Annotated in this window: 34 protein-coding genes; 16 read left to right on the top strand and 18 right to left on the bottom strand. The window is 72.7% G+C overall.

Features of this window, described 5'->3' with window-relative positions; genetic code table 11:
* Nucleotides 1-600: 600 nt before the first annotated feature.
* Nucleotides 601-1,599 carry a tryptophan--tRNA ligase gene (gene trpS, locus ACF089_RS26450; RefSeq protein ID WP_392031274.1) on the top strand — a complete coding sequence of 333 codons (999 nt, stop codon included), beginning with the start codon at nucleotides 601-603 and terminating at the stop codon, nucleotides 1,597-1,599.
* Nucleotides 1,600-1,689: 90 nt separating this feature from the next.
* Here trpS and proC read toward each other — a convergent pair whose 3' ends face one another.
* The 5 genes from proC to ACF089_RS26425 form a co-directional block, all read right to left on the bottom strand.
* Nucleotides 1,690-2,499 carry a pyrroline-5-carboxylate reductase gene (proC, locus tag ACF089_RS26445; RefSeq protein ID WP_392031271.1) on the bottom strand — a complete coding sequence of 270 codons (810 nt, stop codon included), beginning with the start codon at nucleotides 2,497-2,499 and terminating at the stop codon, nucleotides 1,690-1,692.
* 134 nt (nucleotides 2,500-2,633) lie between these two features.
* Complete coding sequence (locus ACF089_RS26440; protein ID WP_392031268.1) at nucleotides 2,634-3,371, bottom strand: ABC transporter permease; 738 nt, start codon at nucleotides 3,369-3,371, stop codon at nucleotides 2,634-2,636.
* Nucleotides 3,368-4,288, bottom strand: coding sequence for an ATP-binding cassette domain-containing protein (locus ACF089_RS26435; RefSeq protein ID WP_392031265.1), 921 nt, complete (start codon nucleotides 4,286-4,288; stop codon nucleotides 3,368-3,370). The genes ACF089_RS26440 and ACF089_RS26435 overlap by 4 nt, the downstream gene beginning before the upstream one ends.
* A 792-nt stretch (nucleotides 4,289-5,080) precedes the next feature.
* Nucleotides 5,081-5,602, bottom strand: coding sequence for a hypothetical protein (locus ACF089_RS26430; protein ID WP_392031263.1), 522 nt, complete (start codon nucleotides 5,600-5,602; stop codon nucleotides 5,081-5,083).
* A 31-nt stretch (nucleotides 5,603-5,633) separates the two neighbouring features.
* Nucleotides 5,634-5,999 (bottom strand): peptidase, encoded by a 366-nt coding sequence (locus ACF089_RS26425; RefSeq protein WP_392031261.1) that lies wholly within the window; start codon nucleotides 5,997-5,999, stop codon nucleotides 5,634-5,636.
* Nucleotides 6,000-6,136: 137 nt separating this feature from the next.
* On the opposite strand from ACF089_RS26425, the gene ACF089_RS26420 reads away from it, so the two are divergent.
* Nucleotides 6,137-8,284: a serine/threonine-protein kinase gene (locus ACF089_RS26420; protein WP_392031258.1), complete on the top strand. Its 2,148-nt coding sequence runs from the start codon at nucleotides 6,137-6,139 to the stop codon at nucleotides 8,282-8,284.
* A 418-nt stretch (nucleotides 8,285-8,702) separates the two neighbouring features.
* Here the strand turns inward: ACF089_RS26420 and ilvD are convergent, their stop codons facing one another.
* From ilvD to ACF089_RS26400, 4 genes are all read right to left on the bottom strand, one after another.
* Entirely contained in the window at nucleotides 8,703-10,553 is a 1,851-nt protein-coding gene (gene ilvD / locus ACF089_RS26415) for a dihydroxy-acid dehydratase (RefSeq protein ID WP_392031256.1), read from the bottom strand.
* A 145-nt stretch (nucleotides 10,554-10,698) separates the two neighbouring features.
* The gene (locus tag ACF089_RS26410; protein WP_392031253.1) at nucleotides 10,699-11,313 is read right to left on the bottom strand and encodes a TetR family transcriptional regulator; all 615 of its coding nucleotides are present in this window, start codon (nucleotides 11,311-11,313) and stop codon (nucleotides 10,699-10,701) included.
* The gene (locus ACF089_RS26405; RefSeq protein ID WP_392031250.1) at nucleotides 11,310-12,266 is read right to left on the bottom strand and encodes a sugar phosphate isomerase/epimerase family protein; all 957 of its coding nucleotides are present in this window, start codon (nucleotides 12,264-12,266) and stop codon (nucleotides 11,310-11,312) included. Before ACF089_RS26405 ends, ACF089_RS26410 begins: the two co-directional genes overlap by 4 nt.
* Before the next feature lie 114 nt (nucleotides 12,267-12,380).
* Nucleotides 12,381-13,313 carry a Ppx/GppA family phosphatase gene (locus ACF089_RS26400; RefSeq protein ID WP_392031247.1) on the bottom strand — a complete coding sequence of 311 codons (933 nt, stop codon included), beginning with the start codon at nucleotides 13,311-13,313 and terminating at the stop codon, nucleotides 12,381-12,383.
* Between the two features lie 40 nt (nucleotides 13,314-13,353).
* Between ACF089_RS26400 and ACF089_RS26395 the strand changes: the two genes are divergently transcribed.
* Complete coding sequence (locus tag ACF089_RS26395; protein ID WP_392031244.1) at nucleotides 13,354-14,154, top strand: hypothetical protein; 801 nt, start codon at nucleotides 13,354-13,356, stop codon at nucleotides 14,152-14,154.
* A gap of 186 nt (nucleotides 14,155-14,340) precedes the next feature.
* On the opposite strand, the gene ACF089_RS26390 is transcribed toward ACF089_RS26395, so the two are convergent.
* Complete coding sequence (locus ACF089_RS26390) at nucleotides 14,341-15,969, bottom strand: hypothetical protein (RefSeq protein ID WP_392031241.1); 1,629 nt, start codon at nucleotides 15,967-15,969, stop codon at nucleotides 14,341-14,343.
* A gap of 216 nt (nucleotides 15,970-16,185) precedes the next feature.
* Between ACF089_RS26390 and radA the strand changes: the two genes are divergently transcribed.
* Together radA and disA are read left to right on the top strand one after the other, a co-directional pair.
* Nucleotides 16,186-17,652: a DNA repair protein RadA gene (gene radA, locus ACF089_RS26385; RefSeq protein WP_392031238.1), complete on the top strand. Its 1,467-nt coding sequence runs from the start codon at nucleotides 16,186-16,188 to the stop codon at nucleotides 17,650-17,652.
* A 44-nt stretch (nucleotides 17,653-17,696) separates the two neighbouring features.
* Nucleotides 17,697-18,821 carry a DNA integrity scanning diadenylate cyclase DisA gene (disA, locus tag ACF089_RS26380; protein ID WP_392031235.1) on the top strand — a complete coding sequence of 375 codons (1,125 nt, stop codon included), beginning with the start codon at nucleotides 17,697-17,699 and terminating at the stop codon, nucleotides 18,819-18,821.
* Between the two features lie 427 nt (nucleotides 18,822-19,248).
* Here disA and ACF089_RS26375 read toward each other — a convergent pair whose 3' ends face one another.
* Nucleotides 19,249-20,136: a hypothetical protein gene (locus ACF089_RS26375; protein WP_392031233.1), complete on the bottom strand. Its 888-nt coding sequence runs from the start codon at nucleotides 20,134-20,136 to the stop codon at nucleotides 19,249-19,251.
* A gap of 174 nt (nucleotides 20,137-20,310) precedes the next feature.
* Here ACF089_RS26375 and ACF089_RS26370 point away from each other — a divergent pair, with 174 nt between their 5' ends.
* From ACF089_RS26370 to cseC, 6 genes are all read left to right on the top strand, one after another.
* Nucleotides 20,311-20,922 carry a phosphatase PAP2 family protein gene (locus tag ACF089_RS26370; protein ID WP_392031231.1) on the top strand — a complete coding sequence of 204 codons (612 nt, stop codon included), beginning with the start codon at nucleotides 20,311-20,313 and terminating at the stop codon, nucleotides 20,920-20,922.
* A 242-nt stretch (nucleotides 20,923-21,164) separates the two neighbouring features.
* Entirely contained in the window at nucleotides 21,165-22,070 is a 906-nt protein-coding gene (locus tag ACF089_RS26365) for an A/G-specific adenine glycosylase (RefSeq protein ID WP_392031228.1), read from the top strand.
* Between the two features lie 169 nt (nucleotides 22,071-22,239).
* Nucleotides 22,240-22,848: a SigE family RNA polymerase sigma factor gene (locus ACF089_RS26360; protein ID WP_392031226.1), complete on the top strand. Its 609-nt coding sequence runs from the start codon at nucleotides 22,240-22,242 to the stop codon at nucleotides 22,846-22,848.
* Nucleotides 22,849-22,955: 107 nt separating this feature from the next.
* Nucleotides 22,956-23,636: a hypothetical protein gene (locus ACF089_RS26355; RefSeq protein ID WP_392031223.1), complete on the top strand. Its 681-nt coding sequence runs from the start codon at nucleotides 22,956-22,958 to the stop codon at nucleotides 23,634-23,636.
* 9 nt (nucleotides 23,637-23,645) lie between these two features.
* A complete protein-coding gene (gene cseB, locus ACF089_RS26350; protein WP_392031220.1) occupies nucleotides 23,646-24,344 on the top strand; it encodes a two-component system response regulator CseB in 699 nt (232 codons plus the stop codon).
* A gap of 28 nt (nucleotides 24,345-24,372) precedes the next feature.
* Nucleotides 24,373-25,728, top strand: coding sequence for a two-component system sensor histidine kinase CseC (cseC, locus tag ACF089_RS26345; RefSeq protein WP_392031217.1), 1,356 nt, complete (start codon nucleotides 24,373-24,375; stop codon nucleotides 25,726-25,728).
* 255 nt (nucleotides 25,729-25,983) lie between these two features.
* On the opposite strand, the gene ACF089_RS26340 is transcribed toward cseC, so the two are convergent.
* Nucleotides 25,984-26,652, bottom strand: a complete 669-nt coding sequence (locus ACF089_RS26340) for a M23 family metallopeptidase (RefSeq protein WP_392031214.1) — start codon at nucleotides 26,650-26,652, stop codon at nucleotides 25,984-25,986.
* A 486-nt stretch (nucleotides 26,653-27,138) separates the two neighbouring features.
* On the opposite strand from ACF089_RS26340, the gene ACF089_RS26335 reads away from it, so the two are divergent.
* The 4 genes from ACF089_RS26335 to ACF089_RS26320 are packed head-to-tail and all read left to right on the top strand — an operon-like array spanning nucleotide 27,139 to nucleotide 35,464.
* Nucleotides 27,139-30,399 carry an NACHT domain-containing protein gene (locus tag ACF089_RS26335; protein ID WP_392031211.1) on the top strand — a complete coding sequence of 1,087 codons (3,261 nt, stop codon included), beginning with the start codon at nucleotides 27,139-27,141 and terminating at the stop codon, nucleotides 30,397-30,399.
* A gap of 48 nt (nucleotides 30,400-30,447) precedes the next feature.
* Nucleotides 30,448-32,064, top strand: a complete 1,617-nt coding sequence (gene dacB / locus ACF089_RS26330) for a D-alanyl-D-alanine carboxypeptidase/D-alanyl-D-alanine-endopeptidase (protein ID WP_392031209.1) — start codon at nucleotides 30,448-30,450, stop codon at nucleotides 32,062-32,064.
* 41 nt (nucleotides 32,065-32,105) lie between these two features.
* On the top strand, nucleotides 32,106-32,477 hold the full coding sequence (locus ACF089_RS26325) for a trypco2 family protein (protein WP_392031206.1): 372 nt from the start codon (nucleotides 32,106-32,108) through the stop codon (nucleotides 32,475-32,477).
* Nucleotides 32,474-35,464 carry an NACHT domain-containing protein gene (locus ACF089_RS26320; protein ID WP_392031203.1) on the top strand — a complete coding sequence of 997 codons (2,991 nt, stop codon included), beginning with the start codon at nucleotides 32,474-32,476 and terminating at the stop codon, nucleotides 35,462-35,464. The genes ACF089_RS26325 and ACF089_RS26320 overlap by 4 nt, the downstream gene beginning before the upstream one ends.
* Before the next feature lie 325 nt (nucleotides 35,465-35,789).
* Here ACF089_RS26320 and ACF089_RS26315 read toward each other — a convergent pair whose 3' ends face one another.
* Nucleotides 35,790-38,318: an ATP-dependent Clp protease ATP-binding subunit gene (locus ACF089_RS26315; RefSeq protein WP_392031200.1), complete on the bottom strand. Its 2,529-nt coding sequence runs from the start codon at nucleotides 38,316-38,318 to the stop codon at nucleotides 35,790-35,792.
* 432 nt (nucleotides 38,319-38,750) lie between these two features.
* Between ACF089_RS26315 and ACF089_RS26310 the strand changes: the two genes are divergently transcribed.
* Complete coding sequence (locus tag ACF089_RS26310) at nucleotides 38,751-39,395, top strand: SCO3374 family protein (RefSeq protein ID WP_392031197.1); 645 nt, start codon at nucleotides 38,751-38,753, stop codon at nucleotides 39,393-39,395.
* Between the two features lie 20 nt (nucleotides 39,396-39,415).
* Here ACF089_RS26310 and ACF089_RS26305 read toward each other — a convergent pair whose 3' ends face one another.
* The 5 genes from ACF089_RS26305 to ACF089_RS26285 form a co-directional block, all read right to left on the bottom strand.
* Nucleotides 39,416-39,751, bottom strand: a complete 336-nt coding sequence (locus ACF089_RS26305) for an Lsr2 family protein (protein ID WP_392031194.1) — start codon at nucleotides 39,749-39,751, stop codon at nucleotides 39,416-39,418.
* A gap of 153 nt (nucleotides 39,752-39,904) precedes the next feature.
* Nucleotides 39,905-40,426 carry an amino-acid N-acetyltransferase gene (locus ACF089_RS26300; protein ID WP_392031191.1) on the bottom strand — a complete coding sequence of 174 codons (522 nt, stop codon included), beginning with the start codon at nucleotides 40,424-40,426 and terminating at the stop codon, nucleotides 39,905-39,907.
* A gap of 9 nt (nucleotides 40,427-40,435) precedes the next feature.
* Nucleotides 40,436-40,960 (bottom strand): BlaI/MecI/CopY family transcriptional regulator, encoded by a 525-nt coding sequence (locus tag ACF089_RS26295; RefSeq protein WP_392031189.1) that lies wholly within the window; start codon nucleotides 40,958-40,960, stop codon nucleotides 40,436-40,438.
* 112 nt (nucleotides 40,961-41,072) lie between these two features.
* Nucleotides 41,073-41,246 carry a hypothetical protein gene (locus ACF089_RS26290; protein ID WP_392031186.1) on the bottom strand — a complete coding sequence of 58 codons (174 nt, stop codon included), beginning with the start codon at nucleotides 41,244-41,246 and terminating at the stop codon, nucleotides 41,073-41,075.
* 14 nt (nucleotides 41,247-41,260) lie between these two features.
* On the bottom strand, nucleotides 41,261-41,863 hold the full coding sequence (locus ACF089_RS26285; RefSeq protein ID WP_392031313.1) for a hypothetical protein: 603 nt from the start codon (nucleotides 41,861-41,863) through the stop codon (nucleotides 41,261-41,263).
* Nucleotides 41,864-42,221 lie beyond the last annotated feature (358 nt).

The raw sequence follows: 42,221 nt of genomic DNA, 5'->3' as shown, positions 1-42,221 counted from the left end.
TCCCTTCGGTCTTGCGTTTCCAACTCTACCAGATCCTTTTCCCATTCCGTTTCCGGACTTGGATTCAGATCCAGCGGCCAGTTGGACCGGCCTTTCGCCTTTCGGCTGCTCCGACTTTATCAGATCCTTTCGGGCCTGACTCCCGGTCGAAATCGGGTTGTCTTTCCGGCTGTTGGGCCGTTCCGACGAGTGAGACTTTAGCGGAATCTTTCGCCCTGACGCCAATCGGGGCGGCGCGCTCGTTCGAACGCGGATTCCTCATTTCGCAAGAACACACCACAAATGAGTCGACGCGATGTCGTTCGTTCGTAGAGGATCTTGCGGAATGGCTGCCCGGGGACCAACCGGAGTCGGCGCTCACGTCGGGCAACTCGGAGAACACTACGACTGGGGGAAACCACTGTCAACCTGGGCCCGGGGCCACTAGTGTCGCCCGTATGACCCCGCGTACACGCTCCCTTCAGTGGTGGCCCGCCTGACGGCGGCCACTCACCTGAGCGTGTACTCAACGGCCGCCGCCCCCGGCGGCCGTTTTCGTTCGCTCCCTCCGGGAGCCGGTCCGCTGGGTACGGCGGCTCCGGCAAGGAGACGGAGAACGGAATGACACGGATCTTCAGCGGACTCAAGCCCACCGGGCATCTGACGCTGGGCAACTACCTCGGGGCCCTGCGGCGGTGGGTGGAGGTGGATCAGCACCGGGCGGAGGCGCTGTTCTGTGTGGTCGATCTGCACGCGCTGACGGTGGAGCACGATCCGGCGCGGGTGCGCCGGCTGAGCCGGCAGGCGGCCACGCTGATGCTGGCGGCGGGGCTGGATCCGGAGCGGTGCACCGTGTTCGTCCAGAGCCATGTGGACGAGCACGCGCGGCTGTCCTATCTCCTGGAGTGCACGGCGACCGACGGGGAGCTGCGGCGGATGATCCAGTACAAGGAGAAGGGGACCAGGGCGCGGGAGGCCGGGGAGGGCGTGCGGCTGTCGCTGCTGACGTATCCGGTGCTGATGGCGGCGGACATCCTGGCCCATGGCGCGGACGAGGTGCCGGTGGGCGAGGACCAGACGCAGCATGTGGAGCTGACCCGGGATCTGGCCGTCCGGTTCAACCAGAGGTATGGACAGACCTTCACCGTGCCGCGGGCGACGCGGCCGCAGGTGGCGGCCCGGGTCATGGATCTGCAGGACCCGGGGTCGAAGATGGGGAAGTCGCACGAGTCCGGGGCGGGCATCGTCTATCTGCTCGACGAGGCCGACCAGGTGCGGAAGAAGATCATGCGGGCTGTCACCGACAGCGGGCGCGAGGTCCGTTACGACCGTGAGAGCAGTCCCGGCGTCGCCAATCTGCTGGAGATCCTGGCGGCCTGCACGGGCGGGAACCCGGGCGAGCTGGCGGCCGTTCATCAGTCGTACGGGTCTTTGAAGAGGGATACGGCCGACGCGGTGGTGGAGTTGCTGAGGCCCGTGCGGGAGCGACACGCGGAGCTGGCCAAGGACTCGGGGTATGTCGAAGAGGTCCTGAGCGCGGGGGCGGAGCGGGCCAGGGCGGCGGCGAGGCCGAGGGTGGACGCGGCCTATGCGGCGATCGGGCTGCTGCCCGGTCGCTGAGTCACGGGGCGGGCTACAGCGAAAGAAGCAGCGGAGGGCGGCTCACGCCCGTCCGCCGCCGTGGTGCCACGGCGGCGGACGGGCGGGCTGTCAGCCGTTTCCGGAGGCCAGCTCGCGGCTGCGGTCGCGGGCGGCTTCGAGGGCGGCGATCAGGGCCGCTCGGACACCGTGGTTCTCGAGTTCGCGGATGGCGCTGATCGTGGTGCCCGCGGGGGAGGTGACGGCTTCACGGAGTTTGACGGGGTGCTCGCCGCTGTCGCGGAGCATCACGGCGGCGCCGATCGCGGCCTGGACGATGAGGTCGTGGGCCTGGGCGCGCGGCAGTCCGAGCAGGATGCCGGCGTCGGTCATGGCCTCGACCAGGAAGTAGAAGTACGCAGGCCCGGAGCCGGAGAGGGCGGTGGCCGCGTCCTGCTGGGACTCGGGGACCCGCAGGGTCTTGCCGACGCCGCCGAAGATCTCCTCGGTGTGGGCGAGGTGGTCGGGCGTGGCATGGCTGCCGGCGGAGATGACGGACATGCCCTCGTCCACCAGTACGGGGGTGTTGGGCATGACACGGACGACGGGGGTGCCCGAGGTCAGGCGCTCCTCGATGAAGGAGGTGGGGATTCCGGCCGCCGCGCTGATGACCAGGCGGTCGGCCGCGACACGGGGGGCCAGCTCGTCGAGGAGCCGGCCCATGTCCTGGGGCTTGACGGCCAGGATGAGGGTGTCGGCGCGCTTGGCGGCCTCGGCGTTGGTGACCGCCTCGACGCCGTAGCGGGAGCGCAGCTCTTCGGCGCGGTCCGGGCGGCGGGTGGTGACCAGGAGATCGGCGGGTCGCCAGCCGGCGCGGATCATGCCGCTGAGGAGGGCTTCTCCGATCTTGCCCGTGCCGAGGACTGCGACTGTCTTGGTCATGGATCTGTTCACCTCGCCGGTGGGGGTACGTGCCCACATCCTCGCACCGGGGGCGGGCCGCCGCCGTGGTGTCCGAGGGGCGGTACGGGGAGGGCGGGCCGCGCCGGTCCGCGGGGAGGCGAGGGGCGGGCGGGTCAGGGGGTGCGGCGGCGGAGGGTGGCCGCGCCGAGGGCGAGGACCAGTACGGCACAGGCGGCGACGATCACCACGTCCCGGACGAAGGCTCCGGTGGGGTCCGGGTGGTGCAGGACCTCGGTCATGGCGTCGACGGCGTAGGACATGGGCAGGGCGTTCGAGACGCCTTCGAGGACGGGCTGCATGTTCTCGCGCGGGGTGAAGAGGCCGCAGAGCAGGAGCTGGGGGAAGATCACCGCCGGCATGAACTGGACCGCCTGGAACTCGGAGGCGGCGAACGCGGAGACGAAGAGGCCGAGGGCCGTGCCGAGCAGGGCGTCGAGGAGGGCGACCAGGAGGAGCAGCCACGGGGATCCGACGACGTCCAGGCCGAGGACCCAGAGGGCGAGGCCGGTGGCGAGGAGGGACTGGACAACGGCGACGAGGCCGAAGGCGAGGGCGTATCCGGCGATGAGGTCGCCCTTGCCGAGGGGCATGGCGAGCAGGCGTTCCAGGGTGCCGGAGGTGCGTTCGCGGAGGGTGGCGATGGAGGCGACCAGGAACATCGTGATCAGCGGGAAGATGCCGAGGAGGGCGGCGCCGATGGAGTCGAAGGTCCTGGGGCTGCCGTCGAAGACATAGCGCAGCAGGAAGAGCATCACACAGGGGACGAGCACCATCAGGGCGACGGATCTGCGGTCGTGGCGGAGCTGGCGCAGGACGCGGGCGGCGGTGGTGAGGGTGCGCGAGACGCTCATCGGTCGTTCTCCTCGGCGGGGCCGGTCCGGTGGTCGGCGGCGGGGGCCGGCGGGCGGGTGTCGGGTGGTGAGGGGGCGGTGGGCCGGGTGTCGGGTGGTGAGGGGGCGGGCCGGGCGTCGGGTGGTGAGGGGGCGGTGGGCCGGGTGTCGGGTGGTGAGGGGGCGGGCCGGGCGTCGGCGGCGTCGACCAGATGGAGGAAGGCCTCTTCGACGGTGGCCGAGCCGGTGCGGTGGCGGAGTTCGTCGGGGGTGTCCTCGGCGAGGATCTCGCCGTTCCGCATCAGCAGCAGGCGGTGGCAGCGTTCGGCCTCGTCCATCACATGGGAGGAGACGAGGATCGTGGTGCCGCGTTCGTCGGCGAGGCGGTGGAAGAGGTCCCACAGATCGCGGCGGAGCACGGGGTCGAGCCCGACGGTGGGTTCGTCCAGGACGAGCAGTTCGGGGGTGCCGAGGAGGGCGACGGCGAGGGAGACGCGGCTGCGCTGGCCTCCGGAGAGGCGGGCGGCGAGGGCGTCGGCGTGGGAGGCGAGGTCCACATCGGCGAGCGCGTGGGCGACGTGTTCCCGGCGGGTGGCGCGGTGGGCCCGGCCGGGGGTGAGGACGGCGGCGAAGTACTCCAGGTTCTGGCGGACGGTGAGGTCGTCGTAGACGGAGGGGGCCTGGGTGACATAGCCGACGCGGGCGCGGAGGGAGGGGGAGCCCGCGGGGCTGCCGAGGATGTCGAGGGTGCCGGCGGTCCTGGCCTGGGTGCCGACGACGGCGCGCATGAGGGTGGTCTTGCCGCAGCCGGAGGGTCCGAGGAGGCCGGTGATCCGGCCGGGCGGGACGGTGAAGTCGATCCCGCGCAGGACCTGGCGGTCTCCTCGGACGACGGTGAGATCACGGGCCAGGACGGCGATTCCCGTGTTATTCATCATGTGATGAATAATCCTCCCGGGGCCGTGTCCCGTCAAGCGCCGGGCGGGGGCGCGGCGGCGGCGCGGCGGGCGAGGTGCCGGACGCCGGTGCCGCGGAGCATGGTCGCGAAGGTGAGGGGGCGCCGGGGGCGCGCGCGGTGAGTTCGTGCTGCCCTACCCGCTCGGTGAACCGGTCGCCGGGGTCGATCAGGGTGACCCGGGCGTGGGGGGCGAGGCGGAGGGCGGCGAGCGTTCCGGCGTATCCGGCGCCCAGGACGATGACCCGTCGCTTCGGGGACGTCGGCGAGGTTTGTGGTGTCGTCATACCGGAAGGACGAGGTGGGGCGCCCGGGATGTGACGGTGCCGGGAGGTCGCTCGCTCAGCGCGGAGCGTTATCGGGGTGGGCGGCCGTGGGGGCCGCTTTCCTCGGGGGTCGCTCGCTGCAGGCGCGGTGGGGTGTCCTCAAACGCCGGACGGGCTGAGGTTGCCCGATGAATCACTGTCCCCCGTGCACGGAAGCCAGCCCCGCCGAGTTGAGTGCGAGGGGGCGCGGCGGTGACCGGGCCCTGCGGCCCGGGGCCGTCCTCAGAAGCCGGACGGGCTGGAATTGCCCGATGAATCACTGTCCCCCGTGCACGGAAGCCAGCCCCGCCGAGCTGGATGCGAGGGCACTCGACAGCGACCGGGCCCTGCCGCCCGGGGCCGTCCTCAGACGCCGGACGGGCTGAGGTCGCTTGCGCGCGGGTGTCCTCACAGGGCGGGGGGCGGGAGGTGTCTGCGCGGGGCCGGGGGTGGGCGGTGGGTGGGGTGGGTCAGTGGGGGTTGCGGCGGGGTTTGGGGCGGCGGGCGGCGGGGTTGCCGGTGCGGGTGGTGCGGCGCTTTTGGTACTGGGTGCGGGCTTTGTCGTACTCCTCGCGGTGGAGCTTCTCGCCCGGGGCCTCGATCAGTGCGCGCAGCGAGTACGCCAGCAGGACGCCGACGAAGCCGACCACCTTGACGCTGCGGAGCGAGTCCGGGTTGGCGGCTCCGGTGAGGCGGCGGGTGAAGCCCTCCCAGGTCTTGCGGAAGGCGATCGCGCTGCACACCGCGAACATGGCGATGACCAGCGTGTTGACGAAGCCGCCGACCTCCGCGATCAGCAGGCCCTGGTGGGCGAGGCGCAGGGTCAGGGCGCCCGCGACGGCCGCGGCCAGCGCGCCGACGGCGACGCCGGCGCGGCGCACCCCGTAGCCCCCGTCGTGGTCGACCCATGTCGTGCCGAAGAAACGGATGGGCTCGGGCCGCGGGCCCGCGCCGCCGCCGTCGCTCTGGTTGGTGCTTCTCTGCTCGCTCACGGGGTCGATTATCCCCGGGCGACGCCGGGGGTCAGGAGCAGCGGACGGTCACATAGCCGTTGCTGCCGGTCTGGACGTACGCGTCGGAGACGTATTCGCCGTTGGCGATGCAGTCCCAGATGTTGGTGGTGCCGTACGGGCCGGTGATCCGCTCCCCCGGCTTCTGGCAGTTGATCGGGACCCTGGCCTCGTAGGCCAGCACCCGGACCACCCGATAGCCGGTGCCGGGGCCGCTGCGGACGTTGACGCGGTGGCCGGGCGCCACCGGGTAGCGCTTGGCGGACCGGGCCGCCACGCCCTCGGCCGTGCCGTCCTCGGCGCCGGCCAAGTCGGCACCGGTGTCGGTGTCGGTGTTGACATCGGCGACTGTTTCCGGACGTACTTCTTCAAGTGCCATCGAAATCTCCCCCGTTGTTGTATGTACGCATACGCGCGGTACGACTCACGAAGGCTAACAAGCCATCCTCTGATCGCACGCACCATCGACTAAGCTCCGTGAGTCGCGTGTGCGCACTGACTAGACGGGGGTCGCAGATGCCACCGCTGCGCAGCTCCGGGCAGTTCCCGGAAGCGGAGCGTCCGGAATACGCCGGGCACTACCGCCTTGAGTCATGTCTGGGAACAGGCGGCATGGGGGTGGTGCATTTGGCCACTTCCGCTTCCGGGCTACGGCTCGCCGTCAAGGTGATCCATGCCGAGCACGCCTCGGATCCCGAGTTCAGAGCCCGTTTCCGGCAGGAGGTCGCCGCCGCGCGCCGGGTCAGCGGGGCCTTCACCGCCTCGGTGGTCGACGCGGACCCGGCGGCCGGGCGGCCCTGGATGGCGACCCTGTTCATCGAGGGTCCGACGCTCTCCGAAAGAGTCAAGCGGAGTCCGCTGGGCGAGGTTGAGCTGCGCCGGATGGGGGCCGGGCTCGCCGAGGCCCTGCGGGACATCCACCGTGCGGGAGTGGTCCACCGCGATCTGAAACCGAGCAATGTGCTGCTCGCGCCGGACGGGCCCAAGGTGATCGACTTCGGGATCTCCCGTCCCACGGACAGTGATCTGCGGACCGAGACCGGGAAGCTGATCGGGACGCCGCCGTTCATGGCCCCCGAGCAGTTCCAGCGGCCCCGGGAGGTCGGTCCCGCGGCCGATGTGTTCGCCCTGGGGTCGGTGCTGGTGCACGCGGCGACCGGGCGGGGTCCGTTCGACTCGGACAGCCCGTACATAGTGGCGTACCAAGTGGTCCACGACGAGCCGGATCTGACCGGGGTGCCCGCCGATCTCGTACCGCTGCTGCTGCGGTGTCTGGCGAAGGACCCGGTGGAGCGGCCGACGCCGTACGAGGTGATGGTGGCGCTGCGGGGGTCGACGCCGTCGGCGTCGTACGACACCCAGGCGTACATCCCGGTGCCGAGGACGCCCGATCCCCGGGAGCGGGCGCCGTTCGTGGCGGACTCCTCGGCCGGCCCCGAGCCGGCCCGGCCTCGCCCGAAGGGGCGGCGGCGGTGGGCGGCCGCGGGCGCGGCGGCGGTCGCGCTGGCGGCGGTGGCCGGGGCGGTGGCCGTACGGGGTGGGGGCGAGGAGCCCCGGGAGCGCCCCGGGCCCGCGCCGACGGCCTCGGCGCGGGGATTCGACGGGTGGAGCGTGACGCTCCGGTCGGGCAACAAGGAGAACCGGACCCCGGTCTGCACCGCCGGGCCGAAGCTCTCCGGGCTGTACTGCGCCGCGCCCGGGCTCAAGGCGGTCCGGCTCGACCCCGCCACCGGGAGGACGAGCTGGTCGCTGAAGGCGCGCGGCGGGTCGGCGGCGCAGAGCGATGTGGGCACGGCCCCGGTGTACGCGGGCGGGCTGCTGCATGTGGTGACGCCCGGCGGGGACCGGCTGGAGGCGCTCGACCACAGGACGGGGAAGGTGCGCTGGAGCACCGGGATCGCCGCGTACCCCACCGTGCGGCACATCGGCGACGCCGTGCTGCTGATCGGTGAGAACGGGCGGATCAGGGCCGTCGACGCGGCGAGCGGCGAACGGAAGTGGGACGGGCGGCACGGCGGGGTCGGTACGCAGTGGGCGGCCGCGCCGGGCGGCCGCGGGCCCGCGCTGGGGGCGACGCCCTCGGCGGACGGTACGACCACGCTGGTCACGGCCGTCGACCCGAACAGCGGGAAGCGGCTGTGGGAGCGGCGGGTGGACGGGGGGCTGCGGCCGGTGGGGCTGTCCGGCGGGGCGCTGTATCTGCTCTCCGTGGACCGGGACGGATACACGGACGCGGTGGTGCGGATCGGTACGGGAGGGCCCGGGGACGCGGTGCGGAGGGTGCCGCTCGCGGTGCCGCTGGATCAGGCGCAGGCGGTCGTCTCGGGGGAGGTCGTGTATCTGAGCGGGGCGGGGGGATCGCTCCTGGCGGTGGATGTCGGGGCGGGGCGGGAGAAGTGGCGGCGGGAGCTGTTCGCGACCCATCTGTCACGGCCCGCGGCGGACGGGCGGGCGGTGTATGTGACCGCGGGGGACGGGCGGTTGCTGGCGGTGGACGCGGCGCGGGGGACGGTGACGGGGCAGACGGAGCCGAGGATGGACGACGGGCGGTTTACGTTCGCGTCGATGCTGGGGGCGCCGGTGGCGGTGCGGGGGAGGGTGTATGGGACGGCGCCGGACGGGGGGGTGTTCGGGGTGGACGCGGGCGCGGCGGGGCGCTGGTGACGCCTTCCGCGCGGGTCCTTTCCGGGGCGCTGCCCCGGGCTCCGCGCCTCAAGCGCCGGCGGGGCTGGGGTGGGGTGTCGCCTCGGCCTCGCGCCTCAAGCGCCGGCGGGGCTTGAGTTTGACCGGCCTGCCGCGTCGGTGACGCGGGGGAACTTGAAGGCGGCGCGGAATCCAAGCCCGTCCGGCGACTCACGCCGACGCGAGCAAAAATCCAGCCCGTCCGGCGATTGAGGACGGACCCGCACCACGGGCCACCCGCACCGAGACACCCAACGCACCACCGGGGCTCCGCCTCGGCCCCCGCGCCTCGAACGCCGACGGGGCCGGGGTGACGTGCCACCCCGGGCCCCAGTGGGCCTGGCCCCGGCGGGGCTGGGGGCCGGCCGGGCCGCGGTGGGCCCGGCCGTGGTGGAGTGGGTCAGGGGAGGAGGGAGATGTCGCGGACGGCGCCGCGGTCGGCGCTGGTGGCCATGGCGGCGTAGGCGCGGAGGGCGGCGGAGACTTTGCGCTGACGGTTTTTGGGGGCGTAGACGCCGCCGAGGGCTTCGCGGCGGGCCGTGAGGTCGGCTTCGGGGACGAGGAGGTCGATGGAGCGGCCGGGGATGTCGATGCGGATGAGGTCGCCGTCCTCGACGAGGGCGATGGTCCCGCCGGAGGCCGCCTCGGGGGAGGCGTGGCCGATGGAGAGGCCGGAGGTGCCGCCGGAGAAGCGGCCGTCCGTCACCAGGGCGCAGACCTTGCCGAGGCCGCGGCCCTTGAGGAAGGAGGTGGGGTAGAGCATCTCCTGCATACCGGGGCCGCCCCGGGGTCCCTCGTAGCGGATGACGACGACGTCGCCCGGCTTGATCTCCTTGCGGAGGATCTTGTCGACGGCCTCCTCCTGGGACTCGCAGACCACCGCGGGGCCCTCGAAGGTCCAGATCGACTCGTCGACGCCGGCGGTCTTCACGACGCAGCCGTCGACCGCCAGATTGCCCTTGAGGACGGCGAGCCCGCCGTCCTCGCTGTACGCGTGGGCCGCGTCGCGGATGCAGCCGCCGGCCGCGTCCGTGTCCAGCGTGTCCCACCGCTCCGACTGCGAGAACGCCTCGGCCGACCTCCGGCACCCGGGGGCCGCGTGCCACAGCTCGACCGCCTCGGGGGACGGGGAGCCGCCGCGGACGTCCCAGGTCTCCAGCCACTGCTTGATCGACGGGGAGTGGACGGTGTGGACGTCCTCGTTGAGCAGTCCGGCGCGGTACAGCTCGCCCAGGAGCGCGGGGATGCCGCCGGCGCGGTGCACGTCCTCCATGTAGTACGTGCCGCCGGGCGCGACGTTGGGCGCGACCTTGGCCAGGCAGGGCACCCGCAGGGAGACCGCGTTGATGTCGTCCAGGCCGTAGTCCAGCTCGGCCTCCTGCGCGGCGGCCAGCAGGTGGAGGATCGTGTTGGTGGAGCCGCCCATGGCGATGTCGAGCGCCATGGCGTTCTCGAAGGCCGCGCGGGTGGCGATGTTGCGCGGCAGGACCCGGTCGTCGTCGTCCTCGTAGTACCGCTTGGTGATCTCCACGACCGTACGGCCCGCGTTCTCGTACAGCGCGCGGCGGGCGGTGTGGGTGGCCAGGATCGAGCCGTTGCCCGGGAGGGAGAGGCCCATCGCCTCGGTCAGGCAGTTCATCGAGTTGGCGGTGAACATGCCGGAACAGGATCCGCAGGTCGGGCAGGCGTTCTCCTCGATACGGAGGATGTCGGCGTCCGAGATGCTCTCGTCGACGGCGTCGGTGATCGCGTTGACCAGGTCGAGCTTGCGGACGGTGCCGTCGACGAGGGTGGCCTGTCCGGCCTCCATCGGGCCGCCGGAGACGAAGACCGTGGGGATGTTGAGGCGCAGGGCCGCGTTGAGCATCCCGGGGGTGATCTTGTCGCAGTTGGAGATGCAGATCAGGGCGTCGGCGCAGTGCGCCTCGACCATGTACTCCACGCTGTCGGCGATCAGATCGCGCGACGGCAGGGAGTAGAGCATTCCGCCGTGGCCCATCGCGATGCCGTCGTCGACGGCGATCGTGTTGAACTCGCGGGGGATCGCGCCCGCCGCCTTGATCGCCTCGCTCACGATCCGGCCGACCGGCTGGAGGTGGGTGTGGCCGGGGACGAACTCGGTGAAGGAGTTGGCGACCGCGATGATCGGCTTGCCGATGTCCGCACTGGCTACGCCCGAGGCCCGCATCAGGGCACGGGCGCCCGCCATGTTCCGGCCGTGGGTGACTGTGCGGGACCGCAGCTCGGGCATCGTCGCTCGCTCCTCGGTGGTGACCCGGCGGATGACCGGGTGACTGACTCGTGACTGGCTCGCGGCGGAAGAGTTCTCGCCGGGTACGAGGGTACGCCGATTGCCCAAGATCCGGACAGAGTGTCCGGCATACGGGACGGAGTGCTCACGCCTCGGTCAGATACCGCTGGAGCGTCGGGGCCACCATCGCCACGATCTCCTCGGGGTCGGCCGAGGCCAGCGGCTCCACCTGGATCACGTACCGCATCACCACGATCCCGATCATGTGCGAGGCGCCCAGCTCCGCCCGGAACTTCGGATCGGGCACGTCCAGCTCCTCCGCGATCCGCTCCAGCAGCCGCCGCAGCACGAACTCGCGCAGCACCTTCGCCGCCGCGTCATGGGTGAGCGCGGAGCGGATGATCGCGAGCAGCGGGGCCCGGGAGGCCGGATCCTCCCAGACGCCGATGAAGAAGCGGGCGAGGCGCTCGCCGATGCCCTCGGTCCCCCGGCCCAGGATCGCGGGCAGGACCAGGGCCGGTTCGAAGGAGACCTCGATCGCGGCGGCGAAGATCTCGTCCTTGGTGCCGAAGTAGTGGTGGACCAGGGCCGCGTCCACCTCGGCCGCCCTGGCGATGCCGCGCATGGTGGTCCGGTCGTAGCCCCGGTCGGCGAACTCCTGGCGGGCGGAGCGGAGGATGCGCTCCCGGGCCCCCGGGCCCTCGGCCTCCCGGGCGCGCGGCGGGCGGCCGCGCCGCCGGGGGGCGGGGGCGTCCGTCATGAGCGGCGCGCCTCGTCCCGTACCCCGCGCACGGGGTCCCGGCCCGGCGCGGCCCGGCGCGACAGATCGGGCACGCCCGACGCGCCCGGTACATCCGGTACATCCGGTGCGCCGGGTGCTCCCGACACGCCCAGGGCTCCCGGGGCTCCCGCCGCGGAGAGATGGCGGCGGGTGAAGTCGAGCGCCTCGGCGAGATCGGCCTCGCGCTCCGCCGCCGACATCGCGCGGCGGGTGTTCACCTCGATCACCACATGGCCGTCGAAACCGGTGCGGACCAGCCGTTCCAGCAGCTCGGCGCAGGGCTGATCGCCCCGGCCCGGGACCAGGTGCTCGTCCTTCGCGGAGCCCTTGCCGTCGGCGAGGTGCACATGGCCCAGGCGGTCGCCCATCCGGTCCACCATCGCCATGGTGTCCGAGCGGGAGGTCGCGGTGTGCGAGAGGTCGATCGTGAAGTGGCGGTGGTCGTCCTTGGTGACGTCCCACTCCGGGGCGTACGCGAGCATCTCGCGGTCCCGGTACCGCCACGGGTACATGTTCTCGACGGCGAACCGCACATCCGTCTCGTCCGCCATCCGCCAGATCCCGCCGACGAAGTCCCTGGCGTACTGCCGCTGCCAGCGGAAGGGCGGATGGACGACGACCGTCTCCGCGCCCAGCTTCTCGGCGGCGGCCCGCGCCCGCTGGAGCTTCACCCACGGATCGGTGGACCAGACGCGCTGGGTGATCAGCAGACACGGCGCGTGGATCGCCCGGACGGGGACCTGGTGATAGTCGGAGAGCCGGCGCAGCGCCTCGACGTCCTGGCTGACGGGATCCGTCCAGACCATCACCTCGACGCCGTCGTACCCGAGGCGCGCGGCGATCTCGAAGGCCGTCGCCGTCGACTCCGGATAGACCGAAGCGGTCGACAGGACGACCTTCACATCGGAGGTGCGCGCCACGTGTTCTGCCACGGGAATCAGGGTACGGGGCCGTGCCGGGCGGCGGAGCGGGCCGGGGCGCGCCCCCGGGAGCTGTGGCGAGGGTGTGACACGGGGGCGCGGGCGGCGAGATCCGGAGGAGAGGCCCTAGACCGCCGGGAGGTGGTCCAGGCGGCGCAGGATCACGCCCTCGCGCAGCGCCCAGGGGCAGATCTCCAGCTCCTGCGCCCCGAAGAGGTCCATCGCGCCCTCCGCGACCAGGGCTCCCGCGAGCAGCTGGCGGGCTCTGCCGACGGAGACGCCGGGGAGTGTGGCGCGCTCCTCGACCGTCATCGAGGCGAGCTTGGGGACCCAGTCCTGGAGTGACTTACGACTCAGCTCCCGCTGGACGTAGAGACCGTCCGCGTCGCGGGCGGCCCCGGCGATCCGGGCCAGCTGCTTGAAGGTCTTCGAGGTGGCGACGATGTGGTCGGGGCGGCCGAAGCGGCTGAACTCATGGACGGTACGGGCGATCTCCGCGCGGATGTGGCGGCGCAGCGCGCGGACGTCGTCGGCGGAGGGCGGGTCGCCGGGCAGCGATCCGGCGGTGAGCCGGCCCGCGCCGAGCGGCAGGGAGACGGCGGCGTCGGGCTCCTCGTCTATCCCGTACGCGATCTCCAGCGAACCGCCGCCGATGTCGATGACCAGGAGCTTTCCGGCGGACCAGCCGAACCAGCGGCGGGCGGCGAGGAAGGTGAGGCGGGCTTCCTCCTCGCCGCTGAGCACCTGGAGGTCCACATCGGTCTCGGTCTTGACCCTGGCGAGGACGCGGTCGGCGTTGGTGGCCTCCCGTACGGCGGAGGTGGCGAAGCTGAGCACCTGCTCGCAGCCCTGGTCCTCGGCGGCCTGCACCGCGCGCTGGATGGTCTCGACCAGCCGGTCGACGCCTTGGGGGCCGATCGCGCCGTCGGCGTCGAGCAGCTCGGCGAGGCGCAGCTCCGCCTTGTGCGAGTGGGCGGGGAGGGGGCGTGCGCCGGGGTGCGCGTCCACCACCAGCAGGTGCACCGTGTTCGAACCGACGTCGAGGACTCCGAGTCTCATGCACAGAACGCTACTGCGACGGCGGACATACCCTTGCCGTGTGCCAAAGACGAAAAAGGCGAAGCAGGGCAAAGCCGCGCCCTCGACGAAGATCCAGGGCGATGAGCGGGGGGTGGACTTCGCTCGGGCGTGGGTGGAGTTCCCCGATCCGGCCGACGACGAACAGGTGTTCCGCTGTGATCTGACCTGGCTGACCTCCCGGTGGAGCTGCATTTTCGGCAGCGGGTGCCAGGGGATTCAGGCGGGCCGGGCCGACGACGGGTGCTGCACGCTCGGCGCGCACTTCTCGGACGAGGAGGACGAGGAGCGGGTCGCGGAGCATGTGGAGCGGCTGACTCCGGAGCTGTGGCAGTTCCACGGGGTCGGGACCGACTCGGGCTGGGTGGAGGTGGACGACGACGGGGAGCGCCAGACGCGCCGCTGGAAGGGTTCGTGCATCTTCCAGAACCGGCCGGGGTTCGCCGGGGGCGCCGGGTGCTCGCTGCACATCCTGGCGCTGCGGGAGAAGCGGGAGCCGCTGGAGACCAAGCCGGACGTGTGCTGGCAGCTGCCGGTGCGCCGGACGTACGACTGGATCGAGCGGCCGGACGACACCAAGGTGCTCCAGGTGTCGATCGGTGAGTACGACCGGCGGGGGTGGGGTCCGGGCGGGCACGATCTGCACTGGTGGTGCACATCGGCGACGTCGGCGCACGGTGCGGGCGACCCGGTCTATGTGACGTACCGCCCGGAGCTGGTGGAGATGATGGGCCAGGAGGCGTACGACGTTCTGGTGGGGCTCTGCGAGACCCGGCTGGCGTCGCGGCTGCCGCTGCTGGCGCCGCATCCGGCGGACGGGTAGCGAAGGAGCCGGGGCGGGGCCTGCCGTACCGCCTGCCCGCCCGACCATGACCCGCCCGACCATGACCCGCCCGACCATGACCTGCCCGACCATGACCTGCCCGACCATGTCCCGCCGATCATCCGCGGGCCGTCGATCCTCGGGCCGTCGATCCGCCCACCGTCGCCACGGCTCCGGCCCCTCCGTTCAGGTCACCGAGGGGGACGGGGTCGGGGTCGGCGTGGGGGACGGCGGAGGCGTGGACGGGGGCGGGGCGGACGTCGGCGGCTTCGCGGGCGGCGGCGAGGGCGTGGACGGGCGGGGCGACGGCGGGGGCGTCGGGGACGCGGGGCGCGGTCCGCTGCCCTCGACCGAGACCACGGCTCCCGACGGATTCACCCCGATCCGGGCCCGCCAGGGTCCGGCGGGCTCCCGCGCCGCGTTCACCGCGACCCCGACCGTGACGCTCTCGCCGGGGCGCAGCATGCCCGAGGTGTGGCTCAGCTCGATCCAGGGGGCGTCCGTACGGACGGACCAGACGACGGGTGCGCCGCCCTGGGCCCGGAGGGTGATCCGGGTGGTGTCGCCGTGGGGCCGCGCCTCGACGGTGAGGCGGCCCGGCTCGGGCTGTCCGGGGCGGTCGGCGCCCGGGGGCGGCGCTGCGGCGGCGGTCAGCTCCACGGAGACCTCGGGCGAGCGGGATCCGGCGGTGAAGCGGGGGCCGGGCTTGCCGTCGGCGCTGCCCGCGGGCTCGTAGCGGTCGTATCCGCCGCCGGGCCGCTCCCCCGGGTCGGTCTCGGTCGCGCTGACCGGGGCTCCGCCGTGGCGTCCCTCCCCCGTCAGCGGCGCGCCCCGGTGGGCGGCCCACAGGGCGAGCACGGGGGCGGCGACCACGGTGGCCACGACGGTGGTGGTGACGGCGCGGGCCCGCAGCCGGTCGCGGCGGGCCGCGTGGTCCTTGGGGTCCAGCGGGAAGCCGGTCGGGCCGAAGCGGGGGGTGCCGGCCCGGCCGCGCGGGAGGTGGCGCGGGGCGGGTCGGGCGGCGGTGCGGGGGGCCGGGACCAGCGGGAGGGTGTCGGGGGTGACGGCGGATCCGGGCCAGGGACCGTCGGCCCCGGCCCGCTCGGCGGCGGCGCGGCAGCGCGGACAGTCGTCGACGTGCCGGACGAGTTCGGTGCGCAGGGCGGCGGAGAGCGGGATCCGGCGGTCTCCGGCGAGCCGGGCGAGGGCGGGGCAGCCCCGGCTCCCGACGACGGCGAGCGCGGCGCGGGTGCGCTCGACCTCGCAGGCCGCGGCGGCGAGCAGTTCCCGGCCCCGGAGCGGGTCCAGGCCGAGGACGGCGGCGACCTCGCGGGGGGCGAGTCCATGGCGTACGGCCAGCTCCAGGGCGTCGCGCTGCTCGGGCGACGTGCCGGCCGCCTCGGGCCAGGCGAGCAGGGCCAGCTCGGCGCGGCGGCGTTCGGCCGTCGCCTCGGGGACGCGGGGGCGCTCCTCGGGGGGCGCGGTCCGGCCGGTGTGCGCGCCCGGGCGGTCCCGGCGCTGTTCGGCGAGGTGCCGCAGACAGGCCCAGCGGGCGAGCGCGTACAGCCAGGCCTTGTGCTCGGGCTCGCGGGCGGGGCCGCGTCCGCGCCGGCGTTCCGCGACGGCGAGGGCGTCGGTGAGGAGCGCGGTCGCGGTGTCGTGGTCGCGGAGCACGGAGAGGCAGTAGGTGAAGAGCCCGTCGAGGTAGGGCTCGTAGCGGGTCGGCGGCGGCGGTGGGGAGGGCCTGGGCGCGCGTCGGCGCGCCCCGTGCGCGCCGGTGGTGTGCGTGGAGGGTTCCAGCCTGCTGCTCGTCACGCCGAGACGGTAGGCGCAGGGCGGCACCCGGTTCGCACCTCTTGAGTGCTTTTACTTCTTACGGGTGAACAGTTCGCTCGATGGGGGACAGAAGCCGCTCACTTCTCCGATGGTGACTCGTGCCACCGCTCACCCGGGAGGGGGACGGACGCCGCGCCCGGCGGTCCGGGGGCGGGCGGCGGAGGCGTTGTCAGTGGGCACCGATACGGTTCCCGCATGGCTGCCCGTACGAAATCCGCGAAGGACCGGCCGTCCTACCGCTGCACCGAGTGCGGCTGGACCACCGCGAAGTGGCTCGGCCGCTGCCCCGAGTGCCAGGCCTGGGGGACGGTCGAGGAGTACGGCGCGCCCGCGGTGCGGACCACCGCCGCCGGCCGGGTCTCCAGCGCGGCCGTGCCCATCGGACAGGTCGACGGGCGGCAGGCCACGGCCCGCTCCACCGGCGTGGACGAGCTGGACCGGGTGCTGGGCGGCGGGCTGGTGCCCGGGGCCGTGGTGCTGCTCGCGGGCGAGCCCGGCGTCGGCAAGTCGACCCTGCTGCTCGACGTGGCCGCCAAGGCCGCCGGCGAGGTCCACCGCACCCTGTATGTGACGGGCGAGGAGTCGGCGAGCCAGGTGCGGCTGCGCGCCGACCGGATCGGCGCGCTGCACGACCATCTGTATCTCGCCGCCGAGACGGATCTTTCGGCCGTTCTGGGCCACCTGGACGCGGTCAAGCCGTCCCTGCTGATCCTGGACTCGGTGCAGACGGTGGCCTCCCCCGAGATCGACGGCGCGCCCGGCGGCATGGCCCAGGTGCGGGAGGTGGCGGGGGCGCTGATCCGGGCCTCCAAGGAGCGCGGGATGTCCACCCTCCTGGTGGGCCATGTGACCAAGGACGGCACGATCGCCGGGCCCCGGCTGCTGGAGCATCTCGTCGACGTCGTGCTGCACTTCGAGGGCGACCGCCACGCCCGGCTCCGGCTGGTGCGCGGCATCAAGAACCGCTACGGGGCCACCGACGAGGTCGGCTGCTTCGAGCTGACCGACGAGGGGATCAACGGACTCGCCGATCCCTCGGGCCTCTTCCTCACCCGCCGGACCGCGCCCGTGCCCGGCACCTGTCTGACGGTCACTCTGGAGGGCAAGCGGCCGCTGGTCGCCGAGGTGCAGGCGCTCACCGTCGACTCCCAGATCCCCTCGCCCCGGCGGACCACCTCCGGTCTGGAGACCTCCCGGGTGTCGATGATGCTGGCCGTGCTGGAGCAGCGCGGCCGGATCACCGCCCTCGGCAAGCGCGACATCTACAGCGCGACGGTGGGCGGGGTGAAGCTCTCCGAGCCCGCCGCCGACCTCGCGATCGCCCTGGCGCTGGCCTCGGCGGCCACCGACACCCCGCTGCCGAACAACCTCGTCGCGATCGGCGAGGTCGGGCTCGCGGGCGAGGTCAGAAGGGTCACCGGGGTGCAGCGCCGGCTGGCCGAGGCGCACCGTCTCGGCTTCACCCACGCCCTCGTCCCCACCGACCCCGGCAGGGTCCCCGCCGGAATGCGGGTGACTGAAGTGGCGGATGTGGGGGATGCGCTGAGAGTGCTCCCGCGCGGCCGGAAGCGATCCTCGGAGGAGCCCTCCGGGAGAGCCTCCGGCGGGACCTCGCGCGCGGAGCGGGCGGACGCCCCACGGGGCGACGACACTCGCCGGTAGACTTTGCCCTGGTCTCGCCCATCCGTACGAGCCGGAGGAGTGCAGTGGCAGCCAACGACCGGGCATCATCACCCGGAAAGTCCGGCGCGGGCTCCGGCAACGAAGCACTGATCCGCGCCGCCCTGAGCGCTGTCGCTCCCGGCACCGCCCTGCGCGACGGCCTGGAGCGGATCCTCCGGGGGAACACGGGAGGGCTGATCGTCCTCGGCATGGACAAGACCGTCGAGTCGATGTGCACGGGCGGCTTCGTGCTGGACGTGGAGTTCGCCGCCACCCGGCTGCGCGAGCTGTGCAAGCTCGACGGCGCGCTCATCCTCGACAAGGACGCGACGAAGATCCACCGGGCCGGTGTGCAGCTGGTGCCGGACGCCTCGATCCCCACGGACGAGACCGGCACCCGGCACCGCACCGCGGACCGGGTCTCCCGGCAGTGCGGATTCCCGGTGATCTCCGTGTCGCAGTCGATGCGGCTGATCGCGCTGTACGTGGACGGGGAGCGCCGGGTCCTGGAGGAGTCGGCCGCCATCCTGTCCCGCGCCAATCAGGCGCTGGCCACCCTGGAGCGGTACAAGCTCCGGCTGGACGAGGTGGCGGGCACGCTCTCCGCGCTGGAGATCGAGGATCTGGTCACGGTCCGGGATGTCACGGCCGTCGCCCAGCGGCTGGAGATGGTCCGCCGGATCGCCACCGAGATCGCCGAGTACGTGGTGGAGTTGGGCACCGACGGTCGGCTGCTCTCGCTCCAGCTCGACGAGCTGATCGCGGGTGTGGAGCCCGAGCGGGAGCTGGTGGTGCGCGACTATGTGCCGGAGCCGACCGCGAAGAGATCCCGCACCGTCGACGAGGCGCTCTGCGAGCTGGACGCGCTCACCCACACGGAGCTGCTGGAACTGCCCATAGTCGCCCGCGCGTTGGGCTACAGCGGTTCGCCCGAGACGCTGGACTCGGCGGTCTCCCCGCGTGGCTACCGGCTGCTGGCGAAGGTCCCCCGGCTGCCGGGCGCGATCATCGAGCGGCTGGTGGAGCACTTCGGCGGTCTGCAGAAGCTGCTCGCGGCGAGCGTGGACGATCTCCAGACGGTGGACGGCGTGGGCGAGGCCCGGGCCCGGAGCGTGCGCGAGGGGCTGTCCCGTCTCGCCGAGTCCTCCATTCTCGAACGGTATGTGTGACCGTGTGACATGACGGTGGGGCCGGCGCTCGAAGCGCCGGCCCCACCGTCGTGTGCGGGGTCCGCCCGCCCGATTCCGGCGGCCGGGGCCGGGGCCGAGGGGCCCGGTTCCTCCGTCGGGCTTCGGGCCGCGGGTCCTAGGGTCTTTCTTTTGGATCAGGCCGGATCAGGGAGCGGGGTCTGGTGCCGTGCATCGCAAGGCGGAGGATTGAGTCCATGCGGTGGGGGCACCTCCCGCGCCGTCAGGCGCAGGGCGGGGGCACCTCCCGCGCCGTCAGGCGCAGGGCGGGGGCACCTCCCGCGCCGCTGGGCGCAGGGGGCCATCGGCGATTGACGACAACGCGGCGTGGGGGTGCCTCCCGCGCCGCCAGGCGCAGGGGGAGTGCGGTGCCAGGGCAGCGAGCCCGGCAAGATCCGAAAGAGAGGCCCTAGTCCTTCTTGAGGACGAAGGAGCGCTGGGTCATCGACTCCCCCGGGAAGCGGAGTTCGACCAGATAGGTGCCCGCGGAGACCTGGCCCGCGGCCGGGGTGGCGCACCGGGGCTCGCTCTCGCGGCGGTCCCACTCCACGGTGTGCGTGACCGTGCTGCCCGCCGGGACCCTCAGCAGCAGGCTGCCGCCGGCCTTCGGGCAGTCCTTGGACGACCACACCTCGTCGGCGCTGTTGTCCCTGATGGTGAGTACGGCCGCCTTGGGTCCGAAGTCCGCCTTGCAGGCGGTCGCCGAGGTGTTGGCGGCGCTCAGCCGGAAGGAGGGCTTCTCGCCGGGGGCGTAGTCGTTGCGGGTGGAGAGGGTCAACTTCAGCGCGCCGGAGGGGCAGTCGGGCAGCGCGGAGTCCGCCGGGACCCGCTCCCCGGCCGGACCGCCGGAGCCCGGACCGGAACCGCCCGTGCCGCCGGAACCGCCGGAGCCCGAACCGGAGCCGGAACCCGAGCCCGTGCTCGTACCGTCGCCGTCGCCGTCGGCGGAGCCGTCGCCCCCGCCCGAGCCGCCGGACCCCGAACCGGAACCCGATCCCGAGCCCGACCCGGAACCCGAACCGGAGTCGGCGCCGGAGTTCGTGGTGCCGGAGTCCTCGCGGCCGCCGGGCTGGGAGCTGATCGCCGGGCCCGACCCCGAAGGTCCCGGCTCGATGGTCGAAGGGGCCTTGGTGGACGCGCCGTTGGCGTTGTCGTCCCCGCCCCCGTCACCGCCCCCCGAGGCAATCGCCCACACGGCCAGCACCAGAAGCACCGCGGCCAGTGCCAGCGCGGCGGCCCTCCGCCGCCAGTAGATGGAGGAGGGAAGCGGCCCGATCGGATTGCGCAGAGATCCCACGTACCGAACTCTACGAGAGAACCCGGCCGACTCCGGTCCCACCCGCCGCCTACTTCCCAAGTTCTGCCGATCATCATCACGGAGGACCCCGGGGCGCCCCTTACTTTCGTCGGGGGCGGTCCCGGACGATCGCGGTGGGCGGCGGCCGCCGGGGACCGGGTACGGTCCCTGATCATGGACAGCAGCATCACGCGCGGGCTCTACCGCGACATCACCGAATTCGCCGCCTCCACCCCCCAATGGGTGCAGAAGGGGATGGAGATCTGGACCGAGGCGGGGATCCTGATCTTCGGCGTGCTCTTCGTGGCCGTCTGGTGGCGGGCCCGCGGCGGCAGCACCTCGGACATATCCCTGGCGGTGCTCGCACCGCTCGGCACGGCGGTCGGCTACGTCGTCAGCGAGTCGCTCAAGACCTTCTTCGACGAGGAACGGCCCTGCCGCACGGTCACGGAGGCGGCGGCGTCCATCGCCACCTGCCCGCCCTACGGCGACTGGTCCTTCCCCAGCAACCACTCCGCGATCGCCGGCGCGGCGGCCGTGGCCCTGCTGCTGGCCCGCCCCCGCCTGGCGTGGCTGACCGTGCCGATGGGGCTGTCGATCGGCTACTCCCGGGTCTTCCTCGGCGTGCACTACCCGCACGACGTGATCGTCGGTCTGCTCGTCGGCGGCGTGGCCGCCGCGGCCTTCATGCTGCTCCTGGCCGGACCGGCGGCGAAGCTGTTCATCACCATGCGCACCAGCGGAAACGGTCTGGTGCTCTGGTTCGCGGGCCCGGGCCGCCGCTGACCCCGCGCACGGGAAAGGCGACCGGGCGGCCGTCGGCCCGCGTACGGAGAACGGGTCCGGGCCGCCGTACGGGAAACGCGACCGCCGCGCGGCAGGCCCCGTAGCGAGCGGGCGCGGCCCCGCGGCAGGGGCCGAGGGCCTCCTCCGGCGGCGGAACGCCTGATCCGAAAGAAGGGCCCTGCCCCCGCCCCCGGAGCGGATGCGCCCCCCGGTCCCCGAGGCGTGCCAGGATCGTGGGTGCCATGACTGACACCACCACAGACCTCGCCCCCGCCGACGCCGCGTCCCTGCACACCCCCGTCATCGCCTGGTTCGACGAGCACGCCCGGGATCTGCCCTGGCGACACCCCGAGGCGGGCGCGTGGGGGGTGATGGTCAGCGAGTTCATGCTCCAGCAGACCCCGGTCTCCCGGGTGCTCCCGGTGTACGAGCGGTGGCTGGCCCGCTGGCCCCGGCCCGCCGATCTCGCGGCCGAGGCGCCCGGCGAAGCCGTCCGCGCCTGGGGCCGGCTCGGCTATCCGCGCCGCGCGCTGCGCCTCCACGGGGCCGCGCAGGCGATAACGGAGCGGCACGGCGGCGATGTGCCCAGCGACCACGCCCAGCTGCTGGCGCTGCCCGGGATCGGCGAGTACACGGCCGCGGCCGTCGCCTCCTTCGCGTACGGGCAGCGGCACGCCGTCCTGGACACCAATGTGCGCCGGGTCTTCGCCCGCGCGGCGACCGGCATCCAGTACCCGCCGACCGCGACGACCGCGGCCGAGCGCAAGCTCGCCCGGGCGCTGCTCCCCGGCGACGACGAGACCGCGTCCCGCTGGGCGGCGGCCTCCATGGAGCTGGGCGCGCTGGTGTGCACGGCCAGGAACGAGGACTGCGCGCACTGCCCGATCGCCGCCCAGTGCGCCTGGCGGCTGGCCGGAAAGCCCGCCCACGAGGGCCCCGCCCGGCGCGGCCAGACCTACGCGGGCACCGACCGCCAGGTGCGCGGCAAGCTGCTGGCCGTCCTGCGGGAGGCCCACGGCCCGGTGGAGCAGTCGGCGCTGGACGCGGTCTGGAACGAGCCGGTGCAGCGCGCCCGGGCGCTGGACGGGCTGGTCGCCGACGGTCTGGTGGAGCCGCTGGCCGACGGTCTGTACCGGCTTCCCGGCTGAGCCGCTCTCGTCTTCCCCCGCGAACCACCGCCGAAACATTCACTGTTACACAACCGATGGATGGCCGTGCGCCCTCCGACGGCTTCTCCGCACAGCGCCGTGACAACCGCTCCGTAACTTCTGACGTAACGGGAACGCAGGGCAGGTCACGGGGACGGAGGCGGTTGGAATGGCGCACGGCGAGGTGCTCGGTTTCGAGGAGTACGTACGCACCCGGCAGGAGGCTCTGCTGCGGAGCGCCCGGCGGCTCGTGCCCGACCCGATCGACGCCCAGGACCTGTTGCAGACCGCGCTGGCGCGCACCTACGGCCGCTGGGACGGGATCGCCGACAAGTCGCTCGCCGACGCCTATCTGCGCCGGGTGATGATCAATACCCGGACCGAGTGGTGGCGCGCCCGCAAGCTGGAGGAGGTCCCCACCGAGCAGCTGCCCGACGCCTGCGTCGAGGACGGCAGCGACCAGCGCGCGGACCGCGCCCTGCTGATGGACGTGCTGAAGGTCCTCGCCCCCAAGCAGCGCAGTGTGGTGGTCCTGCGGCACTGGGAGCAGATGAGCACCGAGGAGACCGCCGCCGCGCTGGGCATGTCGGCGGGTACGGTGAAGAGCACCCTGCACCGTGCGCTGGCCCGGCTGCGTCAGGAACTGGAGAGCCGGGACCTGGACGCGCGGTCGCTGGAGCGCGGCGGAGCGGCCGGTTCCGACGAGGTCCGCCGGATCCGCGGGGTGCGGGACGACCGTAGTGACGACGAGCGGGGGCAGGAGCGGTGCGCGGCCTGAAAGGCCCGGGAGACGGTCCGGGGGACGGTCCCGGAGGGGACCGCCCGAGCGAGATCCCCGGCGGACCCGGCGGAGTGCGCGCCGGGGACCGGCGGGGCGGCGGAAGCGTGGCGGCGGGCACCGCGGCGTTCGCCGTGCTCGCCGCCCTCGGGCTGCTCGGCGTCGGCTGTTCGGCGAGCGGCAGCGGCGTCCAGGACGAGGGCTCGGCGAACGCCGGGGCGTCGACGAAACCCGCCTCGGCCTCGGCCGCCCCGGGCGCGGACGCCAAGGGCGGCGACGACGGCGGCGACGAGGACGGCGGCGATCTGGCCGAGAAGGCGGCGAAGGTCGACCCGGTGAAGCTGATCAAGAGCGACCCGGAGGTCCGCGCGCAGGTCAAGGACGATCTCAAGCCCTGCGGCCGCACCGCCTACCCGGTCGACACCAAGTTCGGGAACATCACCGGCGGGCAGTCCCCCGACGTGGTCGTCAATGTGATGAGCTGCGCCGACGGCGTCGGTCTCGGCACCTACGTCTACCGCGCGGCCGGGACCTCGTACGAGAATGTCTTCAAGTCCGAGACTCCGGCGGTCTACGCCGCCATCGACCGGGGCGACCTCGTGGTCACCCAGCAGGTCTACGGCGAGCGGGACCCGGTGGCCGCGCCCTCCGCCGAGGAAGTGGTCACGTACCGCTGGACGAACGGCAAGTTCACCAGACTGCACTGGGTACGCAACGAGTTCAGCCGCACGGTCGGGGAGGACGAGCTGGTCGTCCCCGAGGCCGGCCCCACAGCGAACGAGAACTGAGAGCGACCGATGGCCGACACCCATGTGCTGTTCGTGGAGGACGACGATGTCATCCGCGAGGCGACCCAGCTGGCGCTGGAGCGCCACGGCTTCATGGTCACCGCCATGCCCGACGGGCTGCTGGGCCTGGAGGCGTTCCGCGCGGACCGGCCGGACATCGCGCTGCTCGATGTGATGGTGCCGGGGCTCGACGGGGTCAGTCTCTGCCGGCGCATCCGCGACGAGTCCACCGTGCCGGTGATCATGCTTTCCGCGCGCGCCGACTCGATCGACGTGGTGCTCGGCCTGGAGGCGGGCGCGGACGACTATGTGACCAAGCCCTTCGACGGGGCGGTGCTGGTCGCGCGGATCCGGGCGGTGCTGCGCCGCTTCGGCCACGCGGGCGGCGGCGAGGCCGCCTCCGGCGCGCAGAGCGCCCAGGGCGCGCTGCTGACCTTCGGCGATCTGGAGGTCGACACGGAGGGCATGGAGGTGCGCAGGGCCGGTACGCCGGTGGCGCTCACCCCGACCGAGATGCGGCTGCTGCTGGAGTTCTCCTCCTCGCCCGGCACCGTGCTCTCCCGCGACAAGCTGCTCGAACGGGTCTGGGACTACGGCTGGGGCGGCGACACCCGCGTGGTGGACGTCCATGTCCAGCGGCTGCGCACCAAGATCGGCCAGGACCGGATCGAGACGGTCCGGGGCTTCGGCTACAAGCTCAGGGCATGACACGGCCCGGACCGCGCGGGAGCGCGGCATGAAGCGTCTGGTGCTGCGCACCGGGGTCCGCTGGAAGATCAGTATCGCGATCGCGGCCGTCGGCGCGCTGATCGCCCTCACCCTGAGCCTGGTGGTGCACAACGCCGCCCAGAGCGCGCTGCTCGACAACGCGCGCGATGTGCAGCTGGAGCGGGTGCGGACCGCCGAGCGGGGCTTCGAGGGGCCCAAGACCAAGAACCCCCGGTTCAATTTCAAGATCAACGACCCGGCGCTGCCCAAGGAGCTTCAGCAGCTCATGGGCGAGAAGCGGCGCGGCAGCTATGTGGAGGCCCGGCACGACGGGCCGCCGGAGATCTGGGCGGCGGTGCCGCTCGCCAACGGCGACGTGCTCTCGCTGCGGGCCGACTTCCCCGAGCGCAGCGCCGTGATCCTGCGCGATCTCGACCGGGCGCTGACCATCGGCTCGGTCTCGGTGGTCTTCGGCGGCTGCGCGCTGGGCGTCCTGATCGGCGGGCAGCTCTCGCGCAGGCTGCGCAAGGCGGCCGCGGCGGCCGCCAATGTGGCCGAGGGCAATACGGAGGGGCGGGTACGGGACGCGATCGGCGGGGTCGTCCGCGACGAGACCGACGATCTGGCGCGGGCCATCGACGCGCTGACCGACGCGCTGAACGCGCGGATCGAGGCCGAGCGCCGGGTCACCGCGGACATCGCGCACGAGCTGCGGACTCCGGTGACCGGGCTGCTGACGGCGGCCGAGCTGCTGCCCCCGGGCCGGCCGTCGGAGCTAGTGCGGGACCGGGCGCAGGCGATGCGGACGCTGGTGGAGGACGTGCTGGAGGTGGCCCGGCTGGACAGCGCGTCGGAGCGGGCCGAGCTTCAGGAGATCGCGCTCGGCGAGTTCGTCACCCGGCGGATCGCGGCGCTCAACCCGGATGTGCCGGTCGAGGTGATCCACGAGTCCTGGGTGAACACCGATCCGCGGCGGCTGGAGCGGATTCTGCTGAATCTGCTGACCAACGCGGGGAAGTACGGCAAGCCGCCGGTCGAGGTCACGGTCGAGGGCCGGGTGGTCCGGGTCCGCGACCACGGACCGGGCTTCCCGGACGCGCTGCTGCGGGAGGGGCCGAGCCGGTTCCGTACGGGCGCGAGCGACCGGGCGGGCACCGGGCACGGTCTGGGGCTGACGATCGCGGCGGGCCAGGCACGGGTGCTGGGCGCCCGGCTCACCTTCCGCAACGCGGCGGGGAAGGGCGGGGCGGCGGACGGGCCCACCGGGGGTGCGATCGCGGTGCTCTGGCTGCCGGAGCACGCGCCGACGATCAGCGGCAGCTTTCCGATGCTGCCGGGGAGCGTACGGGCGAAGAAGGGCGCGGGCGGTCCGGCGAAGAAGTGAGCGGGGCGCGGGGCGCCCGAGGGCGGGGAGACCCGGGGCGTCCGGGGGGCGGGGTGCGCGGGCCGGGGCCGTACCCGCGCGGGGTGCCCGGACCGGGGCCGTAACGGCGCGGGGTGCGCGGGCCGGGGCCGTATCGGCGAGGCCGGGCCCGTATCGGCGAAGAGGTGCGCGGGCCGGGCCCGGGCACGGCGAAGGCCCCCGGTGCGCGATGCACCGGGGGCCGTACGCCTTACGCCTGATCTGCCGTGCGCGGGGTCAGAGGGTGACGCCCTCGGCACGCAGGTGGGCGACGGGGTTGATCGCGCTGCCGTAGTTCGGGGTGGTGCGGATCTCGAAGTGGAGGTGCGGACCGCTGGAGTTTCCGGTGTTGCCGGAGAGCGCGATCTGCTGGCCGGCCTTGACCTGCTGGCCGATCTTCACATCCACCCGGGAGAGGTGCGCGTACTGCGAGTAGGTGTCGTTGTCGTGCTTGACGACGACGGCGTTGCCGTACGCGGGACCGTCACCGGCGCCGTTCGGGCCGGCCTTCACGACGGTGCCGGGGCCGACGGACTTGACGGAGGTGCCGGTCGGGACGGCGAAGTCCTGGCCGGAGTGGTTGCTGGCCCACATGGCCCCGCCCTTGCCGTAGGTGGCGCTGAGGACGTACTGGGTGACCGGCTTGCTCCAGCCCGGGGCCGCGGCCTTGGGGGCGGCGACGGGCTTGGCGGTGACCTTGGCCGCGGCGGCGGCCTTGGCCTGGGCCTGCGCCTGGGCGGCGACGGCACTGGAGGTGCTCGCGGCGACCGGCGCGGACTGCACGCCGGTCTCCGCGGCGAAAGCGGCCCCTGCGCCGAGCACCGTCGACGCTCCCAGTCCGGCCGCCAGGACGGCGGTACGGGTACGGAGAGCGGACAGGCGGGGACGACGGGAAGTGACACGCATACGGGAAAGCCTCCGGGCAATAAGGGACCCGGCACGGGATGTGCGCCGGGCGGCGTTGCTGCCATCCCTTGGTAACCGAAGCACCCACTTCACCTCAAACACCCCAACTACGACATTACGTCGTAGCAGAAGCGCCGGGAATCAGACCCTTGACAGGGTTTGCGGAAGATCGCCCATGGGGTCGCATTCACGTAGAAAAAGATCTTCGGAAGGACGTTTATCCGCATGCCGGGCCCCGGGCCCTCCCGTAAACCTCGCCGATCGGAACCGCTCCCCCGCCACCGGGACCAAAGTCCCGGACGAAGACCCGCCGACCGGCCGCGCGCGGACCGCGACACCGCTCCTAGCGCGCCTAGTAGGCCCCGATGGGCCTGTGTGCCTTGTCACCGGGCCGCCCCTCACGGCTGTGGGCCGGGTCACTGATTCACCGGCCGGAAAGTGGCCTGGGCCACTAACCTCGGGGCGGGAAGAAGGGGGTTGGGAACGGTGGGGCTCACTCTGTCGTGGCGGGTGGTCGCGGTCCTGGGACGACAGCAGGGCACCGGGGTGCTGATCGACTCAAAACACATCCTGACCTGCGCACATACCGTCGAGAAGGGGCGTACGGCGGAGGTGGCGCACCCCCGCACGGGACGCCGGATCCGCTGCCGGGTGCTCTGGAGGGGCGATCCGGAGTCCCTGGACGCCGCACTGCTGCGCGCGGAGGACGACCTCGTCCCGGCGACCGGCCTGAACCGGCTCCGCTGGGCCCGGCTGACCAGGGACGACGCCCTGCCCGGCTGCCAGACGCTCGGCTTCCCCGCCCATCAGCGCTACGCCTCCCGCACCGGCGGGATCAGCGCGCCCGCCCCCGGAAAGCTCGACTTCGGCCAGTACCGGGGCAGCGTGCTGCCCGTCGCGGGCCGGGTCCACGGCGCGCTCACCTTCTGGCTGGACCGTTCCCCGGGCACGGTGCCGCAGAACGGCGCGAGCCCGCTCTCCGGTCTCTCCGGCGCACCCGTCTTCGCGGGCGACGTGCTGCTGGGCGTCGTCGCCCGGGTGAGGGGCGCCGAAGGGCACCAGCACCTCGAAGCGGTGCCGGCCGAGGCGATCCAGGCCGCCCTGCTCGACCGGACGGATCTGACGCTGCCGCCCCTGGAGGGCCTGTCCGGATTCGACCCGCGCGACGGCGCGTTCGAGGAGCGGTACGCCGCCGCGCTCAAGGCCCAGTACGCCCGTACGGAGATCTTCGGCATCGACGAGCTGGGCGTCAGCGAGTCCGGCTGGGACCTCGACACGGCCTATCTGAGCCTGGAGGCCACCGACTTGGCCGACGACGAGGACACCCTGTGGCTCGGGCCGTCCGAACCGGCGGCCGTCCTCCCGCCGTCCGACTCCCGCCCCCGGCGCGTCGAGGATCTCCTCGGCCGCAGCCGCCGCACCCTGCTGCGCGGCGAGGCGGGCGCGGGAAAGACCACCCTGGTGTGGTGGCTCGCGGCCCACGCCGCATGCGGGACCCTCCCCCCGGAGCTGGCCGGGCTCAACGGCCTGGTGCCCTTCGTCGTACCCCTGCGCAGCGTCCGGGCCAACGGAGGCTTCCCCGGGCCCGACGAACTGCCCCGGATCGCCCGCCTTCCCGTCGGCGGCGCTCCCGACGGCTGGGCCGAACGGGTCCTGGAGTCCGGCCGGGCGCTGCTGCTCGTCGACGGACTCGACGAACTCCCGCACGCCGAACGGCCGAAGGCCCGCGGCTGGCTGACCCGGCTGCTGTGGGCCCACAGCGACACCCGCTGTCTGGTGACCGTGCGGCCCGGCGCGGTGGAGGCCGACTGGCTGGCCGGCGAGGGCTTCGCCGATCTGCTGCTGCTCCCCATGAGCGACGAGGACATCGACGCCTTCGTCACCGCCTGGCACCGGGCGGCCCGGACGGAGTACGCGGCGCTCCGGGGCCCGGGCGGACTCGCCCGCGCCGAGGCGGAGTCCGAGCGGCTGGAGCTGCTGGAGCGGGAGCTGCGGCGGGAGTTCGCCGACCATCGCGTCCTGCGGGACCTCGCCCGCACCCCGCTGCTCTGCGCCGTCGTCTGCGCCCTGCACCGCAAGCGGCGCGGGCGGCTGCCGCGCAGCCGCTGGGAGCTGTACCGGGCCACTCTCGACATGCTGCTGGGCAAACGCGACAGCGAGCGCGGCATCGACGCGCCCGAGGGGCTGACCATCGGGGTGGAGGAGCACAAGCTGCTGCTCCAGCACATCGCCGTCTGGCTGGTGCGCGGCGGACAGACCCAGCTCACGCCCGACGAGGCCGCCACCCTGATCGACCGGGTCACCCGCGCCATGCCCCAGGTCCGCGAGCAGGGCGGACCCCGGCGGATCCTGACCCATCTGCTCAACCGGAGCGGACTGCTCCAGCAGCGCGCCGACGACGCCGTGCAGTTCATCCACCGCACCTTCCAGGACTATCTGGCCGCCAAGGAGCTGGCCGAGACCGACAGCGTCGGGGAGCTGGTCGGGCACGTGGACGACGAGCAGTGGGGGGATGTCATCCGGCTCTCCGTCGGGCACTTCGACCGCCGGGTGGGGAAGCTGGTCGAGGCCCTCGTCAGGGCGGGGGACGGCGCGGGCCCCGACGGGCGGGCCGCGCATCTGCTGGCCGGGCACTGCGCGGCCGCCGCCGTCTTCCTGGACGAACCGCTCCGGGCGGCGGCCGAGCGGCGGATCCGGGCGCTGATCCCGCCCCGGGAGATGTGGGAGTCCGCCGAGCTGGCCGCGCTGGGCCCCTATGTGCTGCCCCTGCTGCCGGGACCGTCCGGGGACCCCGAGACCGACGCCCTGGTCATCGACGTCATCTCGGCGGTGGGCGAGCCCTCGGGCATCGAGCTGCTGCGGGAGTTCACCGGGGAGCCGGCCAGGGACGTGCGGGGGGCCCTGGCGGAGGACTGGCACCGTTTCCCGGCGGAGCGGTACGCGCGCGAGGTGCTCGCCCGGGTCGATCTCAGCGATGTCCACGTCGACGTCCGCACCGGCGAACAGCTGCGGCATCTGCACCACTGCGGACCGGTGTCCAGGGTCGCGCTCTTCGGCGGCCACACCTCGAAGGCCCTGGACGAGCGGCTGCCGCGCACCGGGCTCACCGAGGTCTCTCTCATCGACAATCCGGAGCTGACCACGCTCGCCCCGCTGGGCTCCCGCCCTTCCGTCACTTCGCTCGTCCTGGTCAACTGCCCGAAGGCGGAGAGCCTGGCCGGACTCTCCGACCGCCCCTTCGACGAGCTGGTGCTGGATCCGGGAGCGCTGTCGCTCCCCGGCCCGCCGCCCCGGGTCCGCCGTCTCCAGGTGAACGGCGGGGTCGAACTCCCCTACGACGCCCTGGCCCGCTGGACCGGCGCCGAGGAGCTGACCGTCGGGGCGCCCGCGCAACTCCGCGCGCTGCTGCGGACCGTGAAAGGGCTGCCTGATCTCTGGTCGCTGCGCCTGGGCCCGGTCGGCGACCACGATCCCGAGGCGGCCGACGAGGCCCCGGGCATCACCCATCTGTCCATGACGGCCCCCGACCGCCCTCTCGACACCGGCGCGCTCGCACGCGTCTTCCCGGCGCTCAGAATGCTGAGCGTCGTCATCCCGAACACGGCGGAGTACGCGATCGACCTCACCCCGCTCCACGGGCGCCCGGAGCTGACCGTCCACCTCCACCGCAGACCCGGCACCCGGCTCGACATCACCGGGGGCGAGCACTTCGGCGACCGGCTGTCCATCGGCCCCGGCGACGACTGACCGTCCACGGCCTTCTCCCCGCCCGCCCCGTCCGGGATCCTCCTTGACATGACCAGACCAGAGAACCCGAGCCGGACCCGCCGCCCCCGCACCCGTCCCCTTCTCACCTCCGCCGTCTGCGTCCTCGCCGCCTCCCTCGCCCTCACCTGGAGCGCCCCCGCCGGAGCCGGGCCCTCCGACAGCGGTCTCAAAGGGGCCGTCGACACGATCCTCGCCGACGCCCGGCTGACCGGCGGGGCCGCCGGGGTCGTCATCGCCGACGCCGAGACCGGCGAGCGGCTCTACCAGCGCGCCGGGACCGACCGGCTGATGCCCGCCTCGAACACCAAACTCCTCACCTCGGCCGCCGCCATGGCCCTCCTCGGCCCCGACCACCGCTACACCACCGAGGTGCTCTCCTCCGGCGACCACGAGGGCTCCACCCTCGACGGCGACCTCCATCTGCGGGGCGACGGCGACCCCACCACGCTCGCCGAGGACTACGACGCGCTCGCCGCCGACGTCGCCGCGAGCGGGATCAGACGCGTCAGCGGACGGATCCTCGCCGACGACACCCACTTCGACGCCCAGCGCCTCGGCCGGGGCTGGGCGGGCGACGACGAGTCCTCGTACTACTCCGCGCAGATCTCCGCGCTCACCGTCGCCCCCGACACCGACTACGACGCGGGCACCGTGATCGTCGAAGTGCGCCCCGGCGCGAAGCCCGGCGACCGGCCGAAGGTCACCGTCACCCCGGACACCGACTACGTACGCGTCGATCAGAAGGGCTCCGCCACCGTGGCGGCCGGACAGCCCGACACCCTCGCCGTGGAGCGGCGGCACGGCACGAACACCATCGCCGTCGACGGGAACATCCCCGTCGGCGCGAGCGCGACCAAGGAGTGGGTGACGGTCTGGGAGCCGACCGGATACGCCGCCGCCGTCTTCGCCGACGCCCTCGACCGCCACGGCGTACGGGTCGCCAAGTCCCCGCGCCTGGGCCGCGCCACCCCCGCCGACGCCCGGCCGGTCGCCGTCCACCGCTCCATGCCGCTGCGGGAGCTGCTGGTCCCCTTCATGAAGCTGTCGAACAACATGCACGCCGAGGCGCTGACCAAGACCATCGGCCACCGGGCGACCGGCCGGGGCGCCTGGGGCGCCGGGCTCGCCGCCATCGGCGGCTATCTGCGACAGGAGGGGATCGCCACCGACACCCTGCGCCAGGCCGACGGCTCCGGACTGTCCCGGTTCAACATCGTCCCCGCCGAACAGCTCGTCCGGCTGCTGCTCGCGGTGCGGGCCGCCCCCTGGTACGCCGACTGGCACGCCGCCCTGCCCGTCGCCTGCGCCCCCGACCGCGCCGTCGGCGGCACCCTGCGCACCCGGATGTGCGGCACGCCCGCCGCCCTCAACACCCGCGCCAAGACCGGCTCGCTGACCGGGGCGTCCGCCCTGTCCGGCTATGTGAAGGACGCGGGCGGGCGCGAACTCGTCTACGCGATCGTCCTGAACAACTACCTCGCCTCCTCGGTGAAGAGCGTCGAGGACGCGATCGTGGTGACGCTGGCCCGCTCCGACACGGCCGCCGAAACCATCGCGACCGTCGTCCCCCGGCAGTCCCGCGCCGACCGCGCGCCGGCTGCCGACCAGGGCGAATGCGCGTGGCGGAAGCCGCAGTTCTGCTGAACGGCCCACGGCCCGGACCGTACCTCGGTACCGTCCGGGCCATGAGCGACGACACCTCCGCCACAGCGCCCCGGGCCGACATAGAACTCGCCGACGCCATCGAGTCCGTCCGCGAACAGCTCGTCGAGGCGGCCGGGCGCGCCACCGGCCGGCCGGTCTCCTTCGAGGTGGGCGACATCGAGATGGAGTTCACGATCGAACTGCGCAAGGAGACCAGGGGCGGGGCCCGGATCAAGGCCCTGGTCGTGGACGCCGGCGGGGAAGGCGCCAGGACCACCGGCCGCACCCACCGGGTGGCCCTCACCCTCCGGCCGAGGAACGCGGTCACCGGCGGCCCCTGGCTCGTCGGCAACGACGACGAGGGCGACACCGCCGACTTCGGCGCGGCCGGACCGTACCCGGGAACACGGTGAGCCCACTCGCCGGGCCGACCGTGGGCGGCCGGACCGTCGTCGTCCACGGGCGGCAGCAGGGCAGCGGCGTACTCCTCACCCCCCGCACCGTGCTGACCTGCGCCCATGTCATCGGCCCCGGGCGCTCCGCCCGGGTGACCAACCCCGGGAGGACCCAGCTCTGCCAGGTCGTCTGGTCCGACGACGAACTCGACGCGGCGCTGCTGGTGGCCCCGGAGAGCCTCTACCCCGCCGCCGACCGACCGGCCCACGGCAAACCTCCGGGAACGCCCCGGAAGGCCCTCGCGGCGGTGCGCCCCGTCCGGATGAGCGCCGTCGCCACCGACCGGCCGGTGCCGGAGTGCGTGATCACGGGCTTCCCCGAGATCCAGCGGTACGACGGCCGGAGGATCGAGGCCGACCAGTACCGGGGAGCCGTGCTGCCGCTCGCGGGCCTCATCCGCCGCACGATGGTCTTCGAATTCGACCGGCCGCCCGCCGCCGAACGCGACGACGGCTCCACCGCCCTCGCCGGACTCTCCGGAGCGCCCGTCTACGCGGGCGAGAGCCTGCTCGGCATCGTCAGCAGGATCCCGCGCAGCCGCCACCTCCTGCGCGCCGAGTGCGTGCCGATCTCCCTGATCGTCTCCGACCCCGGATTCCGCGCGTGGTTCGACCGGGTCGGGGACGCCCCCGGCGGGCTGCCCCGGCTGGAGTCCGTCACCCACGCCCACCCCGACGATCCGCGTTACGAGGAGGAGTACGCGCGGGCCCTGTCCGCCGAGTACCGCAGGACCAAGGTCTTCGGACTGGACGAACTCTCCCGGCGCGACGCCGAGTGGGACCTCGACACCGCCTATCTGAGCCTGGAGGCCGCCCCCCGGCCCGATCGGGAAGGACACGCCCCGGACCCGGCGGAGAGCGTGCCCCAGCGCGTCGAGACGCTCCTCGCCGACCGCCCCCGGGTACTGCTGCGCGGGGACGCCGGCACCGGCAAGACCACCCTCATCTGGTGGCTGGCCGCCCACGCCGCCGCCGGCACGCTCGACGCCCGGCTCGCCGGACTCAACGGCCTGGTGCCCTATGTCGTCCCCCTGCGCACCCTGCGCGCCCAGGGCGCGGGCTTCCCCTCCCCCGCCCGGCTCCCCGGCGTCTCCCGGCTGGTGATCGACGATCCGCCGGACGGCTGGGCGGGCCGGGTGCTGGAGTCCGGGCGGGCGCTGCTGCTCGTCGACGGGCTGGACGAGGTGCCGCACGACGACCGGGAGGAGGCCCACCGCTGGCTCTCCGCCCTGCTGCGCCGCTATCCCCGGACCCGCGCCCTGGTCACCGTACGGCCGCTCGCGGTCGCGCCCGACTGGCTGGAGGCGGAGGGCTTCGAGGAGCTGAACCTGCTGCCGATGCGGGACGCGGACATCGCGGCCTTCACCGCCGCCTGGCACGCGGCCGCCCGGCTGGACGACGACGGCCATGAGGCGCTTCGGGAGCTGGAGCGCGATCTCACCGAGCAGTTCGCCCTCTCCCCCGCGCTGCGGGAGCTGGCCCGCACCCCGCTGCTCTGCGCCGTGATCTGCGCGCTCCACCGGCTGCGGGAGGGCTTTCTCCCCCAGACCCGGTGGGAGCTGTACCGCTCGGCGCTCCAGATGCTGCTGGGCCGGCGCGACCAGCGCCGCAAGGTCGACCGGCCGGAGGGCGTGCGGCTGACCGTCGAGGAGCATCAGCAGCTGCTCCAGCGGATCGCGGTGTGGCTGGTGCGCGGCGGTCAGAGCGAGTTCAGCGAGGACAGCGCGATCCGCCGGCTCGACCGGGCGCTGACCGGCATGCCGCAGGTCGGCGCGCAGGGCGACGCCCGGCGGATCCTCACCCATCTGCTCAACCGGAGCGGGCTCCTCCAGGAACGGAACGACGGGGTCTACCAGTTCACCCACCGCACCTTCCAGGACTTCCTGGCCGCCAAGGAGTTCATCGAGGGCGACCATCTGCACGAGCTGCTGCGGCACGCGCCCGAGCCGCAGTGGCACGATGTGCTGCTGCTCGCGGCCGGCCACTGCTCACGGCGTGAACTGCCGGTGCTGATCAACGGGCTGCTGGCGGCCGGACGGGCGGTGCGCAAGGGCGGCAGAAGGACCGCCCTGTACGCGCTCGCCGCGCTCTGCGCCCAGCACGCGGCCTGGCTCGACGCCTCCGTGCACCACAAGGTGCGCACGGCCGTCGCCGAAGTGCTGCCGCCGCGCACCACCGAGGAGCGGCAGTCGCTGGCCCAGCTGGGGCCGTCCGTGCTGCCGCTGCTGCCGGAGGCGAGCGGTCTGGGCCGGGCCGAGCTGGAGCAGGTGGCGGAGCTGGTCGGCACGATCGGCGGAGCGGCGGCGGTGCCGTACGCGCGGAGGCTGGCGCTGGCGGGCGCCGACTCGGCGGGCGGGCTGTCCTCGGCGCTGACCCGGGACTGGGCGAACTATCCGCCCGCCGAGTACGCCGAAGAGGTCCTCGCCCTCCTGGACCTCAGCCGTACGGTGCTGGTGATCACCGCCCGGGAGCAGCTCTCCCGGCTCCGTCTGGTGCCGCACGCCCGCAGCGTCGCCCTCGTCGGCGACTTCACCGCGCGGGAGCTGCGCTCCGGGCTGGAGGGCTCGCAGCTGCGCACGCTCGCCCTCGTCAGCAATGACACGGTCACCGATCTCACCGCGCTGGCTCCGTGCGCCGAGGGGCTGCGGGAGCTGGGCGTCGGGCACTGCGGCGGGCTGGAGGGCCTGGCCGGTCTCACGGACCTTCAGGCGCTGGAGGATCTGACGCTGACCGATGTCCTGGTCTCCCCGGCGGAGCTGGAGCTGATCGCCGGGCTGCCCCGGCTGCGGCTGCTCACCCTGGTCCAGCCCCGGCTGCCGGCGGACCGGCTCGTGCTCACCCCGCTGCACTCCCGGCCCCATCTGGTGATCGAGCTGACCGGCGTCGCCAAGGGACAGGTGACCGGCCGGACGAAGCTGGGCAATCGGCTGGTCTTCGCCCCCTGAGCCCGTCGGTCCCGTCAGCCCTGGGGGGGCCGGGGGCCTGGGGGCCGGGGGGCCTGGGGCTGGGGGCCGGGGGGCCTGGGGGCCTGGGGGCCTGGTTACGAGTACGGGCCGAGCGCCGCCCGGACCGGGCCCGGGGCGAACCGGACCGGGCCCGGGCGGCGAGGCGGACCGGGGCCGGTCGGCGAGGCGGGGCGGGGCGGGGCCGGTCGGCGGGACGGGGCGCGGGCGGGCGGGCCCGGGAACGGCAGAAGGGGCTGCCCCGGACTCCGTACGTCTCCGTACGCGTCCGGGGCAGCCCCTTCTCAGGCGCTACCGCCCGGGAGGCTTACGCCTCCTTCGAGAGATTCGGTCCGGCGCCGCCGGCCGCCTGCTCGATCGGCGGGACGTCGGGCAGTGCCGACTTCTCCTCGCCGCGGAAGGTGAACTTCTTCTCCTCGCCCTCGCCCTCGGCGCCGACGACCACGATGTGACCGGGGCGCAGCTCACCGAAGAGGATCTTCTCGGAGAGGATGTCCTCGATCTCGCGCTGAATCGTCCGGCGCAGCGGCCGGGCGCCCAGCACGGGGTCGTAGCCCTTCTTGGCGAGCAGCGACTTGGCCGCGGGGCTCAGCTCCAGGCCCATGTCGCGGTCCTTGAGGCGCTCATCCACCTTGGCGACCATGAGGTCGACGATCTGGATGATGTCTTCCTCGGTCAGCTGGTGGAAGACGACGGTGTCGTCGACACGGTTGAGGAACTCGGGCCGGAAGTGCTGCTTCAGCTCTTCGTTGACCTTGACCTTCATCCGGTCGTAGTTCGACTTGACGTCGCCCTGGGCGGCGAAGCCCAGGTTGAATCCCTTGGAGATGTCCCGGGTCCCGAGGTTGGTCGTCATGATGATGACCGTGTTCTTGAAGTCCACGACCCGGCCCTGGGAGTCGGTCAGGCGACCGTCCTCCAGGATCTGGAGAAGGGAATTGAAGATATCGGGGTGGGCCTTCTCGACCTCGTCGAAGAGGACGACGGAGAACGGCTTCCGGCGCACCTTCTCGGTGAGCTGGCCGCCCTCTTCGTAACCCACGTATCCGGGCGGGGAGCCGAAGAGGCGCGAAACCGTGTGCTTCTCGCTGAACTCCGACATGTCGAGGGAGATCAGCGCGTCCTCGTCGCCGAAGAGGAATTCGGCGAGCGTCTTGGACAGCTCGGTCTTACCGACGCCGGACGGGCCGGCGAAGATGAACGATCCGCCGGGACGCTTCGGGTCCTTCAGACCCGCCCTGGTACGGCGAATGGCCTGGGAGAGCGCCTTGATGGCGTCCTTCTGGCCGATGACGCGCTTGTGGAGCTCGTCCTCCATACGGAGCAGCCGGGAGGACTCCTCCTCGGTGAGCTTGAAGACGGGAATGCCGGTCGCCGTGGCGAGGACTTCGGCGATCAGCTCGCCGTCGACCTCGGCGACGACGTCCATGTCGCCGGCCTTCCACTCCTTCTCGCGCTTGGCCTTCGCGGCGAGCAGCTGCTTCTCCTTGTCACGGAGCGAAGCCGCCTTCTCGAAGTCCTGGGAGTCGATCGCCGACTCCTTGTCGCGGCGGACGCCCGCGATCTTCTCGTCGAACTCGCGGAGGTCCGGCGGCGCGGTCATCCGGCGGATGCGCATCCGGGATCCGGCCTCGTCGATCAGGTCGATCGCCTTGTCCGGCAGGAAGCGGTCCGAGATGTACCGGTCCGCCAGGGTGGCGGCCTGCACGAGGGCCTCGTCCGTGATGGAGACGCGGTGGTGGGCCTCGTAGCGGTCGCGCAGACCCTTGAGGATCTCGATGGTGTGCGGCAGCGACGGCTCCGCGACCTGGATGGGCTGGAAGCGGCGCTCGAGGGCCGCGTCCTTCTCCAGGTGCTTGCGGTACTCGTCCAGCGTGGTGGCGCCGATGGTCTGCAGCTCACCCCGGGCGAGCATCGGCTTCAGGATGCTGGCCGCGTCGATCGCGCCCTCGGCGGCGCCCGCTCCGACGAGGGTGTGCAGCTCGTCGATGAACAGGATGATGTCGCCGCGGGTGCGGATCTCCTTGAGGACCTTCTTCAGGCGCTCCTCGAAGTCGCCCCGGTACCGGGAGCCGGCGACCAGCGCGCCGAGGTCCAGGGTGTAGAGGTGCTTGTCCTTCAGGGTCTCGGGCACCTCGCCCTTGACGATGGCCTGCGCCAGGCCCTCGACGACCGCCGTCTTGCCGACGCCGGGCTCGCCGATGAGCACGGGGTTGTTCTTGGTGCGGCGGGACAGCACCTGCATGACCCGCTCGATCTCCTTCTCGCGCCCGATGACCGGGTCGAGCTTGGACTCACGGGCGGCCTGGGTGAGATTGCGGCCGAACTGGTCCAGGACGAGCGAGGTCGAGGGCGTGCCCTCGGCGGGGCCGCCCGCGGTGGCGGCCTCCTTGCCTCCCGAATAGCCGGAGAGCAGCTGGATGACCTGCTGCCGCACCCGGTTCAGGTCGGCGCCCAGCTTCACGAGGACCTGGGCGGCGACGCCCTCGCCCTCGCGGATCAGGCCGAGCAGGATGTGCTCCGTGCCGATGTAGTTGTGGCCCAGCTGAAGGGCCTCGCGGAGCGACAGCTCCAGGACCTTCTTGGCACGGGGGGTGAAGGGGATGTGCCCGGACGGGGCCTGCTGGCCCTGACCGATGATCTCCTCCACCTGCTGGCGGACCGCCTCGAGCGAAATCCCGAGGCTCTCCAGGGCCTTAGCGGCGACACCCTCACCCTCGTGGATAAGGCCCAGGAGGATGTGCTCGGTGCCGATGTAGTTGTGGTTGAGCATCCGGGCTTCTTCCTGAGCCAGGACGACAACCCGCCGCGCGCGGTCGGTGAACCTCTCGAACATCGTTAATCGCTCCTCAGAGCGGTCAGGCAGTAAGGGGTCGGTCCCCTCCCTGTCCTTCCGCAGCTTAGTCCCGCAAGCGGGGACCGCTCATTCCAACTGCCGACACCCGTCTGTGGCCTCCTGACCCCTGAACGCCGACAACTGCTCCAACCCGATGGTGCGAGACGATGTTCCCGCAGGCCAGGCAGTTACTCTCACCACGAATACGCCGATGGCGAACGTAACGCCGCCTTGCGAGCGTGTCGCCCCTCCCCACTAGGGATGTCTTACCCGCAAGCACTGACAGTCCATGCGGCGCACCCCCCTTCCCTCCGCTACGGGCGAACAACATTGCGCCCTTGACCACGGCCGAACGCCCCCATTTCCGCCACCCTGCGGCTCCGGCCTCGTACTCTGCGTAACTCCCGGCGTCGCGCGGGAGTTCCCGGGGGTATGGCATCGACTTCCCGGAGCAGCGCTCCGGCCGTCCCGTTCCCCCGCGCGCCCGCCCGGATCCCGACCGGGCCGTGGGCCCGGTGGTACGAGAACACCCTCGGCTGGGCGGTGTCCGGCGGCCCGCCGGTGGAGCTGCTCACCGGGCTCCGCTTCGACGTGCTGGAGCTGCCCGCCGACGCCGGGGCGGCCGTGCTGCGCCGGGCGGCCCCCACGGGGCCCGTGGCGCTCTCCGGGCGGCGGATGCGGCTGCTGGTGGCCGCGGGCTGCGCGGAGGAGCTGCCGGGGCTGCTCGACTGGCTGGAGTGGGGCGGCGTCGCGCTCGGTCTGAGCGCGCTCGGTGCGGGAGGACGGATGTCCGCCCCGCCCCCTCCCGGCCGGGCCGGCTCCCGGGGGGCCGCCGTCTGGCTGCGGCCCCCCGTGCCGGGTCGCGAGGTGGAACCGACGCTTCCGGCCCTGGCCCCGTTCGGGCGCGGTACGGGAGCGGGCCGGGGCACCGGCCCCGATCTCGTACGGCTCCTGGACACGATGGCGACCGAGTGCCACCGGGCCCGGCTGCTGCGTGCGAATGCGCGGGCACACGCGCAAGCGCATACACATGCGCACACGTACGAATACGCAGCGTGCGAATACTCGGCCGATTAAGAGTCCGCTGAGGCCGCTGCTCAGCCGTTCGCCTTCTCGTACGCCTCGCGAACCGTGGCGGGCACACGGCCGCGGTCGTTGACCTCGTAGCCGTTCGACTTGGCCCACGCGCGGATTTCCGCGGTGTCCTTGTTGCCGCTCGCCGCCGCACGGCCCTTGCCGCGTCCGGAAGCCGCACGGCCGCCCGTGCGCCGGCCGCTCTTCGCGTACGGCTCAAGGAGACCGCGGAGCTTGTCCGCATTGGCGGTCGTGAGGTCGATCTCGTAGGTCTTGCCGTCCAGCGCGAACGTCACCGTCTCGTCCGCCTCGCCACCGTCGAGGTCATCGACAAGAAGGACCTGAACCTTCTGTGCCACCGGATTTCCTTTCATCGAAAATGCAGTACGCGGAAAGGAAACCGCTTTTCCCTGGAAAACACAAACCCTTGGGAGAGGTTCAGAACCCTGAGAACGCGGGAAACGTGCGCGATTCGGACATAGGGATCGGCCCGGTTGCCTCTGAAGTGGTGATCACAGGTGCAGAAGCATCCGGCTGTTGCCCAAGGTGTTCGGCTTCACGCGTTCGAGGCCGAGGAACTCGGCGACGCCCTCGTCATAGGAACGCAGCAGCTCGGCGTAGACATCTGTGTCGACGGGCGTCTCACCGATCTCCACGAAGCCGTGCTTGCTGAAGAAGTCCACTTCGAAGGTGAGACAGAAAACCCGGCCGACCCCGAGCCGTCGCGCCGTGCTCAACAGCTTGTCCAGGACCTGATGGCCGATGCCGTGGCCCTTGAAGGCCGGATCGACGGCGAGAGTGCGTACTTCCGCGAGGTCTTCCCACATGACGTGAAGAGCACCGCAACCGACGACCGTACCGTCCTCGTCGCGTTCCGCGACCCAGAACTCCTGGATGGACTCGTAAAGAGTGACCGTGGCTTTGTCGAGGAGGATGCCTTCACCGACGTAGGGATCGACGAGCCGGCGGACCGCGGTCACATCGCTGGTCCTGGCACGGCGGACGGTGATGGCATTTGGCTCGGCATAAGGCATGCGGTGACGCTATCGCCCCGGGGATGTCCCGTCCCCGGGGGGCCGGTCGGCGGGGAGTTCACCGTCTCCGGGCTCTTCGGGATCGCTCCGAAGTGCCTGGTCGTCTTGTACGGCCTCTTGTGCGTCCTCTTGCACGTCCCCTTGTACGGCCTCGCCGGCGACATCGCCGACGACATCGTCCTGAACGATACGGACGGCGGCTTGCAGGGACTCGCGCTGCTCGGGCGACATCATCCCGAAGAAGGCCACGAGGGCGGCGGCGGGGTTGTCACTCCGGGACCAGGCGTCGTTCATCAGTGCGGCCGAGTAGGCGGCCCGGGTGGAGATCGCCGTATATCGATAGGCGCGGCCCTCGACTTCCCTGCGGACCCAGCCCTTCTGATGGAGATTGTCCATTACCGTCATGACGGTCGTGTAGGCGATGGACCGTTCCTGCTGAAGGTCTTCCAGGACTTCCCGGACGGTTACCGGCCGGTTCCATTGCCAGACCCGTGTCATGACGGCGTCTTCGAGCTCTCCCAATTGGCGGGGCACATTGCCACCATAGTGGGAGAATCCAGAATTCTCGGTAATGACGTAACAAAAAGGACGTACGGTCGACCGGGAGGTCTGCCGTACGTCCATTCGCGCGCGAGGTCGCGCCGGGTCACTCGCCCTGATCGTCCTGGCGGGTCGAACCGGCCCGCGCGATCACCGCGTCCGCGATCGCGTCCTCCTTGGACTTGTTCGGACCGCCCTGGCTCTTCACGATCGTCACGATCAGGGCGGTGAAGAGGGCGGCCATCACGACGGGCGGCAAGAGGGCGGATACGTAGTCCATGACTCCCAGAGTAGCTAGCCCGCGGCGCGCTGCTCCGACGGGGGCACGGGGCGGCGGCGCGGCGGAAACACCTCGGACGGCTTGGGCACCGGCCGTTCACCGGGCGCGGGAGCCTTGGGCTGCGGCTTCGCGGGATCGGGGGCGGGCTGGGGCCGGGGCTGCGGCTTCGGTCGGGGTTCGTCGGCGGCCCGGCCGCCGGGGAGCGCGAGGAGCCGGGCGCGCGGGGCGGGTGCGGCGGGGACGGAGCGGCGGGCGAGCCGGGCCCGCACCGAGCGCTCGGCCAGCTCCCGGCAGCGCTCCAGGAGGGTGGCGGCGACCGGGTTGCCGCGCAGGGCGCGCAGCGCGGCGAGGTCGTCGGGGACGGGGTCGTAGCCGGCGGCCAGGGCGTCCTGGAGCAGCTCCAGATAGCTCGCGGCGGAACCGGGGAGGGCGTGGCGGTAGCGGGTGAGGTCCGCGAGGAGGAAGGCGCGGAGGCGGCGGGCCTCGTGGGCGGCCTCGTCGAGGGAGTCGGCGAGGCGGAGACAGTCCTGGATGTCCTCGTCGGGGAGGGGGTGAGGGTGGAGGGCGACGGAGAGGGCGCGTCGGAGCACACGCAGCTCGTCTGCGCTGAGGGCCATGCCGCCGCGGGATCCGTATGGCGTGGGCATGGGGTGACGATACGTGGGGGTGGGACAAAATCGACTTAATGGGGTGGGGTGGGCGCGCCGCGGGGTGGTTGTGCGTTTCAGCCTCGCCGGCATTTGAGGCACGGGGCTTCGGGGGCAGCCCCCCGGCAGGGGCCCGCACGGTGCGGGGGCCTGTGGCCTGGGTCCGTCCTCAATCGCCGGACGGGCTGGAACTGTCCCGTGCGAGCACCCAGGGCACGGGGACGTCCTCAAACGCCGGACGGGCTGGAACTGTCCCGTGCGAGCACCCAGGGCACGGGGACGTCCTCAAACGCCGGACGGGCTGGAACTGTCCCGTGCGAGCACCCAG

Origin of the sequence: Streptomyces sp. NPDC014894, assembly GCF_043080985.1 — a bacterium.
Taxonomy (GTDB): domain Bacteria; phylum Actinomycetota; class Actinomycetes; order Streptomycetales; family Streptomycetaceae; genus Streptomyces.
The sequence above is the reverse complement of the archived record's forward strand: the minus strand, read 5'-3'. Positions and strand labels throughout refer to the sequence as shown.

Excerpts from the sequence above, each read along its gene's own strand:
- trpS (WP_392031274.1), top strand. The coding sequence starts at position 601 with ATGACACGGATCTTCAGCGGACTCAAGCCCACCGGGCATCTGACGCTG.
- proC (WP_392031271.1), bottom strand. The coding sequence starts at position 2,499 with ATGACCAAGACAGTCGCAGTCCTCGGCACGGGCAAGATCGGAGAAGCC.
- ACF089_RS26440 (WP_392031268.1), bottom strand. The coding sequence starts at position 3,371 with ATGAGCGTCTCGCGCACCCTCACCACCGCCGCCCGCGTCCTGCGCCAG.
- ACF089_RS26435 (WP_392031265.1), bottom strand. The coding sequence starts at position 4,288 with ATGATGAATAACACGGGAATCGCCGTCCTGGCCCGTGATCTCACCGTC.
- ACF089_RS26425 (WP_392031261.1), bottom strand. The coding sequence starts at position 5,999 with ATGGCACTTGAAGAAGTACGTCCGGAAACAGTCGCCGATGTCAACACC.
- ACF089_RS26420 (WP_392031258.1), top strand. The coding sequence starts at position 6,137 with ATGCCACCGCTGCGCAGCTCCGGGCAGTTCCCGGAAGCGGAGCGTCCG.
- ilvD (WP_392031256.1), bottom strand. The coding sequence starts at position 10,553 with ATGCCCGAGCTGCGGTCCCGCACAGTCACCCACGGCCGGAACATGGCG.
- ACF089_RS26410 (WP_392031253.1), bottom strand. The coding sequence starts at position 11,313 with ATGACGGACGCCCCCGCCCCCCGGCGGCGCGGCCGCCCGCCGCGCGCC.
- ACF089_RS26400 (WP_392031247.1), bottom strand. The coding sequence starts at position 13,313 with ATGAGACTCGGAGTCCTCGACGTCGGTTCGAACACGGTGCACCTGCTG.
- radA (WP_392031238.1), top strand. The coding sequence starts at position 16,186 with ATGGCTGCCCGTACGAAATCCGCGAAGGACCGGCCGTCCTACCGCTGC.
- ACF089_RS26370 (WP_392031231.1), top strand. The coding sequence starts at position 20,311 with ATGGACAGCAGCATCACGCGCGGGCTCTACCGCGACATCACCGAATTC.
- ACF089_RS26365 (WP_392031228.1), top strand. The coding sequence starts at position 21,165 with ATGACTGACACCACCACAGACCTCGCCCCCGCCGACGCCGCGTCCCTG.
- ACF089_RS26360 (WP_392031226.1), top strand. The coding sequence starts at position 22,240 with ATGGCGCACGGCGAGGTGCTCGGTTTCGAGGAGTACGTACGCACCCGG.
- cseB (WP_392031220.1), top strand. The coding sequence starts at position 23,646 with ATGGCCGACACCCATGTGCTGTTCGTGGAGGACGACGATGTCATCCGC.
- cseC (WP_392031217.1), top strand. The coding sequence starts at position 24,373 with ATGAAGCGTCTGGTGCTGCGCACCGGGGTCCGCTGGAAGATCAGTATC.
- ACF089_RS26340 (WP_392031214.1), bottom strand. The coding sequence starts at position 26,652 with ATGCGTGTCACTTCCCGTCGTCCCCGCCTGTCCGCTCTCCGTACCCGT.
- dacB (WP_392031209.1), top strand. The coding sequence starts at position 30,448 with ATGACCAGACCAGAGAACCCGAGCCGGACCCGCCGCCCCCGCACCCGT.
- ACF089_RS26325 (WP_392031206.1), top strand. The coding sequence starts at position 32,106 with ATGAGCGACGACACCTCCGCCACAGCGCCCCGGGCCGACATAGAACTC.
- ACF089_RS26315 (WP_392031200.1), bottom strand. The coding sequence starts at position 38,318 with ATGTTCGAGAGGTTCACCGACCGCGCGCGGCGGGTTGTCGTCCTGGCT.
- ACF089_RS26310 (WP_392031197.1), top strand. The coding sequence starts at position 38,751 with ATGGCATCGACTTCCCGGAGCAGCGCTCCGGCCGTCCCGTTCCCCCGC.
- ACF089_RS26300 (WP_392031191.1), bottom strand. The coding sequence starts at position 40,426 with ATGCCTTATGCCGAGCCAAATGCCATCACCGTCCGCCGTGCCAGGACC.
- ACF089_RS26290 (WP_392031186.1), bottom strand. The coding sequence starts at position 41,246 with ATGGACTACGTATCCGCCCTCTTGCCGCCCGTCGTGATGGCCGCCCTC.
- ACF089_RS26285 (WP_392031313.1), bottom strand. The coding sequence starts at position 41,863 with ATGGCCCTCAGCGCAGACGAGCTGCGTGTGCTCCGACGCGCCCTCTCC.